Genomic DNA, 56,715 nt, shown 5'->3' with positions numbered 1-56,715 from the left:
GTCGGCGGTGGCCTTCGCCCAGTCCTGGTGGAACGCCTGCTCCTCGGGGTCGAGGAGCAGCGAGAGCAGCCGGTTGTGGCCGGGCCGCAGGCGCGGGGAGAGGGCGACGGCCATGGGGTTGGAGGCCAGCACGTCGAAGGCGCGCCCCTCCACGAACGCGGGGACCGTGAGGTGCGCGAGGAGCTGGTGCACCCGCGCCGGTACGTGCTCCGGGCGCTTGCGGCGCGGCGCCCTGGGGCGGTCCGCCGGGAGCCCGAGCAGATACGTCCGCTCGACGTCGTCGAGCCTCAGGACGCGCGCGAGCGACGCCAGGACCTGCGGTGACGGGTTCTTGTCGCGGCCCCGTTCCAGACGCAGGTAGTAGTCGGGGCTGATCCCGGCGAGCAGGGCGACCTCCTCGCGGCGCAGACCGGGTACCCGGCGGTTGCCGCCGGGCGGGATTCCCGCCAGCTCCGGGGAGACCAGCTCACGCCGGGCACGGAGGTAGCTGCCGAGCTGATTGCCGGATTCCTCGTCCTTCATGGATCCACCGTAATGCGGGGCGCCCGTCCCTGAGGGGGCCCTGGCAGGACCAGGGAGGACGGGGGTACTGCCCCGCCCGGCGGATGGCGCGAAGACTCGCGGCAGCACTGTCCGAGAGGACAGGGACCGCTGCTCAACGGCCCCGCGGGCGCTCTGCCCCTGGTGACACCGCGGGTGCCCCGAACCCAAGGAAGACCTCATGGACCTCTCCCAGCGCACCGTTCTCGTCGTCGGCGGGACGTCCGGCATCGGCCGGGAACTGGCCCGGCGGTTCGCCGCGGCGGGCAGCACCGTGGCCGTCGCCGGCCGCAGCGCGGAGGCGCTCGCCGAACTCTCCGGCGAGGGCTTCGGCACCTTCGCCGTCGACGTCACCGACGGTGACTCCGTCGCGGCCGCCCGCGACGCCGTACTCGCCCGCTACCCCGAGCTGGACACCGTGGTGACCATGTCGGGCGTCATGCTCCTGGAGGACCTGCGCGACCCGGCGCACTTCGAGGCGGCACGGACGACGATCGACACCAACCTGGTCGGCACCATCCGGGTCGTCGACGCCTTCACCCCGCACCTGCTCGGCCGGGGCGCCGGCACCTTCGTCACCGTCACCTCCGGCATCGCCTTCCTGCCATTCCCGCCGATGCCCGGCTACGCCGCGTCGAAGGCCGCGGTGCACGCCTACTCCGAGGCGCTGCGCGCCCAGCTGGACGGCACCGGCGTCGGTGTCGTCGAGCTCGTCCCCCCGGCCGTCGCCACGGCGGGGCAGGAGAAGGTGAACCCGCAGGCGCTGCCGCTCGACGCCTTCGCGACCGAGGTGATGGGCCTGCTCGCACAGAACCCCACCCCCGACGAGATCCTGGTCGAGCGGGTCCTTACGCACCGCTGGGCCGAGCGCGACGGCACGTACGACGACCTCGTCGCGAAGCGCTCCCAGGCCCTCGCGATGCTCCCCGGCCGCCAGGGCTGAGCCTTCCGCGCGGCCCGTCGGCCCGCCTGTCGTACGGCAGGCGGGCGGGCGCGAGGCCCTGGGGCCCTGCCGTTCCCGGTCCTCGTCGCAGCGGCCCGGGACCAGCGCGTGCCGGTGGGCGAGCGGCGGTTTCCGGCGGTGCCCCCCGGTGCCGTCGGCGTATCAACTACCGCTCGGGCAAACGTCTTTGCTTCAGGACGGACTTACCGGTCCCGGTCCGCCGGCGTGGCGTGCCGAGGTGATGCAGTCGCGCAGCCGGTCGCGCACGCCCCTCAGGTCCGTCAACTGGCGGTCGATACGGCCGTGTTCGGCCGCGAGCAGCGCCAGTAGCTCCGGTGACGCCTCACCGGAGTCGGCGAACGGCAGTACCTCACGAACGATTCTGCTGGGCAGGCCCAGGGCATAGAGCTGCTGGATCAGCCTGACCCGTTCGACGGCAGCGGCCGGATACTGGCGCTGGCCGCCCGGGTTCCGGGTGGAGTGCAGCAGGTCCTGCTGCTCGTAGTAGCGCAGCGCCCTGACGCTCACGCCCGCCTTCGCGGCGACCTCTCCGATCCGCATCCCGGTCTCCCGACTCGACTCCACGTCTCGCTTGCACCTGACGTCGGCGTCAGGTTTTAGCGTAACGGAGACCGCGGCGAGCCCTTCCGTACGGACTCCCGAGCGCGCTGTGGTCCGCACATCTCCGACGCGTTTCTCAGGACCCCGGGAAGGATCAGCGATGTTCATCAGGAACACTGCCGTGAACGGCGGAGCAGGGGCGTGACCGGCATGAGCGACACCGGAACCGTCGTCGTCCTGGGCGCCACGGGACAGCAGGGAGGGTCGGTCGCCGCGGCGCTGCGGGCCGACGGATGGGCGGTGCGCGCGGTCGTGCGCGACCCGTCCGGCCACCGGGCCCGGTCCCTCTCCGCCGCCGGTGTCGAAACCGTCCGTGGTGACCTCGGGGATCCCGAGTCGCTCCGCGCGGCCTTCTCCGGCGCACACGGTGTCTTCAGTGTCCAGCCGAACTCCGGTCAGGCGGGAGCCGAGTCGACCGACGAGGACGAGCTGCGTTTCGGCACGACGGTGGCGGACATCGCGGAGAGCTGCGGCGTCGCCCACCTCGTCCACAGTTCGGCGACCACCGCGCGCTCGGCGACGGGCGTCGCCCATCTCGACATCAAGAGCCGTATCGAGGCCCATGTCCGGAACCTGGACACCGCCGTGACCATCATCCGGCCGGCCGCGTTCATGGAGCTCCTGCTGGCCCCCGGAACGGGCCTCGATCAGGGACACCTGTCCTTCCTGATGCGCCCCGACCAGACGATGCAGTTCATCGCGGTACGCGACATCGGCCGCATCGTCGCCTCGGTCTTCGGCTCGCCCGATCGCTACGTCGGGCGCACCGTGGAGATTGCCGGTGACGCTCTCACCGGCGAAGCCCTGGCCGGGCATCTGACCCGGGCCGCCGGCCGGCCGATCGGCTACCGCCGCGTGCCGACGACGCTGCCGGGGCAGGGCGACCTCCTCGGCAAGCTGGTGGCGCTCGTCGACGACGGCAGGCTGGGAGGAAACGTGGACGTCGACGCTCTGCGCGCCGAATTCCCCTTCCTGCTGCGCTTCGACCGCTGGCTGGCGGGCCCGGGTGCGGGCCTCCTCGACGAGGCGCTCCGGTCCACGGACGCGGGCATCGTCCTGCGCTGAACGAGATCGTGGTCCGCCCCACCGCTCAGCGGTGACGGCCGAGGGCCCAGCGCGCCGCCCCGCCGTGGGGCGCAGGGCCCCGCCCCGCCGCCAGGTCAGCCCGCCGCGATGCCCGGGATGCTCACCAGCAGCACCGTCAGGGCGGCGAGCGCCGCCGAGACGGCCTCGCCCACCGCTCCGGACGCGCCCGTTCTGGCGGCCAGTTCGCCCATGCGCTCCTTCACCGCGGCGGGGTCGGCGTCCGGCAGGGCGCGGGCGTGCAGGCCCGCGTGGTGGAGGAGCGTGATCAGCTCCGCCGTCTCCGGTCCGGCGGGCGCCCCGTCGAGCACCACCCCGGCGAGCTCGCGCCGCAGGGCATCCGGCACCGAGGTGTCGGTGACCGGGTAGCGGTAGGAGCCGAAGGCGCCGAGCAGCTTGCGGCCCTCCCGGTGGACCACGCCCTTGGCCTGGAGCCCGTCGTACGCGGCGGTGACCGCCTGGTCGCGCACGGCCAGCAGCCAGGCCTGCGGCCGGGCCTCGGGGTGTTCGCGCACCTGGGCCGCCACGGCGGCGGCGAGTGGCTCCCGGGGGGCGGGCCGGTCGACGGCGACGAGCCTGCCGCCCTCGGCCACCACCCCGCCGCAGCGTACGAGTTGGAGCAGCGGAGCCGCCGCTGCCGCGGCGCCGACCCGCAGCGGGTCGTGCGGTGTGCCGTCCAGCTGGTCCAGTCCGAGCAGCGCGATCCGCTCGCCGACCGTCAGTCCCGTGTCCATCGGACCCCTTTTCCTCGTCGCCCGCGACGTGCTCGCGCCGTGCCCCCGACTTTCCCTCATCACGCCTCGCACATGCGCCCGGTTCCCGCACGTGTCACTCGGGGACCGCGTATGAATTCCGTCAGCGGAGACTCTGTGGCGAACCCGTAAGCGACGGTTGTGCCGCCTTGTCAGGGACTGCCCGGTCGGCTACTTGCCGGTTTCGCGAGTACTCACCTGCCCCAAGGGGCACAGTGTGCAATGTCTTCACAGGAACCTCATGATCGTTGACGCGATCAAGGCGTGAATGTGATGCTTTTTGCAGGTGTGTGCGAGAGATCATCTTTTTACGGGGGAACGTATGGATGAGTCGGAACTGGCCGTATTGGGAGTGCTCCCCCTCGACGAATCCGTGTACCGGGCGCTGCTGCGGCGCCCCGGTATCACCGCCGAGGATCTTCGTCCGGCGCTCGGTCTGGACGAGCACGACTTCCAACTGGCCCTGAAACGCCTCGACCAGCAGGGCATGGTCCACATCGGCACGAACGGGGAGGCGTTCCCCGTCGACCCCGGGATCGGAGTGGGCAAGCTCGCCGAGCAGCGCATCCGGGCCCTCCAGGACGAGCAGCGCGAGATCCTGTCCACCAGTCACTCCCTCGTACGCCAAGTCCTGCACTGGCAGGGGCAGGAGGGTGTGCACGAAGAGGTCGAGACCCTGGAAGGGGCCGGTCTGGTCTACGAACGGATGGGGGAACTCGCCTACTTCGCGCGGCAGGAGCTGCTCGCGATGCAGCCCTCGCTCACCCTGACGCCCGAATGTGCCGCGATGGCCCGTGAGTCCGACCTGAGGTGCCTGCGGCGGGGCGTCACCGTGCGGGCGCTGGTGCACCGGTCGGCTCTGCGGGACCCCGTGTCGGCGGGCTACTACCGGGAGTTGGCGGAACACGGGGCCGAGTTCCGCTTGCTGGACGGGGCGTTCGAGCGGGTGCTGATATTCGACCGGGGCACGGCCGTGGTGCAGTCGGCCCCCGACGCGCCGGACCAGCGTGCGCTGCTGATCCGCCAGGAAGGACTGGTGAAGACGCTCCGGTCGTTCTTCGACCGGTCCTGGGCCCACGCGGCCGACGCCGCACCGCTGTTGGGCGGCGGCACGGAGCGGGACCGGTTGGAGGAGTTCCAGCTGAAGGTGCTCCAGATCATGGCCCGTACCGACAAGGACGAGGCCGGGGCGCGTGAGCTGGGTGTCTCGTTGCGGACCTACCGGGGGCACGTCGCGCGGCTCCTCCACCGCCTCAACGCCGCCACCCGCTTCCAGGCCGCGCTGCTCGCCCGGGACAAGGGCTGGATCTGAGCGGTTCAGACCCGCTGCCGGACGGCTCCTTCCGCCCGCCCCGCCGCCCGTTCCGCCTGTCCCGTGCGCCCCGCCCGCCCTGCCTGTCCCGCCCGTTCCGCCAGCCCGTTCAGCAGCCGCAGCTGACGGGGCTGGACGGCGGGCAGCAGGGCGGTGGCGCGGCGGGCGTGCTCGGGGCGGGCGCAGAGGAGGTTGCGGGCGAGCGCGAAGCGGCCCCGGTCGGGCACGAGGACCAGCTCCTCGAAGAGCCTGCCCGTCCCCCCGACCACCCGGTCGATCTCGTCCCCCAGGCCGCCGTGCCAGTCCACGGGACGTACGAAGCCGCCGTCCCGCACCATGCCCGCGTACCACTCCCGCATGTCCTCCCGGCAGGCCGCGCGGAACGTCCCGTCGTGCAGCCCCGTCCGCAACTCCCCCAGCAGCGCGTGCGCGGCCCGCGCGTCGTCGAGGTGGACCAGCGGCATCCGGTGGGGGCGGGCCATCCGGTGCCGCCGGGTCCCGCCGTCCGTGAGGAGGACCGCGGTGGGCTCGAGCGCGGTGGCGAAGGTGTGGCCCGCGTCGGCGAGGCGCAGCCAGAGGTCCCAGTCCTCCAGCCCCGCCCCCGTGCGCCAGCCGCCCACCGCCTCCACGATCCCGCTGCGGTGCGCCACCCGGGAGGGCTCGAACATCGGCCCCATCAGCTGGAGTTGCGGGTGCCAGCAGCAGGAGAGCGGCGGGAGTTCGGCGGCGACGCCCCCGGACGCGTCCCGGTACTCACACCCGGAGGCCGCCAAGTCCGCCCCGCCCTGCAGGAGTTCGAGGACGGTACGGAGGTGGTGCGGGTGCCAGGTGTCGTCGTGGTCGAGGTAGGCGGTGTACGCGCCCCGGGCCTCGGCCAGTCCGGCGTTGCGCGGGCCGCTCGGGTGACCGGTCCGGGCGAGCCGGACCAGCCGCACCCGGGGGTCCTCCCGGGCGGCCCGCGCCACCCACGCCTCGGTGTCGTCGTCGGAGCCGTCCGAGACGACCAGCAGCTCCCACTCCTCGACGGTCTGCGCCCGGACGGAGTCGATGGTCCGGGTGATCGCCTCCGACCGGTTGTACGTCGGACAGACCACGGTCACCCGGGGCGCGCGGCGGTGTGCGGTGCGGTGTTCCACGGACGTCGCCCTCCCCTCGCGCACGGTCACCAGAAGGGCAGCGCGGCGGGCCCCTCGCCCGCCGGGCCCAGGGCGAGCAGGACCCCGGCGCCGCCGGTCGCCAGGTCGGTGGAGAGCCGGAGGTTCTCGTGGCCGAGGAAGGCGGGCCGCCCGGCGTACTCGACCCGGTAGAGGTCCAGCACGTCCAGCAGGCGCGGGGGCGGCTCCTCGCCGAGCCGCCGCAGGGTGAGCGCGGCACCGGCCCAGCCGTGGAAGAGCCCGGCGGTACGGGGCATGGCCTCCCGGGCCGCGGCCCGGACGCTCTCCACGACCGCGCCGAAGCGCGGGTCCTCGCGGTGCTCCAGATAGTCGGCCAGGACCAGCGCGGTACCCGCGCCACCGGCGGCCAGCAGCGGGCGGCCGCCGGGTGCGTTGGGCGCCCAGCCCCCGGTGCCGGCCGGGGCGTCCGTACCCCCGCCCGAGCCTCCGTCCGTACCGCCGTCCGTACCTCCGTCCGCCGTCCAGCCGAGGGCCGTCACGTCGGTGGCGAGCAGCTCCCGGGCCGCGTCCAGCCAGGCGGTGTCCGCGGTCTGCCCGTACAGCGCGAGCAGCAGCCGCGCGCCGCCCGACCGGCCGCGCATGAGGCCCGACTGCCCCCGGCGGGGCGGGGCGGCGGCGCGCGCGGTGAGCTGTTCGCCCGCGGCCGTCGCGTACTTCAGGGCGTCCTCGTCGCCGGTGGTGCGGGCGAGGTGGAGCTGGGCGAGCGCGATGCCGGCGAGCCCGTCGAAGTAGCTGTCGTTGGGCGGGTCCATCGCGCGGACCCGGGCGAGTAGCCCGGCCGCCGCGTCCGTCCGGCCCAGCCGCAGCAGCGCGGAGGCGGTACCGGACAGGCCCGTCCAGAGGCCGGGCAGGGCGTCGGCGCCGGCCGCGTCGGCGTCGGCCGCGCGCTCCAGCCAGTCCACCTGCGCCTCCGGCACCTCCCGGCCGGATTCGGCGAGGGCCCACAGTACGCCGGCCGTGCCGTAGGCGAGGTTCGCTCCGCCGCCGGGCAGCAGGAACTGCGTCGCGTCACCCGGGAAGAGCCGGTCCGTGCGGTCCGGGGTGGCGGTCGCCTCTATGCCCTCGGCGACGGCCGTCGCGCCGAAGGCCGAGGCGGGCGCGGCCTGCGGGAGGGCGGGGGCGCCGGTGGGAGCGGGCGCCGGGGCGAGTGGCGCGAGGTCGGCGCGGACCCGGTCGCCCCAGTCCTCGGGCAGCGGGTAGCGGGCGGCGATGTGGGTGATCAGCTGCTCGACCTTGTGCGGGCCCCAGCCCATGAGCGTGGTCAGCGGCGCGAAGAGGGCGACCCGCAGGCAGCCGAGGGCGTACCGGTCGATGTCCGGGCCCCGGTGCCCGGCGGGGGCGCCGAAGCCGGGGGCCGCGTGGATCTGCGCGGTGTCCGGGTCGGTCGTCGCCGTCTCCAGGTCGATGAAGACGACGGTGTCGTCGGGGCGCACCAGGACGTTGCCCGGGTGCAGGTCGCCGAAGAAGACGCCCCGCCCGTGCATCGCCGTGACGCCCCGCTCGATGTCCGCGAGCACGCCCAGGGCCCACCGGGTGTAGGCGGCGGTCCGTTCCGGGTCGGCCTCGGGGGCCTGCGGAAGGTGGCGGGTGAGGGCCGCGGCGAGCGTGTCGCCCTCGACGAACTCCCGTACCAGGAAGTGGTGTTCGTGCCCCTTGCGGGCCTCGATCAGCCGGGGGAACCAGCGCAGCCCGGCGAGCTTCTCCAGGCAGGCGTGCTCGTGTTCCAGCCGGGCGACGGCGTCGTTGCCGTGGGTGTCGATCCCGGAGTACGGGCGGGCCTCGCGCAGCAGCACCGGCTCCCCGGTCCGCAGGTCGCTGCCCCGGTAGACCCCGCCGCCGTTGGAGAAGTGCAGGGCCTTCTCGGCGCGGTAGGGAAAGTCGTCCAGGGTGCCGGAGTTGCGGTCCCGCAGCGCCTCCTCCAGGCAGGCGGGGAGCGTGGCCCACTCCGGCGGCCGGAAGGCGGGCAGCCGCTTGTCGGGCACCAGGTTCCCGTCCGGGTCCTCGATGCAGTGGACGGTCTCGCCGGTCGCCGTCTTCATGGTCCGCGCGACGAACCCGCCGTAGCGGACGTACAGCGGCCCGGACCGCCAGCGCAGGTCGCTGAGGATGTACGGGCCCGCCTCGCCGTCCAGCAGGGCGCCCAGCTCCGCCAGGACGCGGGCGAGGATCTCCTCGTCCCGGGGGTAGATCGTGACGAACTTGCCCGAGGCGCTGCGGTCGCCGTACTTGCCGTTCCGGCGCAGCAGCACCTTCCGGCTCCGGATGAACTTGAACGCGATCCCCTGCGGCACCAGATACTCCCGGCAGCGCTCCAGGACCCGCTCGGCGTTCTCCGAGACCGCCGACACGTGGATCTTCCAGCCCTGCGGCGGCAGTTGGTGGTCCGGCGGGGTCAGCATCGCCCAGTCGGGCCCTGTGTGGAGCGACCAGCCCTCCGGCGCCGGCGCCGACACGGCGGGGTAGTCGTCCGGTGCCGCGCTGTCCGCGTCGTCCCGGTCGAAGAACGGGGTGCCGGGCGGGCAGTGCGCCAGATGCCGAAGTATGTCCATGATCAACCGCCTTGGGAGCAGGGAGGAAGCGCGGTCACCGGGCGGCCGTCGCCGTGAGGAAGGGGGTCCCCGTCGTCGTACGGAATGTCGTACGGGGACGTCGTGCGGGGATGTCGTACGGGCGGGGCCGGTACGGGGATGCTGTACGGGCAGGGCCGGTACGGGGATGTCGTACGGGCGGGGCCGGGCCGTCCCGGCCCCGTGTCAGCGCCAGAACGGCGCGAGGTACCGCAGGTAGAGCCACTCGCCCAGGCTGCGGCGCCCCGCGTCGATCTCGGCGAGTCCGGTGGACCGGGACGGGGGTGCGTCGGTGCGCAGCGGGATGCCGGAGGCCGGCAGGGCCATCGCGTCCAGCCCGGTGACCGGGGCGAACACCGAGAAGGGCGCGGAGACGTCGGTGGGCCGGGTGGACGCCACCTCGGCCTCGCCCACCTCCTCGTGGAGCACGATCCCGCTGCCCAGCAGGCGGACCTTCGCGCCCGGGGCGACCGCGTCCAGGTCGGCCGCGCCCGTCGCCACGAACACCACCCGGCCGTGCTCGTCCACGAACCCGCCGGTCACCGTGTACGGCAGGGTCACCCCGACGGCGACGGCCGCCACGGCGGCGAGCGCGGCCAGCGACACCACCGCGATCCGCCACCGGGCCGCCCCGGCGGCGAGCGCCTCGGCGCCCAGGCGCAGGGCGCCCGTGCAGCACCGGGTCAGCAGGGCGAGCAGCGCCAGCGACACGACGACCGCGCCGACCAGGCCCATGTTCTCCAGCATCGAGCGCCAGAGCGTGAACGCGGTGCCGAGGACGTACAGCGGGAAGACCATGCAGGCCAGGCCGAAGAGCGGGGCCCAGCCCAGCTCGGGCAGTGTCTTCTCGTACCGCCCGCCGAAGAGCACCCTCGCGGCCAGGCGCCGGGCGTCGGCCATCGACCGGTCGCGCAGGTGCGAGACATCCAGGTGGCTCATGAGCGCGAGGTAGCCGTCGAGCTTGATGAACGGGACGGCGTTGAAGAAGCCGGAGAGGAAGCTGGTCACGGTCAGCAGGAGCAGCAGCTCGCGCACCGTCCCGCTGCCCCCGGCCAGGGCCACGCCCGCCGAGGCGAGACCGGCCGCCCCGCCGATGGCGGCCTGCACGGTGATGCCCGCGAGGGCGATGCGTACCCGCTGGGCGCCGTTCGGGAGCCGCCAGCCGTCCGTGACGTCGCAGAAGAACGCGGGGGTCAGATAGAAGAGCATGACGCCCATCCGGCTGGGCTTGCCGCCGTAGTGGCTGAGCACCGCCCCGTGCGCCATCTCGTGCAGCGCGGTGCCGAGGTAGGTGACGACGACCAGCGCGATCAGCGCGGAGACGGGCAGCGGTCCGCTCAACGCGGCGGTGGCCGTCGGTAGTTGGAACGCGACGCTCAGCAGCCCGCCGGCCACGAGGGCCACCAGTACGGCCGCCCAGGCCCGGTGCGCCAGCCCGGCGGTCAGCGGCCTCAGACGGGCGAGGAGCCGGTCCGGGCGCACCACGGTGTACTGGAAGGTCAGCGGCGGTACGAACGCGAACCGCCGGGTCCGTACGGGCTCGCGGGCCGGGTCCTGGAGCAGCTCCATCTTCTGCGCGCGCAGCAGGCCCTCGCCCACCAGCTCGGCGGTCCAGGGGCGGCCGAGGTGCTCCGCGATGTCCTGCGCGGTGTTCGTGCCGTCCGCCGAGCGCAGCAGCCGGGCCATTCCGGCGCCGACCCGCAGATACCGCCCGGCGCCGAACTGCACGATCCACGGGGCGCCTTCGCCCGCCGGCTCGTGCACCAGCACCTCGTCCGCCAGAGCCGGGCGCTCCGGCAGCGGGGGGAGCACGGGCGCCACGGGTTCCGGGCGCTTCAGGGCGAGTTTCACGGCAGGTCCCGGCGGAGGAAGAGCGCGCGGCCCGCCACGGCGGCGGCGGCGATCCAGGCGGCGAGCACGACGACCGCCCAGGGGGTGGAGAGCAGCCCCGCGGTGGAATTGTCCTGGTAGACGGCGGCCATGGCCTCGTCGATGGTGAACTTGCCCACGTCGGGGGCGAGTCGCTGGAGTCCGCCGCTGACCAGCCAGGTGCTCAGCAGCATCACGACCACGGCGACCACCTGCTGACGGATGATCAGGCCGAGCAGGCAGCCCCACAGGGCGCCCGCCACGACGACCCCCATCACGCCGAGCAGCGTCCAGGTCGCCTCCGCCGTCCACTGCGGATCGAAGTCCTGGCCGGAGAGGAAGATCCACGGGCTGATCGCTGCCAGGATGCCGGCCCCCACGGCGAACACCGCGCCGGTGGCCGCGGCGACCGTGAGCTTCGCGCCGAGCACCCGCAGGCGGCTGCCGCCGAGCAGCGTCGTCCGCATGATCGAGCCGCTGGAGAACTCGCGGGTCATCGCGAGCATGGTGGCGAGCGCGGCGACCAGCTCCACCATGAACCAGCCCTGCACCAGGGACGCGGTGGTCCGCGCCACCGTGGTGGTGCCCTGGTCCAGCTCGTCGAGCGCCTGGGTGAGGAACCCGGCGTCGGCGAGGACGCAGAGCAGGGTCGCCACGAGGGCCAGCGCCCACCAGGCCCTGCCGGTCCAGACCTTCTGCCATTCGGAGGCGATGAGATCACGCATGGCTGGGCTCCTTGCCCGCGGTGCCGGCGAGTTCGAAGAAGCGGTCCTCCAGGCTCACCGAGCCGTCCCGGGTGAGATCCGCCGCCGTTCCGCTGTACCGCAGGGTGCGTTGCAGGATGACGATGTCGTCGGCGATCTGCTCGACCTCGGCGAGCAGATGGCTGGAGAGCAGCACGGTCCGGCCCTCGTCGGCGAGGGACCGCAGGAACTCCCGCAGCCACCGGATGCCGTCCGGGTCGAGGCCGTTGGCCGGTTCGTCGAGGATGAGGAGTTCCGGGTCGGCGAGCAACGCCGTGGCCAGGGCGTGGCGTTGGCGCATGCCGGTGGAGTAGCCGCGCAGTTTGCGGTGTGCGTCGCCCTCCAGTCCCACGCGTTCCAGCACCTCGTCCACCCGCTTCCTGCCCAGCCCCAGGGCGGCGGCCCAGACCCGGAGGTCGCCCCGGCCCGTGGCCGCGTTGGACGGGCCGATGCCGTCCATGGAGACGCCCACCCGGTGGGCGGCGCGCGGGAGTTCGCCGTACGGCAGTCCGAAGACGGTGGCGCGCCCGGCGGTCGGCCGGGCGAGGCCCAGCAGCATGCGCAGGGTCGTCGTCTTGCCGGCCCCGTTGCGCCCGAGGAGTCCCACGACCCTGCCGGACGCGACGTGGAAGGAGACGTCCTCGACGGCGGTCAGTTCGCCGTACCGCTTGGTGAGGCCCTCGACCTCGACGACTGTGTCGGTCATGGTCAGGACCTTCCACGGGCGCGGAGGTAGAGGCCGAAGCCTGCGATCATCAGCAGTTCGACCCCCACGCAGACCAGCAGGGCGACGGTCCGCGTACGGCCGCTGGTGAGTGCCGAGACGATGCCGGGGGCGGCCATGACGGCGACCAGCCAGCAGCCCGCGAGGGCCCACGGAAAGCCGCGGGAAGCAGCCTGGGACATGGAGGGAACTCTCCTTCGGTCGTGCGGGGTCCTGCGCTTCGGATCGAAGAGGGCGGCCCGGCGGTGCGATGCCGTCGGGGTGCGGCGACGGTTCCGTGCGCCGTGGCGGGCGCGGAACCGCCGGGGGTGCGGTGACGGAGTACGCCGCCGCACGCGCGGAGTCATCCGGCGCGTGCGGGGCATACTCGGAGATACGGGCACGGCGCGCCGCCGCCCCGGGCGCCCGGGCGCGGCGACGCGGCACGAGCCGCACGTACGATCTCGCCGGGGCCCTGTCCCGGATGCACCAGTCCTGCATCCGGAACAGGGACCCTTTGGCGTGCCGGACCGGTCAGGTCGCGACGACGACCGACGTGATGACCAGCGAGGCGTAGGTGGTGCTGACGGCCGCCGACACCCCGAAGCTGACCAGGAAGCTGTTCCACCAGTCGGGGGCGTCCATGCCCTCCAGCTCCTCCATGTCCAGTTCCTGCATGGCCAGTTCGAGGGCCGAGTTGTTGTTCTCCTGCATTGCTTTCACCTCAATCTCTGTGTGTACCGCGTGGGTTCGTGCCGGGGATCGCGCTCGGCCGGGGCGGCCCGGTGGGCCGGACCGGGGGAGCGGATCAGGTGGCCAGCGTGATCAGCGAGACGTAGGAAACGACCGCGCCCGCGCTGAGACCGCCGACGAAGCTGAGGACGTCGCTCCAGCCGAAGGGCGCGTCGAGCGCCTCCAGCTCCTGCATGTCCAGCTCGTGCGCCTCCAGCTCCTGAAGAGCCAGCTCCAGAGGGGCCTTGGTGTCCGTGTTCTGCATGGGTTCTCCTCCTTTCCGAGGTGTTGATCTCCTGGTGGTGCGTCCGCCGGCGGGTGCCGGCGGAAGTCTGTGGGTGAGGGGCCGCACCGCGGGGGCCGCCGGGGGCGGGGGCCGCGCCGCGGGGGCCGGTCCTCAGGACGGGACGGGGGTGCGGACCGCCTCCGTCAGGGCCGCGCGGACGTCGGCCAGGGCGAGCGCGCCGAGTGTCGGCAGCCCGTCGCCCCAGGCCCGCATGGTGGCGCGGGCCACCTCGGCGGTCCGCTCGGGCGTGGCACGGAGCTCGCGGGCGACGGACCAGTCGTCCAGCAGGGCGGTGATGCCCTCGACCGGGTCCTCGGGCGTCGGCACCGACCGCCCGTCCGCGACCGCCCGCCAGAGCCCGGCCAGCCGGGACGCCGAACCCCAGCGGGTGTCGCCGTCCGCGATCCGCCGCCACAGCGGCGGCAGCAGGGCGGCCGCGGCCGTCATCTTGCGGACCCCGAGCGCGGTGGAGAGCTCGTTGGCGAGGTACCAGCCCTTGCAGGCGGCGGGTTCCCGGCCCAGGTTGAGCCACTGCTGGTGGCTCAGCCCGCTCAGCTTGGCGATCTCCAGGCGCAGGGTGTCGTCTGCCCCGCCGCCGGTCGCCCGCGCCGCCGCCACCCGGTCGCCGAGCCCCACGAGGAGCCCCAGCAGCGTCCGGGCGAAGGCGTCCTCCACAGGCAGTTCCCGCAGGTCCCCGGCGTACATCCCGGAGAGCCGGAAGAAGACCTCCAGCACCCCCTCGGCGAGGAGTTCGAGGGGCAGCGTCCGGGTGGCCGCCGGATCGTAGACCGCCACCTCGGGCTGGAGCCCGTTGCCCAGCACCAGCCGCTTCCCGGTGGGCGTGGCCAGGCAGACCGCGCCGCTCAGCTCGCTGCCGGTGCCCACCGTGGTCGGTACGGAGACGAGCGGCAGGCGCGGTACCGAGCCCGCCGACAGCAGGATGAGCCCGCTGCGGTGCCGGACCGCCAGCCGGTCGCGCACGTCCGGGTCGGAGCGCAGCAGGACGGCGAGTTTCGCCTGGTCGAGGAGGGAGCCGCCGCCCACCGCGACCACCAGGTGGCTGTCGGCCAGTTGCCCGGCGAGTTCCTGGACACTGCGCAGGTCACCGGGGCCGGTGAGGACGGTCCGCTCGGTGTCCCAGCCCGCCCAGACCGCCCGCTCCCGCACCCGGGCCACCGCCTCGCCCTCGGCGACGGCCGCGTCCGCGAGGACGGTCAGCCGCCGGCCCCCGTGCAGGGGCAGCCACCGGGACAGGCCGTCCAGGCCGTACGCCACCCGGGTCATCGGGTGCCTGCTGAGACCCCAGACCGTCTCCATCAGACCGTCCCCGTCCCCGCCGCCGCGCCGACCGCCGCCGCGCCCGACGCGGTGTACGCGTCGATCCCGGCCTCGATGCGGAGCAGGAGTTCGTCGAGATCCTCGTCGGAGTAGGTCAGCGCGGGCAGGATCTGCACCCCGGACACGCTGGGGTGGACCAGGGCGCCCGCCCGCCGGACCGCCGCGACCAGCGCCGGCACCTCTTCCGGCGGCAACGGTGTGCCGCCGTCGTCCCCGGCGGAGAGCCGGATCGACCGGAAGCAGCCCGCTCCGGTGGTCGCGCTCACCCGGGGGTGGCGTGCCACCAGGGCGTCCAGCGCGGTGTCCAGCCGCGCCGAGAGGCGGCGGGCCGAGGCGACCGCGTCCAGCCGGCGCATCTCGGCGAGCGTCGCGGAGATCGCCGCGCAGGTCACCGGGGTGCCCGCCTGGGTCTCCCCGTGCACGAGCACGTCCCCGGTGGCGTCGAAGGGCTCGGCCACCGCACGGGAGACCAGCACCGCCGCGGCCGCGCTCGTACCGTTGGTCAGCCCCTTCGACGTGATCAGCACGTCCGGGGGAGCCGGCCACCGCTGGGAGGCGAACAGACTGCCGGTGCGCCCGAACCCGGTCGCCACCTCGTCGGCGACCAGCAGGAACCCGTACCGCTCGCGGAGCTCCAGCAGGGTGTCCACGTACTCGGGGGTCAGCACCACGGCACCCGTGCCGAGCACCGGCTCGACCACCACGGCGGCGATCTGCGTGCCCTGCCGGGCGGCCAGCGTACGGATCTCCTCCGGGGCGTTCGGCGACACGTGCCGCACCAGCCGCTGGTCGACCCCGTACACCGGCTGCCCCAGGTTCTCGCCGGTGAGCGCGAACCCGCCGAAGGTCAGCCCGTGGTAGCTGTCGCGGAGCCCCACGACCAGCTTGCGCTGCCCCTGGCCGCGCAGTGCGTGGTGGTGCCGCGCGAGCTTCATCACCAGGTCGTTGGCGGCGCCGCCGGAGGTGGAGAACAGCACGCGTGCGTACGTGTCCTCGCCGGCCGCCTCCACCAACTCCCGTGCCGCACGCCGGGCGTAGACGTTCTCGTAGCGGAAGACCGAGAGGTACGAGGCGTCCCGCAGCGCGGCGGAACAGGCCGCGGCGACCGCCTCGTTGCCGTAGCCGAGGTTCGCGTTCCACAGGCCGCTGGTGCCGCAGAGGAGCTCGCGGCCGTCCAGGAAGCGGACCCGCACCCCGTGCGCGGAGACCGTGCAGAGCTCGTCGTCGCCGTGCAGCGCGGGGGCCTGGAGCGAGGGCCAGAGTTCGTTTCCCATCACACGGCCTCCGCTTCCAGCAGGACGTCACGGTGTCTCGGACCACTCGCCGGAAGGGTGTGCCGGGCGGTGATCCGCAGCCCCGCACCGGCGAGTTCGCGCTCCAGCAGCAGGGCCGGGAGAACCCGGATCGACGTGGTGAGCACCTCGATCCGGTCGGCCGCGCCGGCCTCCGCGGCGGGCGGCAGGATCGTGACGCGCCGGGCGGCGGCGCCCTCGGGCCAGTGCTCGATCATCCGGTACCGCCGGCCGCTCGCGCCCTGCCCCTCGATGTCCAGGTCCGCCACATCGGCGGACCCGTCCGCCGGGTCCACCATGTCCACGGTGGAGAGCAGGAACCGTCCCTCCGGGGCGAGATGGGCCCGCACCGAGGCGAACAGCCCGGCCCGGCCCGCGTCGTCGAGCAGCGACACCGAGGTGGTGCCGAGCACCACCAGGCCGAAGGTGCGGCCCAGGTCAAAGGCGGCCATGTCGCCCTGTACGGGTACGCAGCGCGCCCGCGCCCCCGCCGGAACCGTCGCGAGGCGCTCCCGCAGCAGGTCCAGCATCTCGGCCTTCAGTTCCAGGGCCGTCACCTCGCGGCCCAGCGCGAGCAGTGGCAGGGTCAACCTGCCCGATCCGGAAGCGAGTTCCAGCACCGGACCGGTCGCGGCCCGCGCCACCCGCAGCACCTCGCGGATCTCGCTGGTGTCGGCCGCCGCGAGGTCGTGGTAGACGGGTGCGCCGACCGCGTCGTAGAGATCGTGCAGCACCACCCGGTCGCCGTAACCGGCCAGCACCTCACCGGCGAGTCCGGGCGGATACTGCTGAGTTGCCGCTGTCGCCGTCGCTGTGGTGGTCACGCTCCGGTCACCTCCGCCGGGGACGCGTCCGGCAGTGTCTCCGGTGCCTCCGCCGGCGTCTGAGGAAGCAGGGGGACGCCCCGCTCGGCGAAGAAGGCCAGCACCGCCGCGACGGCGACCGCGGTCAGCGGGGCCGGGGCGTCCGGGCCCGCCTCGGCGCGCGCGTGCTCCAGGGCCGTCTCGGCGGAGCCGTGCACCAGGAGCCGTTCGGCGACCTGGGCGGCGGGGCGGCCGAGCCGGAAGGTCCGGTCGTGCCCCGGCACCCGTACGTACGCGGCCTCCGGGGTCCAGGCCAGGAAGGGCGCGCGCGGGTCGTCGGCGTCGCGCGGTGCGCCCACCGGCTCCAGCGAGTCCACCAGCCGCCCGCCGAACCCGGAGACCCGCACATCGGTGACCCCGTGCACATGGAGGTCGCGCAGCACGTCCAGCGCGGCCATGTACCGCGCCAGCCAAGGGCGTTCGGCCGTCCGGGACGCGCGTACGTCCTCCGGTACGACGGCGGTGAGGGAGAGCGCGGCGCCGGTGGCGTCCTCGGCGGTGAGGGCGGCCCACCGGGCGTCCAGCGCGGCGGCACAGTCGCCCGCGGTGCCCAGCCGGGCGCCCAGCGGCGACACGGACACGCTGCCGTCGGCCGCCACCCAGAGCCTGGTGCCGGGGCCGTCGCCCGTCTCGCCGCTGCCCAGCGCGGGCAGATCCGCGAGCTGGACCGCGGGGCTCACCGCGAAGGCGGCGAACTCCCCCTCCAGCCGGGCCCGGTCGGCGTCCGAGAGGAACGCCTCGAAGTCCGCCTCACCCGCGACCCGGACCAGGGTGGTGCCCAGGAGCGACATGTACGGGCTGGTGCCGTAGTCCTGCACCTGGAGGAAGAGAGCGCCGCCGATCGAGGCGTCGCCGCCCGGCTCGCTGAGCGAACCCTCGAAGCCCACCACGACGGCGCCCGACTCGTGGGACGCACCGGAGGACTCCCCGGCCTCGTCCGCTTCCCCTGTTCCCGCCGGTACGAGCACCAGGGACCGGGGCCCGACCACGTCCGAGGCGAGCACGGCCGGCAGATGTGCGGCGTCCTCCAGGACGACGGTCGCCGTACCGCCCCCCGGGGCGTCGCCCAGCAGGCCGCGCCCGGTGACCCAGGACCGCAGATGCAGACCGGCACGGCCGATCAGAGCCTCATGCACGGGTTTCCCTCCGATCGGCGCCGACCGCCGTGAGAATCTTTTTCAGATCTTCCATGGCGGCCTTCGGGCCATAGAGATTGGCCACACCGGTCAGATTGAGGACGATTTCATCGACCCCGGCGAGGCGGTATTCATCGAGTTGTTTGACGACGCTTTCGATGTCCCCGTGAATGAAAGCACCGGCATCGGCCATGAGCCGTCCCGCCGATTTCGGGTCCATCGTCGAGTAGTCGATTCCCGCTTTACCCAGCATGTCGATGTAGTGCGGGGCCACCATGTGCCCGGAATTACTGGAGAGCACGAAATCGGATACGTCCCGCCCGGGGCGCTCCAGCGCCACGGGCACCATCGCCGTCACCGTCGGCTCCGGCCGGCCCGCCGAGTCGGCGCCTTCGCGCAGCGCGGGGCGCACCACCCCGTCCAGATAGGCGGCGGGCGTCAGCCACGTGACCGCCGCGTCGGCGACCTCGCCGGCCAGCCGCGCCATGCCGGGCCGCAGCACTCCGAGTCCGAGCCGGACCTCGGGGGCCATGACCGGTCCCATCTGCGCGTGGCAGCTGTAGAACTCGCCCTTCACCTCGACGGGGTCGCCGCCGAGCAGCCCGCGCACGATCGTCAGGTACTCCCGTACCGCGCCCAGCTGGCTGCGGTACGGCGTGCCGAGCAGGCTCTGCTGGAAGGTCTTGCCGCCGGGGCCGAAACCGGCCAGCACGCTCTCGCCGGTGGCCATCGCCAGGGACTTGACGAGATGCGCGGCCTCGAAGGGGTGCCGCAGGGGCATCAAGGTGACCCCGAGGCCCGTCGGAACCCGGAATCCCGCACCCGCCACGGCGGAGAAAGTCTGGAAAGGCTCCATCAGGAGACTCTGTCCCTGCCAGAGCCGCCGGGCCCCCGTCCATTCGACCAGGGCCGCATAAGGAAGCACCTGCTCGGTGCGTCGCGGCAGAAAAGGAATCAGTACGGAATAGTCCACGTTCTCTCGCCCCCCTTCGTAATGTGCTGGATAGTTTCACGGAGGCGGTGGTTCCGGGGAGGGGGTGTTGCTGCAGCTTCATGCATCGCCCCGCTGCAGCAAGCTGCATTTCCTTCTCCGGTGGTTTTTCCGCTGATCAGAGGGTGTGCGGACCGGATTGCGACGGGTTCCGGGGGCGGCCGTCGGCGGACCGTCCGCCTTCCGAGGCGGGCCGGGCGGGCCGGGCGGGCCGGGCTCCGGGGGCGCGGGCGGGTCAGGGCTCCCGGGTCCGGCCTCTCCGCCCCCGACGCCCGGTCCCGCACCCCGCCCTGTCGGTGACAAAATTGACGACAATTCTGTTGGCCGAGGTCGTGCCGGAAGGCGCCCGCCCGACCGGAACGGCCGGACACGGCCTAGATTGAGCGACGACAAGCACTCACCAGGGAGGGCACGAATGCCGAACGAAGCCAGTCCGGGCAGCGGGGAGCAGGCCAAGCAACTGGCCCTGTCCCGGCTCCGGCAGGCGATTCTGCGGGGCGAGATGGCACCGGCCCAGCGACTGGTGGAGAACGAGCTCGCCGAGCAGTTCGGTGTGACGCGGGCCAGCATCCGTGCGGCGCTGATCGACCTCGCCGCGGAGGGGCTCGTGGAGCGGATCCGTAACCGCGGGTCCCGGGTACGTGTGGTGACCGTGGAGGAGGCGGTGGCCATCACCGAGTGCCGCATGGCACTCGAAGGGCTGTGCGCGGCCAAGGCGGCGGTCCTGGCCACCGGGGCGCAGCGCGAGGAGCTGACCGCTCTGGGCGAGGCGATGGCCAAGGCGGTGGCGGAGGGCGATCCCCTCACCTACTCCGAGTTGAACCACCAACTGCACACCTGTGTGCGGGAGTTCTCGGGCCAGCGGACCGCCGTGGAGCTCCTGGAACGCCTCAATGGCCAACTGGTGCGCCACCAGTTCCAGTTGGCCTTGCGGCCCGGCCGCCCCCAGCAGTCCCTGAATGAGCACCTGGCCGTGATCGAGGCGATCGTGGCCGGGGAACCGCAGGCGGCCGAGGAGGCCGTCCGCGCCCATCTCAGCAGCGTGATCGACGTGTTGCGCGACTGACCCCGGACGGCGCGACCGGACCGGGTCGCGCGACCGGGCCGAGGCATCCGGCGGGACGGGAACGCGCCGGGGCCCACCCGAGCGCTGCGACGGGCAGGAGCGGGTCAGGAGCGGGGCAGGAGCGGGGTCAGGACCGGGTGATCCGGACCCGGTACTCCCCGTCGCCGTCCTCGCCGAGCACGGACACCCGGATGCCGTTGGCCCGGTCGGTGAAGGTCTCGCCCGGCTGGAACGGCGCGTCGGAGAGCTCGGCGTGCACATTGGGCCGCCGGGTGCAGCCGCCGCTGTCGTCGGTGCTGTCCGCGACGGAGACCGGCCCCTGGCCCGTCTCCACGTCAGAGTCCACCTGGTAGATCAGCACACCCGGCCGGCAGACCGCCTCGTCGTTCCCGGTGGGGGTGCGCACCTCGACGACGTACCCGGACTCCTCGCTCAGCGGTACGACCGCGAGCTTGGTGCCCCCGTCCGTTTCGAGCGGTTCGAGCCTCTCCTCGGTGGTTCCGGGTTCCGACGCGCAGGCGATCTGCCCGTTGTCGAGCCAGCCCAGCTTCCATTTGTGCCAGCCGAGGAAGTCGTTGTTGGCGCCCCAGTCCTCGGACATGATGTCCCAGTGCCCGACCGAGCCGCCGCCCTCCGCGGTGTAGAGGTCGGGCAGGCCGAAGACATGGCCGTTCTCGTGGGGGAGCACCCGGTAGCCGGTCCGGGCGTAGGAGCCCGAGCCGTCGTCCTGGCGGCTGTAGACGAACGAGGTGTTGGCCAGCGGCACTCCGTCGGCGCGCGGCGCCTCGTCGTTGTCGGGGAAGGTCACGGAGAGCACCGTGTCGAGGGCCGAGGGGCCCGCGTTCGGCGTGACCAGCACGTTGACCAGGTCGTACCGGGAGAAGTCCACCCGCGCGTCGGCGGCGTCGACGATGTCCGACACCAGCCGGCGGTAGCCGGGTTCGTACGGTGAACCGCGCTCTATCCCGTACTCCGCGAACGGCAGCGGCATCCGCAGCCAGCCCTTCACCGGCGCCTCGGGGACGTAGACGAGCCGTCCGTACGAGCTCCGGCGGAACCAGTCCGAGGTCTGCGGGAAGAACTCCGCCATCCGGTCCGCCGCACTCCCGCTGCCCGGCGCGTCCGGGAAGTCGATCATGAGGTTCAGGGCGTGCACCTTGCCGGTGGAGTGGACGTATCCCGGCGGCGTCGGCATGCCTTCCGACATCTGCACGCCCAGGGCGGCGGATATCCGGCACGGGCCGAGCGCGGACTCCCGGGTGAGGGAGGCGGGGCCCGCCGAGACCTGGTTCGCGTCGGGCAGGGCGGTGCTCGCGGAGGCCAGCGTGGCGATGACCAGGGCGGTGGCCCCCGCGAGTGCGAGCGGGCGGCGACAGCCGCGTATCCCTCGGCGAGGGTGCTGCATGGGCGCGCCTCCGGGGTACGCGGCAGTCGGCCGACCCGGACTGCGCTCTGGCGTCAGCCTCTGTCCGGCGGCCCCGGCCCGCTCGCTGGGTAAGCCGATCGGAGGGTTTTCCCCGCCCGGGCCAGGTGTGGCGCAGGTCACTTATTCGGGCGAAATAACCGGGGACCCCTTCCCCGTTTGTACGTGTGTCCCCGCGAAGTGGGGACGTGGTCCCCGGTTCGCGCCGGGAGGCCGCCCGTACTCGTACACGGAGAAGGTCCACGTCGTGGAGACCGTCGCTCGAACCGCACCGGAATGCCGGCGCCGTACGTCCCGCCCGCGGGCCGACGCGCTGCGCAACCGCGAGCGGATCGTCACGGCCGCCCGGGAGATGTTCGTCGAACTCGGGCCGGACGTGGCCCTCGACGACGTCGCCCGGAGGGCCGGCGTCGGCAACGCGACGCTCTACCGGCACTTCCCCGACCGGGCCGCACTGACCCACGAGGTCGTCCTCGCGGTCCTGTCCCGCACCGCCGACCGTGCCGAAGAGGCCATGGCCGAGGAGAGCGACACGTTCGACGCGCTCAGCCGCTTCGTGCACGCGGCGGCCGACGAACGGGTCGGGGCCCTGTGTCCCCTGCTCTCCGGTACGTTCGACAAAGCCCACCCCGAACTGCTCGCCGAGCGCCGGCACCTCGAAGAGGCCGTCGAAGAACTCGTGCGGCGGGCCATGACCTCCGGGCGGCTGCGCACCGACATCGCGGTCGGCGACCTGATGATCGCCCTCTCCCAGCTCACCCGGCCCCTCCCCGGCGTCGCGTGCGTGGAGATCGACCAGTTCGCCCACCGCCATCTCCAACTGTTCCTGGACGGACTGCGGACCCCGGCCCGCTCCGAACTCCCGGGTACGGCAGCGACCTTGGAGGACCTGCGGCGGCGCTAGCGCCACACGCACCCCCTCCGACCCGCTGACCCGCCCCCCCGATGCCCGAAGTTTTCCCGCTTCCCGACTTTTTTCCCCTGTTTCCTTCCGTTCTTCCCCGTATCTCCTTCCGCTTCCCACGGGACCGGCAACGTCGCCGGTGAGCGGGGCCGGGCCACACGGCCCGCACCCCGGGGGAGAGCGCCCGCTCGCGCGGCGCCGCTCCCCCCACCCGTGCCCGCCCGCCGCACCGGGCGCCCGACCGCCCGCCCGCGTCCCGTGGAGCCCGTCCGACAGCCGTTCCTGAACGATTCGTCTTCTTCACCCCTGTACGGGTGCGTTCGCGCGCGCCCGCCGAGTCCCGCGCGTGCACAGCGCGCACGTCCCACGCGTGCACCGCACGCCCGTTCCATGCCCGCACCGCACGCTCGTCCCGCACGTGCGGTGCACGAACCCTTCGCGATCGGCGGTCCCGCCGATCCCGCGCTTGTCCCGAGGTGGCTACTCCCATGTCCCAGACCCTGCCGAAGAACGCCGGAATCCCGGCTCCCGACCCCGGGCGGTGGAAGGCACTGGCCTTCATCGCCCTCGCCCAGCTGATGGTCGTGCTCGACGCGACCATCGTGAACATCGCGCTGCCCAAGGCGCAGGTGGACCTCGGCATCTCCGACGCCAACAAGCAGTGGGTCATCACCGCCTACGCCCTCGCCTTCGGCGGGCTGCTGCTCTTCGGCGGCCGGATCTCCGACCTGTTCGGCCGCAAGCGGACCTTCACCATCGGCCTGATCGGCTTCGCGCTGGCCTCCGCGCTCGGTGGCGCGGCCACCGGCCAGGGCCTGCTGTTCGGCTCCCGCGCACTCCAGGGCGTCTTCGGTGCGCTCCTCGCGCCCGCGGCCCTCTCGCTGCTCGCCGTGACGTTCACCGACGCCAAGGAGCGCGCCAAGGCGTTCGGCATATTCGGCGCCATCGCCGGTGGTGGCGGCGCGGTCGGCCTGCTGCTCGGCGGCTTCCTCACCGACTCGCTGAACTGGCGCTGGACCTTCTTCGTCAACATCCCGTTCGCGGTCGTCGCGGCGGTCGGCGCGTACTTCTTCATCCGTGAGCCCGCCGGTACGCGCAACCGCTCCTCGCTCGACATCCCGGGCGTGCTGCTCTCCACCCTCGGACTGGTCTCGCTCGTCTACGGCTTCACCCGCGCCGAGTCGGCCGGCTGGTCGGACGCGCTGACGGTCGGTTCGTTCGTCGCGGCCGTCGTGCTGCTCACCGCCTTCATCGTGGTCGAGTCGCGCGTGAAGTCGCCGCTGCTGCCGCTCCGGGTGCTCGCAGACCGCACCCGCGGTGGCATCTACCTCTCGCTGGGCCTCGCCATCATCGGCATGTTCGGCCTCTTCCTCTTCCTCACCTACTACCTCCAGGTGGTCAAGGGGTACAGCTCGCTCTCGACCGGCTTCGCCTTCCTGCCGATGGTCGCGGGCATGATCACGGGCTCCACGCAGATCGGCGCCCGTCTGATGACCCGCGTCGCGCCGCGCCTGCTGATGGGGCCGGGCTTCCTGCTCGCCGCCGTCGGCATGCTGCTGCTGACGCGCCTGGAGATCGGATCCTCGTACGCCGGTGTCATCCTGCCGGGCATGGTCCTGCTCGGCCTCGGCATGGGCACCGCGTTCATGCCGGCCATGTCGATGGCCACCCACGGCATCGAGCCGCGTGACGCGGGCGTCGCCTCCGCGATGGTCAACACCTCGCAGCAGGTCGGCGGTGCCATCGGTACCGCGCTGCTGAACACCATCGCCGCCAGCGCCACCACCGCGTTCATCGCCGACCACGCGGCGGGCGCCACCAACCCGAAGCTGCTCCAGCTCCAGGCCCTGGTCGACGGCTACACCAGCGCGATCTGGTGGGCGGTGGGCATCCTCGTCGTCGCCTCCGCCATCGCCTTCACCTTCATCAACGCCGGCAAGCCCAGCATGGGCCCGGTGAGCCAGGGCGGCGGCACGCGTGACGCCGAAGAGGACGAGATCAAGATCCCGGTGATCGCACACTGATCAGCTGAGCCGCTGATCGGTCGAGACGCCTGTCGGTCGAGACGCTGATAGGCCGAGACGCTGATCAGCTGATCAGTCGATCAGCGCCCGGCACTCCTGCCCCGGTCCCGCCGCTCCTGCGGCGGGACCGGGGCAGACCCGTATCCGCCCGCAGCCCTTACCCTCCCGCTGCCGCCGTCTCCGGGTCAGCGGAGCCAGGGCAGGTCCGCGTCCGAGCGGTCCGGCTGGAGCTCGGCGGCGAGGATCCCCATGATCTCCCCGAGCCCGCGCACCTGCTCGGGCGTGAGCCGGTCGAACACCGCCTGCCGGACGGCGGCGACATGGCCCGGCGCCGAGCGCCGCAGCATCGCGTGGCCCTCCTCGGTGAGCACCGCGTTCTGGCCGCGCTTGTCGGTCGGGCAGTCCTCCCGGCGCACCCAGCCGTTCTTCTCCAGCCGGGCGATGGCGTGCGAGAGGCGGGAGCGGGTGATCTTGGCGTCCTTCGCCAGCTCGGTCATCCTCAGCTGCCCCCCGGGCGACTGGGAGAGCTGGACGAGCAGGCCGTAGTAGAGGTGCGGCATGCCCGCGTCCCGCTGCAACTGGCGGTCGAGGTGGTCCTCCAGCAGCGTGGTGGTCTGGATGTAGGCACGCCAGACGCGCTGCTCGTCGTCGGTGAGCCACCGGGTGCCGGTCGTGGGTGCCGTGGTCATGAGCCCACTGTACGACTTTCCTTGAATGTTGAACTAGATCGCGTTACGGTCGTACCGACAAGAGCTTGAAGTTTCAAGGATGGGGAGCGTCATGACCACCACCGCCGAGCGCATGCCCGCTCTCTACCTCTCCCACGGCGCCCCGCCGCTCGCCGACGACCCGGTCTGGACCGGCGAGCTGGCCGCCTGGTCCGCCGACCTGCCCCGCCCCCGCGCGATCCTGATCGTCTCCGCCCACTGGGAGGAGGCCCCCCTCGCGATCGGCGCCACCACGACCGTGCCGCTCGTCTACGACTTCTGGGGCTTCCCCGAGCACTACTACCAGGTGGAGTACGCCGCCCCGGGCGCCCCGAAGCTGGCCGAGGACGTCCGCAAGCTGCTGCGCGCCGCGGGCACCCCGGTCCAGGACATCCCGGAGCGCGGCCTCGACCACGGGGCGTACGTCCCGCTGGTGGAGATGTTCCCCGGCGCCGACATCCCGGTCCTCCAGATCTCCATGCCCACCCTCGACCCGCGGAAGCTGATGGAGATCGGCCGCAAGCTCGCCCCGCTGCGCGACGAAGGCGTGCTGATCGTGGGCAGCGGCTTCTTCACCCACAACCTCGCCGCGCTCCGTCACACCGGGGGCGGCACCCCGGGCTGGTCGGCGGAGTTCGACGACTGGGGAAACCGGGCCCTGCAGGCGCAGGACATCGACGCGCTGCTCGACTTCGAACGGAAGTCCCCGGCCGGCCGCCTCGCCCACCCGCGTACCGAACATTTCGCGCCACTCTTCGTGACCCTGGGCGCCTCCGAGGACGAGCTCGACCGGGGCCGCAGCGTGATCGACGGCTTCTGGCTGGGGCTGGCCAAGCGCTCGGTCCAGTTCGGCTGAGGCCGGCGGCCGTACAGCCTTACAGGGGCTTCTCGAACCAGCTCACGTCCCAGTAGCGCCCGAACTTCCGCCCCACCTCGGTGTACGTGCCGAGCGGGCGGAAGCCGAAGGCCGCGTGGAGGCGCCCGGACGCCTCGTTCGGCTGTGTGATGCCCGCGTAGGCGCGGTGCAGGTCCTCCCCGGCCAGCGCCTCGAAGAGCGCCGCATACAGCAGGGTCCCGAGGCCCCGGCCCGTCGCGTCCGGCGCGCAGTAGACGCTGACCTCGACCGATGTCCCGTACGCCGCCTTGGGGCGGAACGCGCTGCTGGTGGCGTACCCCAGCACCCGGCTCCCGCCGGACGCTTCCGTACGGGTGTCCTCGGCGACGAGCAGGCGGTGGGGGCCGTGGACCGGGTGCGCGCGCAGCCAGGGCAGGCGCTCCTCGGGGGTGAGGGGGGTGACGTCGAATGTGAGCGCGGTCTCACGGACGTAATGGTTGTAGATGTCCGTGAGCGCTTCCAGATCACCCTCCGTACCGGGTCTGACCTGCGCGTCCGAGGGTATGCGAGACATCTGTCCTCCTGTCGGCGGCCGACAGGGTACTGCATGATCGCGAAACTGAAGCCGGTGCTGGGGAATTCTGTCCGGATTCCAGTCGTTGTTTCCATCGGATGCAGGGCACCCGAAAGGGTGTCGCGACCTACTCAGCAAGGGAGCACGCATGGCAACCCGTGCCGTCGCCCGTCGTTCGTCACCCACCGGTGGGACCGAACGGGCCCGCAGTGTTCGCGGTGGAAGCGGAGAGATCGCCGACCGCGACCTGGTCGGCATGTACCTCGACGAGATCGCGCGAACGCCCCTGCTCGACGCCGCCAAGGAGGTCGAGCTGTCGCAGACCATCGAGGCGGGTGTCTACGCCCGCAAGATCCTCGACGGTGAAGTGGAGAGCGACGCCGGTGGGGCGAAGCCCGAGGAACTGGAAGCGCTCTTCGCCGAGAGCGAGCGCGCCAAGGACGTCTTCATCCGCTCCAACCTCCGTCTCGTCGTCGCCGTGGCCCGTCGCTACCCCCGCGCGGGTCTGCCGCTGCTCGACCTGATCCAGGAAGGGAACGCCGGCCTGGTGCGCGCGGTCGAGAAGTTCGACTACGCCAAGGGCTTCAAGTTCTCCACGTACGCCACCTGGTGGATCCGCCAGGCCATCACCCGCTCGATAGCCGACCAGTCGCGCACGATCCGCCTCCCCGTCCACCTGGTGGAGGAGCTGGGCCGTATCCGCCGGGTCCAGCGCGAGTTCAACCGCGAGCACGGGCGCGACCCGGAGCACGCGGAGATCGCCGCGGAGCTGGGTTCCGACCCCGAGCGCGTGAGCAACGTCCTGGACTGGGCCCGCGACCCGGTCAGCCTCAACATGCCGGTCGACGACAACGGCGACACGCAATTCGGCGACCTGCTGGAGGACACCTCCGCGGTCTCTCCGGAGCAGTCCGTCATGTCGCTGCTGCGCAGCGAGGAGCTGGAGGAGCTGATCGGCAAGCTCGACCACCGCACCGCCTCCATCATCCGGATGCGGTACGGCATCGAGGACGGCCGTGAGCGGACGCTGACCGAAGTGGGCAAGGAACACGGTCTGACGCGTGAGCGGATCCGCCAGATCGAGAAGCACGCGTTGGTCGAATTGAAGCGAATGGCGCGCGACACGGGCTTTGACGCTGCGGCGTGAGCCAATAACCCGTAATCTCCCCATCAAGCCGGTTCGCACCGGCCCGACGACCGGTCTTCGCACCGGTCCCCTGAACCGAGTCCCGGCGCCCACCCCCCCCCGGCGTCGGGGCTCGCTCATGTCCGGGGTCGTGCGGGGGCGTGCCGGGGCCCACGCGGGGGGCATGCCGAGGTCATCGCGGGGGCGTGCCGGGGCCGGTTCTCCGGGCTTTCCCCGGTATCCGTTTGTGGGGCCGCCCCCGGCCCGCCCTCCCCGGCGCTCACCAGGGCTCATCAGATGCGGGCGCGGTGCTCCATGGCGTCGCGGGCGGTCTGCTCGTCGGTGTAGACCTCGCACATGTGACGGCCGTCCTCGGTCGCGGTGTGCTCGACCTCCCAGAGGCTGGTCTCGCTGCCGTCGAAGAGCAGGAACGCGTGCTCGTAGAGGGTGAACCCGGCGTCGTGGTCGCCCACCCGGAACTGCCGGCCGAAGATCTGGGTGATGTGGTGCGCGAAGGCCGAGCGCAGCAGCCGGGCCGTGGACCCGCCCGGGCGGTCCGGGTTCTCCGCGCGGCGCAGCACCCGTCGGGCGTGGTCGGCGCTGTTGTCCGGCGCGTACGTCCGCGGCCGGGGCCCCGGGGGAGCGGCCATCAGAGCGTTCAGGGTGTCCAGGTCGACGGTCGGCACGTCCTCGGCGAACGCCGGGGCGTCCGCGAACACGCCGGTGACCCGGGCGGCGGCGACGTGCGCGTCCGCCTCCTCGTCGTACAGCTCGTGCTCCCGGGCGGTGGGGGCGTCCCGGCCGCCGCCGTGCACCAGCTCCCAGAGGCTCAGTGCGCTGCCGTCGGCGAGCAGGTAGGTGTGGCGGTACGTCTCGCGGTGCAGCTCCGCGCTGTGGTGCGAGGAGTGCAGGGTGCTGCTGTGCGCGAGAGCCGTGCCGAGCCGCTCGACCGTGCCGTCGGGCAGGTCGAAGGAGTTGAGGGCCCGTCGCAGGAGTCGGTCGAGGTGCTGCTCGGTTGTCTCGTACGGATCGCTCATGGTGCTTTCTCCAGGCCGTTGCCGCATGTGACGTGGTGCGTGCTTAACGTAGTCCCTGGCTCCGACATCGTCGCCGGGGTTGGAAAAAACGTGGGACGGCAGCGGAAAGTTCCCGCCCCCACTCCGAATCTCCGCCGAACTGCCCGGCGGGCGGGGCGAGTCGGCGCCCGACCTCACGTCGACCCCCTTCGTGAAAGCTTTCACAAGCGCACGGGGGGCCAAGGTCCCACCTCTTTCCGCAGGCCGGACGGGGTGCGCCGGACCGGGCCCGCCGGCCGGCGGGACCTTCGTCCCGCCATTGGGGCCCAATGCGGCCCGCCGCGCCCGTGATTCCCCTGTCCAATGGACGGAACGAACCAGCAAGGGACAACGGTCCACGACGGATTCGGAAGGTGCGCGATGACGGTGACCGCGACGGAGACGCGGACGGACGGCGCGACGGAGAACGGCGCCTGGGACGGCTTCCGGGGCGGTCCGTGGCGTGACGCGGTGGACGTCCGTGACTTCGTCCAGCGGAACTACACCCCGTACGAGGGCGACGGCTCGTTCCTCGCGGGGCCCACCGCGCGCACCACCGCCGTCTGGGAGAAGCTCCTCGCGATGTTCCCCGAGGAGAACGCCCGGGGCGTGCACGACGTGGACGTGTCCACCCCGTCCCGCATCGACGCCTTCCGGCCCGGATACATCGACGCCGAGCGCGATCTGATCGTCGGCCTCCAGACCGACGCCCCGCTGAAGCGCGCCATCATGCCCAACGGCGGCTGGCGCATGGTCGAGAACGCCCTCGACGCCTACGGCCACCGGGCCGACCCCCGGGTCCGCGACGTCTACACCCACCTGCGCAAGACCCACAACGAGGGCGTCTTCGACGCGTACACCCCCGAGATCCGCGCCTGCCGCTCCTCCGGCATCATCACCGGCCTCCCGGACGCCTACGGCCGCGGCCGGATCATCGGCGACTACCGCCGCGTCGCCCTCTACGGCGTCGACCGGCTGATCGCCGCCAAGGAGGCCGAGAAGGCCGCGCTCGGCGAGGAGTGGGCGAGCGAGCACGTCATCCGGGACCGCGAGGAGACCGCCGAGCAGATCAAGGCGCTCCTCGAACTCAAGGCCATGGCGCAGTCGTACGGCCACGACATCTCCGGGCCCGCCCGCACCGGCCGGGAGGCCGTGCAGTGGCTCTACTTCGGCTACCTCGGCGCGGTGAAGGAGCAGAACGGCGCGGCCATGTCGATCGGCCGCATCGACAACTTCCTCGACGTCTACCTCCAGCGCGACCTCGCGCGTGGGGTGATCACCGAGGAGCGCGCCCAGGAGATCATCGACGACTTCGTCATCAAGCTCCGCATCGTGCGCTTCCTGCGCACCCCCGAGTACGACGAGCTCTACTCCGGCGACCCGACCTGGGTCACCTGGTCGATGGCCGGAATCGGCGAGGACGGGCGCCCACTCGTCTCGCGGACGACCTTCCGCGCCCTGCAGACCCTCTACAACCTGGGCCCGGCCCCCGAACCGAACCTCACGGTCTTCTGGTCGCCCCGACTGCCCCGGGGCTTCAAGGACTTCGCCTCCAGGACCGCCATCGACACCTCGGCGATCCAGTTCGAGTCGGACGAGCTGATGCGCCCGAAGTACGGCGACGACACGGCCATCGCCTGCTGCGTCTCCGCCATGGCGGTCGGCAAGCAGATGCAGTTCTTCGGCGCCCGCGTCAACGTCGCCAAGGCGCTGCTGTACGCGATCAACGGCGGCCGGGACGAGAAGAGCGGCAAGCTCGTGGTCGACGGCTTCGAGCCGCTCACCGGCGACCACCTCGACTACGAGACCCTGGCGCCCCGTTACGACGCGATGCTGGAGTGGCTGGCCAAGACGTACGTCCACGCGCTCAACGTCATCCACTACATGCACGACAAGTACGCCTACGAGCGCCTGGAGATGGCCCTCCACGACCGCGAGATCCTGCGGACGATGGCCTGCGGCATCGCCGGACTCTCGGTCGCCGCCGACTCCCTCTCGGCCGTGAAGCACGCCCGCGTCCGGATCGTCCGGGACGAGACCGGCCTCGCCGTCGACTACGAGATCGAGGGCGACTACCCGGCGTACGGCAACAACGACGACCGGGCCGACTCGATCGCCCGCGACCTCGTGCACGGCTTCATGGAGAAGATCCGCAAGCACCCCACCTACCGGGACGCGGTGCACACCCAGTCGGTGCTCACGATCACCTCGAACGTCGTGTACGGCAGGAAGACCGGCAACACGCCGGACGGCCGCCGCTCCGGCGAGCCGTTCGCACCCGGCGCCAACCCGATGAACGGCCGCGACGAGCACGGCTACATCGCCTCCGCCCTGTCGGTCGCGAAGCTGCCGTACGACGACGCCGAGGACGGCATCTCGCTGACCAACACCATCACCCCGGACGCCCTGGGCCGCACCGCCGAGGACCGGGTGGCCAACCTGGCCGGAGTGCTCGACGGGTTCATGGCGAGCGGCGGTTTCCACATGAACGTCAACGTGCTCGACAAGCACACCCTCCGGGACGCCATGGAACACCCGGAGAACTACCCGCAGCTCACCGTCCGGGTGTCCGGCTACGCCGTCAACTTCGTGCGGCTGACACGCGAGCAGCAGCTCGACGTCATCAACCGCACCTTCCACGGGGCGCTCTGACCCGCGCCCCACCCCGCCCGGGGCGTCACGCCCCGGGCCCCCGAACCGCGCGGCGCCGGGTGCTGCCCCCGACCCCGGCGCCGCGCGCCCCACGTCCACCGCCGCCCCGACCGGCCGCCCAGGAGGCCCGCCATGGTCCCGACCCTCGCCCCCAGCCCCGCCCCCAGCCCCGCGAACAGCCCCGCGACCGCCGCCCCGGCGCGGGTGGCGGGCCGCCGGCCGGTGTCCGGGTCGGTCCACTCCTGGGACCTCTCCACCGGGGTCGACGGGCCGGGCGCCCGCTTCGTCGCCTTCCTCGCCGGATGCCCGCTGGCCTGCCTGTACTGCCACAACCCCGACACCCTGCGGATGAGCAACGGCACCCGGACGACCGCCGACGCGCTGGTGGCGGAGGCCGCGAAGTACACCGGCTTCATCCGTGCCGCAGGCGGCGGCGCCACCGTCAGCGGCGGCGAACCGCTGCTCCAGCCGGCCTTCGCGGGTGAGCTCTTCCACCGCTTCAAGCACGAGCTGGGGCTGCACACCGCCCTGGACACCTCCGGGTTCCTGGGCGCCCGCGCCTCCGACGCGCTGCTGAGGGACGTCGACCTGGTCCTGCTCGACGTCAAATCCTGGGACCGGGCCACCTACCGCGAGGTCACCGGGCGCGACCTGGAACCGACCCTCGCGTTCGCCCGCCGCCTGGCCGACGCGGGCAAGGAGACGCACCTGCGCTTCGTGCTCGTACCGGGCCTCACCGACGCCCCGGACAACATCGACGGGGTCGCCGCCTTCGCCGCCTCCCTCGGCAACGTCTCCCGCGTCGACGTGCTGCCCTTCCACAAGCTGGGGGAGCAGAAGTGGGAGAGCCTCGGCAAGCCCTTCACCCTGCACGACACCCCCTCGCCCACCCCGGAGCAGGTGGCCTCCGCCCGCGCCGCCTTCGCCTCCCACGGGCTGCACGCGGTCTGACCGCCGGCAGGACCCTGAAGGCGCCGAGCGGCGGCCCGCGCCGCCATGCAGGGGATGCGCTCACCCAGGAGTGGCATAAAACAGGGTAAAAGTACCCATGGCTACCTACGGTGGTCGGGTGACCGAGCCCCCAGAAGCCTCCGCCGTACCACCCACGCCCGGTGATCCGACCTCCTCGTCCGGCGTCTCGGCGCGGGTGACCACCGAAGAGCCGGCCCCGTCCGGTCCGCGCAGGGCCCTGGCCAAGGCGGCGGACGCCCTTCCCCGGTCCGTCAACGCGCGGGCGACGCTGGTCGGCGCGGCCGTCTCGGCCCTGCTGATCCTCGCGATCGTCCTCGGCAGCCGGCTGCTGGTGAACTTCGACTCCGCCCTGCTGTCCTACGCCGTCGCCAGCGTCTTCCTGGCCTTCGGCGTCGCCTACCGCTACACGGTCTGGATCTCCGCCCCCGGCGCCGCGCGCCTCTTCAAGCAGGGCTGGCGCAGCCTGTTCTCCGCCGAGAACTTCCGCAGGACCCCCACCGCCCTGCCGAAGATGATCGCCACCTACCTCGGCTTCCAGAAGTTCCTCGGCGCCCGCTCGCACGCCCGCTGGGCCGCCCACCAGCTGATCTTCTGGGGCTGCATCCTGGCCGCCCTGATCACCTTCCCGCTGACCTGGGGCTGGTTCACCTTCACCTCGGGGACCGGGTCGGGCCCCGGGTACGAGATGCGGATCTGGGGCTTCAAGATCCTCGGCTTCGACTCGATCAGCTTCATCGGCTGGGTGATGTTCCACGGCCTGGACCTCGCGGCCGTCCTCGTCATCCCCGGCGCCTCGTACTTCCTCTGGCGCCGGATGAAGGACCGCGGCGCAGGCACCGGCCAGCGCTTCGGCTACGACCTGATCCCGCTGATCGCGCTGATCGTCATCTCCGTCACCGGGCTGCTGCTCACCTTCTCGTCGATCTTCCTGCACGGCGGAGGCTACGAGTTCCTCGCCGTGCTCCACATGGTCGCCGTGGTCTTCACCCTCATCTACATCCCGTTCGGGAAGTTCTTCCACATCGTCCAGCGCCCGGCCGCCGTCGGCATGCAGCTGTTCAAGTACACCGCCCGCCAGGACGACGAGGTCTTCGCCTGCCGCCGCTGCGGACAGCCCATCGACACCGAGCCCTACGTCGAGAACCTCCGCGGCACCATGCGCGACCTGCGGCTCGACTTCGACGAGTGGGCCGAGTACTGCCCGCGCTGCAAGCGGGTGCTGCGCGGCAGCGCCTACCTCACCCATGTGAAGAAGGGCTTCAAGTGACCGCGGACCCGCGCGCAGCCGACCACGGCGGGGGCGCCTCGCCCGCCCCGTCCGACCACCGCGCCGCCGTTCCCCTCGACCCCTCCCTCGCCCCGCCCGGCACCCGCGCGTTCCGCGACGCCGGAGGCATCCCCGCCGACCAGTGGCACGCCGACCAGGACGGCGAGACCCTCGTCCCCACCCACTGCTGCTTCTGCGGCGTCCAGTGCGGGATGTACCTGCGGGTCGACCGGGGCGGCAAGGTCTTCGGCGTCGAACCCCGCAACCACGACATCAACCGGATGCGGCTCTGCCCCAAGGGCATCAACGCCTACCAGCAGGTCAACCACCCCGACCGGCTCACCGCCCCGCTGATGCGCCGCTCGCGCGACGAGGAGTTCGCCGAGGTCTCCTGGGACGAGGCGCTCGACTTCACCGTCTCCGAGATCCGCCGCATCCAGGAGATGTACGGGAAGGACGCGTTCGGCCTCCTCGGCGGCGCCAGCCTCTTCTCCGAGAAGACCTACCTGGTCGGCAAGTTCGCCCGGGTCGCGCTCAGGACCAAACACGTCGACTACAACGGCCGGCTCTGCATGGTCAGCGCCGCCGGGGCCAACAAACTCGCCTTCGGCATCGACCGGGCCGGCAACCCCTTCTCCGACATCCTGCTCACCGACTGCCTGCTCATCGCCGGATCCAACGTCGGCGAGTGCTTCCCGGTGCTGACCCAGTACGTCTGGGGAGCCCGGGACCGGGGCGCCTCCCTCATCGTCGTCGACCCGCGCGAGACCGCCATCGCCCGCACCGCCGACATCCACGTGGCGCTCAAGCCCGGCACCGACTCGGCGTTCTTCAACTCCCTGCTCTGCGTAATCGTCGAGGAAGGGCTCACCGACGAGGCGTACCTCGCCGAGCACACCACCGGCTGGGAGGAGGTGAAGGCCAAGGCGCTGGAGTACCCGCCGTCCCGCGCGGCCCAGATCTGCGGCGTACCCGCAGAACAGATCGTCCAGGTCGCCCGGACCTTCGCCCGCGCCCCCAAGGCCATGGCCTGGCACGCCCGGGGCATCGAGCACCACTCGCAGGGCGTCGAGAACTGCCTCACCGTGATCAACCTCTGCGCCGCCACCGGCCACATCGGCAAACCCGGCGCCGGATACGGAACCCTCACCGGCCAGGGCAACGGCCAGGGCGGCCGGGAACACGGCCAGAAGGCCGACCTGCTGCCCGGCGGACGCTCCATCCTCAACGAGGAGCACCGCCGCCAGATCTGCGAGATCTGGGGCATCGAGGAGTCCGAACTCCCCACCGCCGGAACCTCCATGATGGAGATGGTCTGGCAGATGCAGCGCCGTGAGATCCGCGGCCTGATCGGGATCTGCAACAACCCCTTCGTCTCCCTCCCGAACTACCGGGTGGTCAAGGAGGGGTACGACGCCACCGAGTTCCACGCCCAGTTCGACTTCTTCCTCTCCGAGACCGCCGCCAACGCCCACGTGGTCTTCCCCGTCACCACCTGGGCCGAGGACGACGGCGTGATGGCCAACGCGGAGGCCCGCGTCGTCAAGCACAACAAGGCCCAGGAACCGCCCCCCGGCGTACGCACCGACACCTGGGTGATGTGCGAACTCGCCCGGCGCCTCGGAGCCGGCGACAAGTTCGCCTTCGCCGACTCGCGCGAGGTCTTCGAGGAGCTGCGCACCGCCTCCCGGGGCACCGTCATCGACTACTACGGCATCACCTACGAGCGGCTGGAGGAGACCGGAGGCATCGCCTGGCCCTGCCCCACCACCGACCACCCCGGCACCCCGCGCCTCTTCGAGGACGGCCGGACCTATCACGAGGACGGCAGGATCCACCTCCAGGCCGTCGAGTGGCACCTGCCGATGGATCCGTACAGCGACGAGTTCCCGATGTCCCTGACCACCGGGCGCACCGTCGCGCACTTCCTCTCCGGCAACCAGACCCGCAGGCTGGGTGCCCTCGTGGAGCAGACGCCCCGCCCGTGGGCGGAGGTCCACCCGTCCCACGGCTTCCGCACCGGCGAACCCGTACGGGTCGTCACCCGGCGCGGCAGCGAGGTCTTCCCCGCCCTCGTCACCGAGGCGATCCGGCCCGACACGATCTTCGTGCCGTACCACTGGCCGGTGCCCACCGCCGCCAACGCGCTCACCATCGACGCGCTCGACCCCCGATCGAAGATCCCCGAGTACAAGGTGTGCGCCTGCCGCATCGAGCACGCGGCCGAGCTCGACATCGTGCCCTCGCCGCCCGTCGCACCCGGGCACGTCGCGTACCCGGAGACCCAGGTCTCCCGGACCGATCCGCTGCCCCCCACGTCCCCGCAGGGCCGTGGCACCTCGGAGAGGAGCTGATGCCCCGTGATGGGCAGAACGATCTTCATCGATCCCGGCCGCTGCATCGGCTGCCAGGCCTGTGTCTCCGCCTGCCGCGAATGCGACTCGCACCGCGGCAAATCGATGATCCACCTCGACTACACCGATGAGGGCCAGTCCGTCGCCTCCCTTCCGACCGTCTGCATGCACTGTGAGGACCCCGTCGCCCCGTGCGCCGAGGTCTGCCCCGCCGACGCCATCCTCGTGACGGCCGACGGCGTGGTGCAGCAGGCCGACACCACCCGCTGCATCGGCTGCGCCAACTGCGTCAACGCCTGCCCCTTCGGCGTACCCAAGATCGACCTCGAAGCGAAGCTCCAGCTGAAGTGCAACCTCTGCTACGACCGCACCGCCTACGGCCTCGCCCCCATGTGCGCCACCGTCTGCCCCACCGGCGCCCTCTTCTACGGAACCGTCGAGGAGCTCCAGGCGGAGCGCCCCGGGGTCCAGGTCGCCGACACCTTCGTGTTCGGGTCGACCGAGGTACGTACCGGGGTCGCCATGGTCGTCCCCGCGGACAAGGTCCAGTGGCCCGTCCCCGGCGGGCTCCCCGTCGTCGAGATCAACGGTAAGGACGTCCGCCGATGAGCGTCACCGAACAGCCCCCGGGCAACGAACGGCCGCCCGCCGGCGGCGACCCCCGCGAAGCCCTGCACGACCGGATCTCCGCCGACGCCCTCACCACCCGCCGCGACTACCTCCGGATCGTCACCACCGTCTCCGGCGGACTCGCCGTCGGCGGCATCGGGGTGGCCGCCGGCATCCTGCACCGCCACGGCGACACCGACGACGGGAAGCCGGCCCGGCCCAAGAGGATCGCCTCCCAGCTCCTCCCCGGCGAGTCCCTCGCCTTCCGCTACCCGGGCGAGGAGGACCGCGCGGTGGCCGTACGGCTCGACGACGGCACCCTCGTCGGTTACTCCGCCATCTGCACCCATCTCGCCTGCGCCGTGCTGTGGCGGAAGGACCGGGGTATCGAGGGCGAGCTGTACTGCCCCTGCCACGAGGGCGTCTTCGACGCGCGCACCGGCGAGGTCACGGCCGGTCCGCCGCCGCGCGGGCTGCCCAAGGTGGTCGTCACCGAAGAGGCCGACGGCAGCGTGTGGGCGATCGGCACGACCCGCTCCGGCGAGTCCATCGAGGAGGGCGTCTGCCGCCAGCTGGAGGAGACCAACCCCGGTCTGGCCGGCCGCCTCGACTGCCCCGGCACCACCGACGGCGTCGAGGCACCGGGCCGCAGCGGGAGCGGCAGCGGCGAGGCGCCCGCCCGTACCGGCACCGCGTCCGCGCACCGCGCCGGATCGGGCGGGGACGCGGGACGGGCCGCGGGGAGAGGCGCGGGGCAGGGCGCTGGGCAGGGCGCGGGCCGGGGAGGTGACCCGGCATGACGGAGGAACAGCCGCCGCCCGAGGTCCCGGCCTACCCCGACTACCACCCGGGGAGCGCCCGGCCCGAACTCAACCGGCCGGTCAAGGAGCGCTATCCGCAGATCCGCCCCACCAGCGGCTACGGCGACCCCCGCGTCCGGCACACCGGCCCCGGGCCCGGAGCGGGCACCGACCAGGAGCCGGAGCGGTCCGCCAAACTGACCGCCCGCCTGGTACTGGCGATGACCGTGGTCGTCGGCCAGCTCTGGGGGCTGCTGGTGATCATCGACGAGTGGATGGAGGGCAACACCGGCACCGCCTGGTGGGGCGCCGGCTTCCTCTGCCTGTCGTTCCTGGTGGTCCTCGGACTGTGGTGGCTGGACCCGAAGGACCGCTGACCGCCCCGGCCCCGCCGGACCGCCGCCGGGAGACGCGCCCGTACGGTCCGGCGGGGCGCCCTCCGTACGCGAGGGCCGTGCGGCCTCCGTACGGGAGGGCCCGGCGCCCTCCGTACGGGCGGGCCGGGCCGGTGGCGGGGCGGTCGTACCCTGGAGGCATGAGCACCGCCCCCGCCCCCGGACCCGGCGAGCCGCACCCGGAGCCGCAGGCCGCACCGCAGCCGACCGCGCCGGAGCAGGCCGCATCCCAGCAGACGGCACCCCAGCAGGCCGCGCCGGAGCAGCCCAGGCCGCGGCCGAAACTGCACTTCGGCGATCCGCTGGACCAGCAGTCGTCCGACGACACGGACCAGGGCTGGGGAGAGCGACCCGCCACCGGGGGCAGCGCCGCCGACCTCGCCCGCTTCCTCGACGAGAAGCCCCCGCACCACATCTGAGCCGCCCGTCCGGCACCTCGTTCGGCACCCCGCAGGGTCGCGTGCGGGCAGGAGCCGTGTCGTCACGCATCGGACACCGCCACCAGCAGCTCGCCCGACGCGTGGGCTCCCGCCAGGGCCACGGCCGTCTCGCGGGACACCGACAGCATCACCAGCGCGCCCCCGCCCGGATCGCCCCCGCCCGGATCGCCCGTGCCCGAGGGCGGCGGCCAGTCGGTCGTCGCCGCCTCCGGCCCGGGTACGCCCCCGGCGGGCGCGCCCGGAACGCGGGTGACCCGCACATCGCGCGCCACCACCCGCGCATCGCCTCCGGACGCCGGAGCGGAGATCACGTCCACCCGGTCGCCGGGGCGCAACAGACGCACTGTCGCCGCGTCGGCGATCCGCACCGGCGCCGACACCAGGCGCACCGGCGGCCGCGCACGCTCCGGGCCGGCCACCCCCGCCGCCCTGCCCTCCGCCGCGCCGAGCCCCGACGCGGCGAGAGCGGCTGCCGCCAGCGCGAAGCCGGCCGCCAGGGCGCGCTGTCGGCCGTACAGCGCGCGCCGGAAACGCAGCGCGCCGCCACCGCCCCGCACCCGCAGCGGCGCGAATTCCGGGACCGCGCACCGGGGCGGCACGGGCGACGGGAGCCGGACCGTCCCACCGGGGCGCGCCCACCCGGGGGCGGGCCCCGGTGGGGTGTACGTGTACGAAGCCGAGGGGCCGTGCCCCGCCCCGGAAACGGAGCCGGAGCCGGAACTGGAACCGGGACCGGAACCCGAGCCGGGCTCGGCGCTCCGGTCGAAGGAGGGACGGGTCGTCGCGTTCGTGAACATGGCGCCACCTGGTCGTGCGTGCGGAAGTCCGCCGGATGCCCCGGTCGGACCCCCTCACGATCCCCCGTGCGCACCGATCCCGCCGGGGCCTGTGGACGGTCCACCGGTTGTGGACAACTCCGCCACCCGCAGGGGTGAAACAGGCTGCCGTGCCGGCCTCCGCAGGCCCGGAATCCGCCCTACGGCAGCACGATCCCCGTGTCGATCCCGTCCAGCGCCCGCGTGCACACGCAGTCGCGGCTCTCCTCGGCGGGCAGCAGGGCCACCGCCTCGAAGAGCACCGAACGCAGCCGGTCCACGTTGTCGGCGAACACCCGGAGGACCTCCTCGTGGGAGACGCCCTCGCCCGCCTCGGCCCCCGCGTCCAGGTCCGTGACCAGGGTCATCGTGGAGTAGCAGAGACCCAGTTCGCGGGCGAGCACCGCCTCGGGGTGGCCCGTCATCCCCACCACGGACCAGCCCATCGCGGCGTGCCAGCGCGATTCCGCGCGGGTCGAGAAGCGCGGCCCCTCGACCACCACCAGCGTGCCGCCGTCCACCGCGTCCCAGTCACGGCCGCGCGCGGCGGCGAGCGCGGCCGCGCGCCCCCGGGGGCAGTACGGGTCGGCGAATCCGAGGTGCACCACGTTCGGCACCGTGCCGTCGGGCAGCGGTTCGCCGTCGTAGTAGGTCTGGGTGCGCGCCTTGGTGCGGTCGACCAGCTGGTCCGGGACGAGCAGCGTGCCCGGTCCGTACTCGGGCCGCAGCCCGCCGACCGCGCACGGGCCGAGGACCTGGCTCACACCGAGGGATCGGAGCGCCCACAGGTTGGCGCGGTAGTTGATGCGGTGCGGCGGAAGGTGGTGGCCGCGCCCGTGCCGGGGCAGGAAGGCGACCCGGCGCCCGGCGATCTCGCCGAGGAAGACGGAGTCGCTGGGGTCCCCGTACGGCGTCTTCACCTGGACCTCGGTGACGTCGTCCAGGAAGGAGTAGAAGCCCGAACCCCCGATGACACCGATCTCCGCGCCGGCCCCGGAGGCCCCGCCCGCACCCGCCGCTGCCGCCGAACCCGTATCCGTACCAGCGCTCATGACGTCCCCCCGGTCCCGCGCGTCCCCGCGTCCGTGATCGTGCCTGCGTTCACCATGCGGTCAGGCTATCGGGGGCGGCAAGGGGCATGGGGGGACAGCACAAGGACTCCGCCGAGGTGATCGGCGGAGTCCCGGTGAAGCTGTGTCAGCGGTCGAGCCGTGACAGCGGTCCAACCGTGTCAGCGGTCGAGCCGCGTACGTGATGACGCCGCTACGCGTCGAAACGGTGGTGCGAGGTCCGGCCGGCTGCCTCAGGCGGCCGAGCCGCTCGACGAGGTCGAGGCGGACGACGAACCGGCCGACGACGAGGCCGAAGCGGTGGACGCCGAAGACGACGAGCCCGAGCCCGAGTCCGACGTCGAGGACGACTTCGAAGCGGAGTCGGACGACTTGGTGGACGGCGAAGCAGGCGTGCTGCTCGACGACGATCCACGGCTGTCGTTCCGGTAGAAACCGGAACCCTTGAAGACGATGCCGACCGCGGAGAACACCTTCTTGAGGCGTCCATTGCAGTTCGGGCACACGGTCAAGGCGTCATCGGTGAACTTCTGCACCGCCTCAAGGCCTTCGCCACATTCGGTGCACTGGTACTGATAGGTCGGCACTTGCTCCTCCTGGCACTCTCACTCAGTGAGTGCTAACGACGTTCCATACTGACGTATTCCGTGGAATCAGTCCACCGTGGCCGGCTCCCGGTGACCGATCCCACGTGCCACGGTCCGCCCGGACACGGCCGGAAGAAGCCGTGAACGCAGGGCCAGCAGAGTCGCCAGCGCGAGCACCGTGGCCACCAGCGGTACGACGAATCCGCTGCTCGCGCCCCGTGCGTCGGCGAGTCGGCCGGCCACCGTGACGGCCGCCGCCTGCCCCAGGGCCACCGCACCGGTCAGCCAGGTGAAGGCCTCGGTCCGGGCGGAGGGCGGGACCAGGGCGTCGACCAGGGTGTACCCGCTGATCAGCGCGGGCGCGATGGAGAGGCCGACCAGGAAGCCGAGCCCGGCCATCAGCGGCGCGGAGTGCACCGCCCAGAGCACGGACGCGGTCAGGGCCAGGGCGGTGTACCCGACGATCAGCCGGCGGCGGGGGCCGTGCTTCCACGCGACGGCGCCGCAGACGATTCCGGCCAGCATGTTGCCGGAGGCGAAGACCCCGTACAGCAGGCCGTTCACCCCGGGGTGGCCGATCTCCTCGGCGAACGCGGTCAGTGAGACCTGCATGCCGCCGAAGACCGCGCCGATGCCCAGGAAGGTGACCGCGAGCACCCGGACACCGGGGACGGCGAGGGCCGAGGTACGGGGCGCGGAGTCCGCGGCGGGGGAGTGCGGTGCGGGCTGGGTGGAGTGCTGCGCCGCGAAGAGCACCCCGCCGAGCAGGGTCAGCGCCGCCTCGGTGATCAGACCGGCCGCCGGGTGCACGCCGGTGCAGAGCGCGGTGGTGAGCACCGGCCCCAGCACGAAGGTGAACTCGTCGGTCACCGACTCGAACGCGGCGGCGGTTGCCATCAGCGGGGAGGCCGGGCGGCCTGGCGCGGCCCCCAGCAGAGCCGCCCAACGGGCGCGCACCATGGGGCCGATCTGCGGGATCGAGGCACCGGTCGGTACGGCGGCGGCGAAGAGCGCCCACAGGGGGGTGTGCGCCAGCGCGAGCGCCGTGAGCGCGCCCACCGACACCGCGTGCACCAGTACGCCGGGCAGCAGCACGGGCCGCTGCCCGAACCGGTCCGCCAGCCGGCCGCTCTGCGGGGCGAACAGGGCCATCGAGACGCCGGAGACCGCCGCGACGGCGCCCGCGCTGCCGTAGGAGCCGGTGGTGTGCTGGACGAGCAGGACGATGCCGATGGTCAGCATCGCGAAGGGCTGCCGGGCGGCGAAGCCCGGGAGCAGGAAGGTCCACGCACCGGGGGTGCGCAGCAGTTGTCCGTATCCGGGACGGACGGGGACCGTGGACGCCACGGCCGTGCCTTTCTGCCGCCTGGTGGCACCGCGCCCGGGACGCCGTGGAGGCGTACGGGGGCTGCCGAGAGCTGTCCTCTTCGCGCGGAACTGCGGTAGATGCCGGGCGTCCCGCTCAAGGAGTGCGGAGCGACGCCACGACCGCCATACGGTCGCGCCAGCTCTGCATCAGACAGAGTTGGTCGATCAGATCGGCCTCATGTTACAGCCGGAAGTCGTGGCAGTGCGGGGTCCGGGACGGGAAAAGGGAAGCCGGGCGTCGGCCCCGCCCGGTCGTATACGGTCCGGCGCGACCCGCGACCCGCGACCCGCGACCCGCGACCCGCGACCCGCGACCCGCGACCCGCGACCCGCGACCCGCGACCCGCGAGCACGCCCCGAGCCCCGGGTGCCAGGGGCCCCGTGCCCACGCCCGCGCCGGTCAGCGTCGGGCGGTCGGCCCGTCCGAGCGGTTCCCGGCCCCCGGCCGCTCCCCGCCCCCGTGACGGTCCTCGCCGTCCCGGCCGTCGGTGCGTTCCGGAGGAGCCGGGCGTTCCGGCGGTGCGGGGCGTTCCGGAGGCGCCGGGCGGTCACCCGCGGGTGCCGGGCGCTCCCGGTCACCCGCGGGCGCCGCCTTCGAGGAGCGCCCGCCCGTTCCCGTCCGCCCGTCCGTTCCCGTCCGCCCGCTCTTCTCAGTCCGCCCACGCTCATCCCGCCCCGACCCGTCCGCCGCACGCGCACCGTCAGCCGCACGCGTACCGTCCGACGCGCGGGAGGCGCCCGCCGCGCGGGCCGCCGCCGCGCTGCCGCGCCGGGCCTTCGGCGTGGGTCCGGGTGCGTCCGCCGCGCCGCTGAGCCGCTGCATGGTGTGGGCGAGCCGGTCCAGGTGGGTGGCGCGGGCGAGGCGGGCCACGGCGTCGTCGTCCGCCGGGCCGCCGGGGCGCTGCCCCGCGTGCAGCCAGCCGGCCAGCTTGCCGCCCTCGCCGACCGCCCGCAGCCGGGCCTCGGTCGCGTCGCGCACCGGGTCGGTGGCGACCACCAGGAGTTCGTCGCCGCGCCGCAGCACGGTCGCGGGGGCGGGGACGAAGCTCGTACCGTCCCGGACCACCAGGGTGACGGCGGAGCCGGCCGGGAGGCGGAGCTCGCCCACCTCCACGCCGTGCATCCGCGACTTCGCGGGGATCGCGACGGAGAGCAGATGGCCGCGCAGCCGTTCCAGGGGCGCGGACTCGATGCCCAGGTCGGCGGCTTCGGAGGGGTCCTCGGCGATCTTCAGCGCCTTGGCGAGCCAGGGCAGCGTCGGCCCCTGGATCAGCGTGTAGACGATGACCAGCACGAAGACGATGTTGAAGACCCGGGTGGAGCCGTCGATGCCGGCCACCATCGGGATGGTGGCGAGGATGATGGGGACGGCGCCGCGCAGCCCCGCCCAGGACATCAGGGTTTTTTCGCGCTTGGGCAGCCGGAAGGGCGCCAGGCTCAGGAAGACCGAGAGCGGCCGGGCCACGACGGTGAGCACCAGGCCCACGACGACCGCGGGCCAGAAGTCGTCGAGCAGGTCGTGCGGGGTGACGAGCAGGCCGAGCAGGACGAACATGCCGATCTGGGCGAGCCAGCCGAGCCCGTCGGCGAAGCCCCGGGTGGCCGGCCAGTGCGGCAGCTTGGAGTTGCCGAGGACCATGGCGGCCAGGTAGACGGCGAGGAACCCGCTGCCGTGCGCGATGGCGCCCTCCGCGTACGCGGTGACCGCGATGGCCATCACGGCGATCGGGTAGAGGCCGGAGGCGGGCAGCGCCACATGGCGCAGCGCGTAGGCGCCGAGCCAGCCGGCGGCGAGGCCGATGGCCGCGCCGATGGCGAGTTCGAGGGCTATCTCGCCGACCAGGACGTACCAGTGCTCGACCGGCCCGATCGTGGAGAACGCGAGGACGAGGATGACCACCGGGGCGTCGTTGAAGCCGGACTCGGCCTCCAGCACGCCGGTGATCCGCGAGGGAAGCGGCACCTTGCGGAGTACGGAGAAGACGGCGGCGGCGTCCGTGGAGGAGACCACCGCGCCGATGATGAGCGCCTGCTTCCACTCCAGCCCGACGAGGTAGTGCGCCCCCGCCGCCGTGACGCCCACGCTGACGCCCACGCCCACGGTCGAGAGCACGGCCGCCGCCGGGAGCGCGGGCCTGACCTCTTTCCACTTCGTGCCCAGTCCGCCCTCGGCGAGGATCACGACCAGGGCGGCGTAGCCGATCACCTGGGTGAGTTCCGCGTTGTCGAACTGGACGTCGAAGATGCCGTCCTGTCCCAGCGCGATGCCGATGCCGAGGTACAGGAGCAGGCTGGGAAGCCCGCTGCGCGAGGAGATCCGTACCGCCGCCACCGCGACGAGCAGAACGAGCGACGAGACCAGCAGGAGTTCGTTGAGCGTGTGGACAGTCAGGGCGAGTTTCCTTCCCCGCGTGGACCGACGGGCAGGTTCCCGGCGACCAGGTACTTCGTTACCTTACCTAATCTTTAACGCTTTCTTGACGCCTTCGAGTATGTGTACGACCTGTGTGCGGATGGCCGCAGCCCCCTACCGCGTCCGAGTCGGATCGGCGCTGCGCCTATGGTTGCCCTTGCACTCCCAGGACCACCCTGCCCCTCGAAGGACAGCGATGCCCGCCAACACAACCGTCTCTGCCGGTCCTTCCGCTGCGAAGAAAACCGGCAGGAAGAAGGGGCGACGCGCCCGCCTGATCGTGATCGTCCTGGTCCTGGCGCTGGTCGCGGGTGTCGGGTACGGCGCGTACTGGTCCGTCGCCACGGTCCGGGCCTCGTACCCGCAGACCACCGGAACGATCGAGCTCCCGGGCCTGACCGGAGACGTCGAGGTCAAACGCGACGACTACGGCATCCCCCAGGTCTACGCGGACACCGACGCCGACCTCTTCCGCGCCCAGGGCTACGTCCAGGCACAGGACCGCTTCTACGAGATGGACGTCCGCCGTCACATGACGGCCGGGCGGCTCTCCGAGATGTTCGGATCCAGCCAGGTCGAGACCGACTCCTTCCTCCGCACGCTCGGCTGGCGGAAGGTCGCGCAGGAGGAGTACGACAAGGTCCTCAGCGCCGACACCAAGAAGAACCTCCAGGCGTACGCCGACGGCGTCAACGCGTACCTGAAGGGCAAGGACGGGAAGGACATCTCCGTCGAGTACGCGGCGCTCAACCTGACCAACGACTACAAGCCCACCGAGTGGACCCCGGTCGACTCGGTCGCGTGGCTGAAGGCGATGGCCTGGGACCTGCGCGGCAACATGCAGGATGAGATCGACCGCTCGCTGATGACCAGCAGGCTCTCGGCGAAGCAGATCGCGGACCTGTACCCCGAGTACCCGTACGACAAGCACGAGACGATCGTCAGTGAGGGCGCGGTCTCCTCCGGCACCGGCGAGTTCGACCCGGACGCCGAGCCGGCCGACACCACCACCGCCGACGCGGACACCGTCGCCGGTGCCACCGAGGGGCTCGACACCCAGCTCGGCGCGCTCTCCGACACCCTGGACGAGATCCCGGCGCTGCTCGGCCCGAACGGCAACGGCATCGGCTCGAACTCCTGGGTCGTCTCCGGTGCGCACACCACCACCGGCAAGCCGCTGCTGGCGAACGACCCGCACCTGGCGCCGATGCTGCCCTCGCTCTGGTACCAGATGGGGCTGCACTGCCGCACGGTCTCGGCGAAGTGCCAGTACGACACCGCCGGGTACACCTTCTCCGGCATGCCCGGCGTGATCATCGGTCACAACCAGGACATCGCCTGGGGGCTCACCAACCTCGGCGCCGACGTGACCGACCTCTTCCTGGAGAAGGTCTCCGCCGACGGCTACCTCTACGACGGCAAGACGGTCCCCTTCACCACCCGTGAGGAGACCATCAAGGTCGCCGGCGGGAAGAGCCGGAAGATCACCGTCCGCGAGACCAACAACGGCCCGCTCGTCTCCGACCGCAGCAGCGAGCTGGAGAAGGTCGGCCAGAAGGCCCCGGTGACGGGCGCCGCGCCCGACCGCGCCTCCGGCTACGCCGTCTCGCTGAAGTGGACCGCGCTCCAGCCCGGCCACTCCATGGACGCCGTGTTCGAGCTCGACCGCGCCGACGACTTCGCGTCCTTCCGCGACGCCGCCGCGCACTTCGAGGTGCCCTCGCAGAACCTCGTCTACGCGGACACCAAGGGCAACATCGGCTACCAGGCCCCCGGCTGGATCCCGGTCCGCAAGTCCGGCGACGGCACCCTGCCGAGCCCCGGCTGGTCCTCGAAGTACGGCTGGGAGAAGGACCCGATCCCCTTCAGCGAGCTGCCGTACGAGTACAACCCGGAGCGCGGTTACATCGTCACCGCGAACCAGGCGGTCGTGGACGAGAAGTACCCCGAGCTCCTCACCAAGGACTGGGGCTACGGCACCCGCAGCCAGCGCATCAACGACCTCATCGCGTCGAAGATCAAGGGCGGCGAGAAGATCTCGACCGAGGACATGCAGAAGATGCAGATGGACAACACCAGCGAGATCGCCGCGCTGCTGGTGCCCAAGCTGCTGAGCATCAACATCGCCGACAAGGACGTCCGCGAGGCGCAGAAGCTGCTGGAGGGCTGGGACTACACCCAGGACTCCGACTCGGCCGCCGCCGCGTACTTCAACGGCGTCTGGCGCAACATCCTGATGCTGGCCTTCGGCAACAAGCTGCCGAAGGAGCTGCGTGTCGAGGGCGACTGCATCAACGTCACCCACGCCGACTCCAACGCGCCCGTCGACGAGCAGAACAAGCTCGTACGGGAGTGCGGCCAGCGCGACGCCGACTCGGCGCAGCCGGACGGTGGCGACCGCTGGAACCAGGTCGTCGAGAAGATCCTCGACGACGAGGACAACGCCTGGTGGAAGGTGCCGGCCCAGGGCCGCGAGAAGGCCATCGACAACCGCGACCAGCTCTTCGCCCGCGCCATGGACGACGCCCGCTGGGAGCTGACCGCCAAGCTCGGCAAGGACATCTCCACCTGGAGCTGGGGCCGGCTGCACCAGCTGACCCTGAAGAACCAGACCCTCGGCACCTCGGGTCCGGGCCTGCTCCAGCGGGCGCTGAACCGCGGTCCGTGGAACCTCGGCGGCGGCGAGGCGGCGGTCGACGCCACCGGCTGGAACGCGGCCGGCGGCTACGACGTCATCTGGGTGCCGTCGATGCGGATGGTGGTGAACGTCGGCGACTGGGACAAGTCCCGCTGGATCAACCTCACCGGCGCCTCGGGGCACGCGTTCAGCGCGCACTACACCGACCAGACCGACAAGTGGGTCGACGGTGAGCTGCTCGACTGGTCGTTCGGCGCCGACGCGGTCGGCGAGTCCACGGTCGACACGCTGACGCTGAAGCCGGCGGCGGCCACCGGCTGACCGGGGGCCGGACACCACCCGGGCCGCTCAGCGGCCGAAGCGGTGCGTTCCGGCCGGAGTGACGACGGCGTCCACGGGGTGGTCGTGCGGTTCCGAAGGGACCCGCGCGACCACCCCGTGTCCGTACAGGAGCACCACGAGCGCCGGGTGCGCCCCCGCCGCGGCGAGCCGGGCCAGCACCCGGTCGTAACTGCCGCCGCCCCGGCCGAGCCGCATGCCGCGGGCGTCGGCCGCGAGTCCGGGCAGCAGCACCGCGTCGGCGTCGAGGACGGCCGGAGGGCCGAGGCGGGGACCCGCGGGTTCGAGCAGTCCGCGCCCCGCCCCGACCAGCCGGTCCGGGCCTTCGTACACCGCCCAGTCCAGGTCGTTGTCGGGCAGCAGCACCGGCAGCAGGACGCGGACGCCCCGGGCGCGCAGGGCATCCAGCAGCGCGCGGGTGCCCGGCTCGCGCCCCACCGAGACGTAGGCGGCGACGGTCCGGGCGCCGGAGAGTTCGGGCAGGGTGAGCGCGGTGCGGGCCAGCGCGGCGGCGGAGTCCGCGAGCTCCTCGGGCGTCAGCGCCGCGCGCGCGGCGAGGAGTTCGCGCCGCAGGGACGTCTTGAGGGCCGCGGCGTCGGCCGGGAGGCCGCCCGGGGCGTCGGACGGCTGGTCCGCCGGGGTCTCGTTCGTGCCGTCGGACGGGTCACAGGTCATAGGAAGCTCACACTCTGCTCATACGGGCGCATATGAGTACAAAGTTAAGCAGTGGATCATCGGCCGTCCATGTGCAGCCGTTAAGGTTCTGCGCATGACTGAGTCGACCTCCAGGATCACCAAGGCCGTCATTCCGGCCGCAGGTCTCGGCACCCGCTTCCTGCCGGCCACCAAGGCCACGCCCAAGGAGATGCTGCCCGTCGTCGACAAGCCCGCCATCCAGTACGTCGTCGAAGAGGCCGTCGCCGCGGGCCTCTCCGACGTGCTGATGATCACCGGTCGCAACAAGCGCCCGCTGGAAGACCACTTCGACCGGAACTACGAGCTGGAATCCGCGCTCACCCGCAAGGGCGACGCCGAACGCCTCCAGAAGGTACAGGAGTCCAGCGACCTCGCCACCATGCACTACGTGCGCCAGGGCGACCCCCGGGGCCTCGGCCACGCCGTGCTCTGCGCCGCCCCGCACGTCGGCGACCAGCCCTTCGCGGTCCTCCTCGGCGACGACCTGATCGACCCGCGCGACGCCCTGCTGGCACGGATGGTGGAGGTCCAGGAGCGCGAGGGCGGCAGCGTCATCGCGCTGATGGAGGTCGACCCGTCGCAGATCCACCTGTACGGCTGTGCCGCGGTCGACGACACCGCCGACGACGGGGTCGTCCGCATCACCGGCCTGGTGGAGAAGCCCGAACCGGCCGACGCCCCCAGCAACCTCGCCATCATCGGCCGGTACGTCCTCGACCCCGCCGTCTTCGACATACTGCGCCGGACCGAGCCCGGCCGGGGCGGCGAGATCCAGCTCACCGACGCCCTCCAACTGCTCGCCGCCGACGAGAAGATCGGCGGCCCCGTGCACGGCGTCGTCTTCAAGGGCCGTCGCTACGACACCGGTGACCGGGGCGACTACCTCCGGGCCATCGTCCGCCTCGCCTGCGAGCGCGAGGACCTCGGCCCGGACTTCCGTACCTGGCTCCGCCGTTACGTCACCGAGGAGATGTAGCACCTTGAGCAGCGAGATCTGGTCGGTCGACGAGCACCTCGCCGACATCCTGGACGCGGTGAGGCCGCTCGAACCCATCGAGCTGCAACTGCCCGACGCCCAAGGGTGCGTCCTGGTCGAGGACGTCGTGGTGCGGATCGCGCTGCCTCCCTTCGACAACAGCTCCATGGACGGCTACGCGGTCCGGGTCGCCGACGTCACCGGGGCGAGCGAGGAGTTCCCCTCGGTGCTCACCGTCGTCGGCGACGTGGCCGCCGGCAGCGACGGGCTCCCCGACGGCGGGAAGGTCGGCCCCGGCCAGGCCGCCCGCATCATGACCGGCGCCCCGCTGCCCGAGGGCGCCGAGGCCGTCGTCCCCGTCGAGTGGACGGACGGCGGCACCGGCGAGGGCCCCGCCGCCACCATGCGCGCCCACCGGGACGCCCCGGAGGGCGCGAGCGGCGAGGTCAGGATCTACCGCGCCCCCGCGGCCCGCGCCCACGTCCGGGCCGCCGGCAGCGACGTGAAGCCGGGCGACCTTGCCCTCGCGGCCGGATCGGTCCTCGGCCCGCCGCAGATCGGGCTGCTCGCCGCGATCGGCCGCGCCACGGTCAAGGTCCGCCCGCGCCCCCGCGTGGTCGTCGTCTCCACCGGCAGCGAACTCGTCCAGCCCGGCGAGGAGCTGACCGGCGGACAGATCTACGACTCCAACAGCTTCGCGCTCACCGCCGCCGCCCGCGACGCCGGAGCCATCTCCTACCGCGTCGGCGCGGTCACCGACGACGCCGAGACCCTCCGCGCCACGATCGAGGACCAGCTCATCCGGGCCGACCTGGTGGTCACCACGGGAGGCGTCAGCGTCGGCGCGTACGACGTCGTCAAGGAGGCGCTCTCCTCGGTCGGCGACGAGAACGAGCCCGGCGGCGGCATCGACTTCCGCACCCTCGCCATGCAGCCCGGCAAGCCCCAGGGCTTCGGCTCCATCGGCCCCGAGCACACCCCGCTGCTGGCCCTCCCGGGCAACCCGGTCTCCGCCTACGTCTCCTTCGAACTCTTCGTCCGTCCGGCGATCCGCGCGCTGATGGGCCTCGAAGAGGTGCACCGGCCCACCGTCCGGGCCGCCCTCACCACCACCGGGGCGCTCTCCTCCCCGGCGGGCAAACGCCAGTTCCTGCGCGGCACCTACGACGAGGTGTCGGGCACCGTCGTCCCGGTGGGCGGCTCCGGCTCGCACCTGATCGCCGCCCTGGCACGGGCCGACGCGCTGATCGTGGTCCCCGAGGACGTCACCTCCATGGAGCCCGGCACGGAGACCGACGTGGTCCTGCTCCGCTGAGACACCCACGGTGGCGGTACGGTGTCTGCCGCTGCCTCACCGGGGGACGTACCCCGGGCCCCCGGCCCGCACCCCGGTGCCGGCCGCGCGGGCGACCGGGCGCCCTACCGCTAGGCGGAGTGAGTTGAGTACGCAGAACAGGCTGACGCACATCGACGAGGCGGGCGCCGCCCGCATGGTCGACGTGTCGGCGAAGGACGTCACGGCGCGCGTCGCCCGGGCCAGCGGCCGGGTCCTCGTCTCGCCGCGGGTGATCGAGCTGCTGCGGGGCGAGGGAGTCCCCAAGGGCGACGCCCTCGCCACCGCCCGTATCGCCGGGATCATGGGGGCCAAGCGCACCCCCGACCTCATCCCGCTCTGCCACCCGCTCGCCGTCTCCGGCGTCGAGGTCGACCTGCGCGTGGCCGACGACGCGGTCGAGATCAGCGCCACGGTGAAGACCACGGACCGCACCGGGGTCGAGATGGAGGCGCTGACGGCGGTCACCGTCGCCGCGCTCACGGTGATCGACATGGTCAAGGCGGTCGACAAGGCCGCCGTCATCACCGACGTACGGGTCGAGGCCAAGTCCGGCGGCAAGTCCGGCGACTGGGAGCGCCCGGCCCGGCCGGGGGCGGACGCGTGAGCGCCGCCACCGGCGGTGAGGGGCGCCCGGCCCCTGAGGGACGCCCGGCCCCGTACACCGCGCTCGTCGTCACCGCGTCCAACCGTGCCGCCGCGGGCGTCTACGCCGACAAGGGCGGCCCGATCCTCGTGGACGGGCTCACCGCCCTCGGCTTCGCCACCGACGGCCCGCGGGTCGTGCCGGACGGCGAGCCGGTGGAGCAGGCCCTGCGGGACGGGATCGCCCGCGGCTACGACGTCGTCCTGACCACCGGGGGCACCGGCATCTCGCCCACCGACCTCACCCCGGAGATGACCCGCCGGGTGCTGGACCACGAGGTGCCCGGCATCCCCGAGGCGATCCGCGCCGAGAACCGCGCCGCCGTACCGACCGCCGCGCTCTCCCGGGGCCTCGCCGGGGTCGCGGGGCGCACGCTCGTCGTCAACCTGCCCGGTTCGACCGGCGGAGTGCGCGACGGACTCGCCGTCCTCGGCCGGATCCTGGTGCACGCCGTCGACCAGCTGCGCGGCGGCGACCACCCCCGTCCCGGGAGCCCGTCCTGAACGCGCCCCTCTGGCCGGTGCTCCTGAAGGACGGCGAGGTGACCCTGCGGCCGATACGCCTGCGGGACCAGACCGTCTGGCGCGAGGTCAACCGCCGCAACCGCGACTGGCTCCGCCCCTGGGAGGCCACCGTCCCGCCGCCCGTCCCCGGGGGGCCGGTCATCCGCAGACCCACGTACCGGCAGATGGTCCGTCACCTGCGCTCCGAGGCGAGAGCCGGCCGGATGCTGCCCTTCGCGATCGAGTACGAGGGCCGCCTCGTCGGCCAGTTGACCGTCGCGGGCATCACCTGGGGCTCGATGTGCTCGGCGCACATCGGCTACTGGGTCGACCGGGAAGTGGCGGGCCGGGGCGTCATGCCCACCGCCGTCGCTCTCGCCGCCGACCATTGTTTCCACCGGGTCGGGCTGCACCGCATCGAGATCTGCATTCGCCCCGAGAACCGGCCGAGCCGCCGGGTCGTGGAGAAACTCGGATTCCGCGAGGAAGGGCTGAGGCCGCGCTATCTGCACATCGACGGCGCCTGGCGGGACCACCTCATCTACGCCCTCACATCGGAGGAGGCCATGGACGGTCTGCTCCGGCGCTGGCACCGGTCGAGACCGAGAACGAATCCGCCAACCCCGTAAATCAAATGTATGTTCGAATTGAACGGCTCGTCGTCGCATTAAGCACTCGCGGCGTCACTCGTTGGTCTGAACAATCACAAAAAAGGCCCGCGATATCAGCCTGATCGTGCGACACACCGTGGCAATTGGCGGATGCCGCCGTGCAAACCCCTCTACGGTGTGAGCGTGAGCAGCAGCGGCCTCATCTACGCAGTCATCGTCGGGGCCTGGGCCGCCTACTTGGTGCCGATGTGGCTCCGAAGGCAGGACGAACTCAACGAAGCCCGTCCGACGGAACGCTTCAGCACCGCCATCCGGCTGCTGTCCGGACGGGCGGCGATGGAGCGTCGTTACGCCAAGGAGTTGCGGGAACGCGGCGCCGAGGAGGCGGAACCGGTCGTCGACCCGGACGCCGAGACGGACCGAATGGACTCCGTCGACGTCCGGGCCTTCGCCGCGCCCGGAGCGCACACCGAAGCCAGGATCCTCGATCCGGCGCACGCCCCCGAGCGTGCGGCCGGACGTCCGGCGGTGGAGCACCCGGCGCACCCGGCGCACCCGGCGCATCCGGTCCACTCCGCCCACTCGGGCCACTCGGGCCACGAGCGGAGCGACCCCCGGAACCGCCCCGCGGCGAACCGCCCGTCCGCCGGGCGGCCCCCGGAGCAGCGCGCCGCGCCTTCCGCGCAGCGTGCCCGGGGCGGCGCCGAGGACGCCGAGCGCGTCCGCCGCGCCCAGCGCTCCCAGGTGCTGGCCCGGCGCAGGCGCACCACCAGCGTCCTCTTCCTCGTCTTCACCGCCGGCGCGATCGTCGCGGCGGTCGGCGGCCTCGCCTTCCTCTGGGCGCCCGCCGCACCGGCCGTGATGCTCAGCGCCTACATCGTGCACCTGCGCGCCCAGGAGCGGAGGCGGTTCGCCTTCACCATGGACCGTCGCCGGGCCGAGGACGCGGCGCAGCGGCTGCGCGAGAACCGTCCGCGCCGCCACCAGCAGCCGGCGGCGCCCGCGGTCGAGCCCGACGAGGAGCCCGAAGCGCACCACCCGGCCGACCCGGTCCCCGTACCGACCGTCTCCCCGCAGGAGGCCGGCCGCCGGGCGCTCGTCGAGCAGACGGACCACGCGGAGTGGGTGGACCAGCAGCGCGAACGCGGCCGGGTCCAGGGCGACAGCTGGGAGCCGGTCCCCGTCCCGCTGCCGACCTACGTCACCGCCCCGGTCGCCCCGCGCGCCTCCGGCGGGGTCGAGGTCAACGACCCGGAGACCTGGAGCGCAGCCCGCTCCAGCACCGCCGAGCCCGCCCTGCCGGACCCGGCCGTCCCCGACGTGGACCAGACCCCGCACCGCCGGCCCGACGCCCGTCGCACCCGCGACCGGGGCCGTACCCCTCTCTTCGACCAGTACGACGACGAGGAGGACCGACCCCGTGCCGCCAACGAATGACCACCGGGGCAAGGGAGTTGGGCCCGGGGAGGTCCCGGGCCGGAGGGCCCGGGAACCCCGGCACCCCTGACCAGGGGGGAACGGATTTCCAAGCACCCCCTGGAGGGTGCTAGAGTTTCACTCGTCGCAAGGGCCTGTGGCGCAGTCTGGTAGCGCACCTCGTTCGCATCGAGGGGGTCTGGGGTTCAAATCCCCACAGGTCCACAGACGACAGTTCGCGAGTAGCTCTCGTGAACGTCACAAGATCCCGTCCGGTCGGAAGACCGGGCGGGATCTTGGCGTTTGTGGGGTGCGCCCTGAGTGGTGTCCGAAATCGGACGGCTCTCCGGCGGCGAATCCGCCTTGGTTTCGGATTGGTCCGGGAGTGACTGTGATCACATCGACGTCGCCGCTTCGGTGTCCATCGCCTCGGGCAGCGAGGCGATGTCGGTGGCGGCGGATACCTTGCACCCGAACGATCACGGTGCAGGAGGATCCATGCGGTCTGACGAAACACCCCTTGCGGCGCTTCTGTCCGTCATGCCGGCGCAGGACGGTGCGGACGAGCGGGTGGACTGGGACGTGCTGCGACGAGCCTGGGGCGTCGGATTTCCGTCCGACTACACAGCTTTCATGGCCACTTACGGCGCTGGAAACATAGGCGGCGCGTTCGGCGTCTTCGTCCCCGAAGCGGCTGTGCGGGCACCGGACGGCCCGGGCTTCGGGAGTATGGCGGGCGAGACAGCCCTTATGCGGCGGCTGTGGGAGACCGAAGGCGGGCCCGAAGGCGTCAGCGCCGGCGCGGATTCCGTCATCGCTTGGGGTGGCAGTTGCGGAGCCGACATCCTGGGCTGGCTCGCCGCTGATGAGGACCCCGACTCGTGGCCGGTCGTCGTCTGGGAACGGCACGGCTGTCCCCGTTGGAAGATCTACGACTGCGGAATGGCGGAGTTCCTCCGTCGTCTGTTCGTCGAGGGCTTCGACGAGTGCCCGCTCAGCGACGCGTCCCTCTGGGGAGAGCCCGCACCGCACTTCGTCCACTGGCGCGAGGAGAAACGGTGTTGGGAGTCGGGCATCGACCCGTACACGGGCGAGCCCGATCCCTATTTCGGCATGGAGTTCGACTGACTGCGGGTTCCCGTTCGCGCCGTGGACCCCGGCCACGGTGACGATCGGTGCGGACGAGGTGGCCCGCTGGCTCCTGGGGGTGATGTCTGCGCCGCTGCCGGACCGGCCGTTCAGGCCGCGCGACTGAGGACCGCGCGGCGCACGTGGCGGGTCAGGACTCCTGGAGCGGCTTCTCCATGCAGATGCTGTTCTCGTACGTCCGGTAGTGGCCGAACTTCTCGCAGACCGTGTACCCGCTCGACGTGTACAGCGCGATGGCCTCGGGCTGCTTGTTGCCGGTCTCCAGGACCATGCGCGTGCGGCCGGCGGCGCGGGCGTCCTCCTCCAGCAGGCCGAGGATGCGGCGGGCGAGACCTTGGCCACGTCCCTCGCGGATGACGAACATCCGCTTGACCTCGGCGTCGCCGTCGGCGTAGCCCTCCTCGTTCTGCTCCATGGCGCGCCAGCCGCCGGTCGCCACCGGGCGCTCCCGCTCGTCGTAGGCGAGCAGGTACAGGCCGTTGGGAGGCTCGAACATGGTGGGATCGAGGTAGGTCTGGTCGCCGCCGTCCTGGTAGCGCTCGATGTATTCGAGCTGGACCTCGTCGTTGAGCTTGACGGCGTCAGGGTGGTCGTACGACCGGCGCTGAATATTCACGCGAGTAAGCGTACATATGTACGAGCTTGTGTTTGGGTACTGTTTTGGGGTGCTTACCGTCACCAGCGTCAACGTGAATGGGCTCCGCGCCGCCGCGAAGAAGGGCTTCGTCCCCTGGCTCGCGGAGACCGGGGCCGATGTCGTGTGCCTCCAGGAAGTACGCGCGGAGGCGGCCCAGCTCCCCGAGGAGGTGCGGGAGCCCGAGGGCTGGCACGTCGTGCACGCACCGGCCGCCGCCAAGGGGCGCGCGGGCGTCTCCCTCTACTCGCGGCGTGCGCCGGAGCGCGTACAGATCGGCTTCGGCGGGTTCGGGGTCGAGGGCGCCGAGGAGTTCGACCTGAGTGGCCGGTACGCCGAGATCGACCTCCCGGGCGTCACCGTCGCGAGCCTGTACCTGCCCTCCGGCGAGGTCGGCACCGAGCGGCAGGACGAGAAGGAGCGCTTCATGGCGGCCTTCCTCCCCTACCTGGCCGGACTCAAGGAGCGGGCCGCCGCCGAGGGGCGCGAGGTCGTCGTCTGCGGCGACTGGAACATCGCCCACCAGGAGGCCGACCTCAAGAACTGGAAGTCGAACCGGAAGAACTCCGGCTTCCTCCCGGAGGAGCGGGAGTGGCTGACCCGGGTCCTCGACGAGGCCGCGTACGTGGACGTGGTGCGCGCCCTCCACCCGGACCAGGAGGGCCCCTACTCCTGGTGGTCCTACCGGGGCCGCGCCTTCGACAACGACGCGGGCTGGCGGATCGACTACCAGGTGGCGACGCCCGGCCTCGCGGCCCGCGCGGTCAAGGCCTGGGTCGAGCGCGCGGCCACCCACCCGGAGCGGTGGAGCGACCACGCGCCGGTGACGGTGGTGTACGAGCACTGAGCCCAGTGGCCCGTACCGAGTACGACGACGACCCGGACGCCCCGCGGTCGAACAGCCTGGTCGTGGCGGCCTCCGCGGCCGTCACCGACGCGGACGGCCGCCTGCTCCTCCAGCGGCGCCGGGACAACGGTCTGTGGGCGTTGCCGGGCGGGGGCATGGACATGGGTGACTCCCTGCCCGGCACGGCAGTTCGGGAGGTCAAGGAGGAGACCGGGCTGGACGTCGAGATCACCGGGCTCGTCGGCACGTACACCGACCCCCGGCACGTCATCGCGTACAGCGACGGGGAGGTGCGCCGGCAGTTCAACGTGTGCTTCACCGCCCGGGTCGTCGGCGGCACCCTCGCCCTCTCGGACGAGAGCACCGAACTCCGGTTCGTGGCACCCGAGGACGTCGACGCGCTCCCCATGCACCACACCCAGCGGCTGCGGGTCCGGCACTTCCTGGAGAACCGGCCGACTCCCTACCTCGGTTAGGCCGTGTGTCGGAAGTCCCGCCTGTCCCGCCCTCCGGGCGGACGGCGCC

The 56,715-nt window shown here is 72.4% G+C and carries 53 protein-coding genes and 1 tRNA gene (1 of these 54 cut by a window edge); 27 read left to right on the top strand and 27 right to left on the bottom strand.

The window, feature by feature from the left end; translation table 11 throughout:
* A protein-coding gene (locus ACWCWD_RS11585) for a helix-turn-helix transcriptional regulator (RefSeq protein WP_450772095.1) crosses the window boundary here: on the bottom strand, window positions 1-522 show its 5' portion. 327 nt of this gene lie to the left of the window's left edge; 522 of the gene's 849 nt are visible here — the first part of the coding sequence; it begins with the start codon at window positions 520-522; its stop codon lies beyond the left edge, outside the window.
* Window positions 523-721: 199 nt separating this feature from the next.
* Between ACWCWD_RS11585 and ACWCWD_RS11580 the strand changes: the two genes are divergently transcribed.
* Window positions 722-1,483 carry an SDR family oxidoreductase gene (locus ACWCWD_RS11580; protein ID WP_450772094.1) on the top strand — a complete coding sequence of 254 codons (762 nt, stop codon included), beginning with the start codon at window positions 722-724 and terminating at the stop codon, window positions 1,481-1,483.
* A gap of 192 nt (window positions 1,484-1,675) precedes the next feature.
* Here the strand turns inward: ACWCWD_RS11580 and ACWCWD_RS11575 are convergent, their stop codons facing one another.
* Window positions 1,676-2,044, bottom strand: a complete 369-nt coding sequence (locus tag ACWCWD_RS11575; RefSeq protein WP_450772092.1) for a MerR family transcriptional regulator — start codon at window positions 2,042-2,044, stop codon at window positions 1,676-1,678.
* A gap of 210 nt (window positions 2,045-2,254) precedes the next feature.
* Between ACWCWD_RS11575 and ACWCWD_RS11570 the strand changes: the two genes are divergently transcribed.
* The gene (locus tag ACWCWD_RS11570) at window positions 2,255-3,169 is read left to right on the top strand and encodes an NmrA/HSCARG family protein (protein ID WP_450772091.1); all 915 of its coding nucleotides are present in this window, start codon (window positions 2,255-2,257) and stop codon (window positions 3,167-3,169) included.
* A 95-nt stretch (window positions 3,170-3,264) separates the two neighbouring features.
* Here the strand turns inward: ACWCWD_RS11570 and ACWCWD_RS11565 are convergent, their stop codons facing one another.
* On the bottom strand, window positions 3,265-3,921 hold the full coding sequence (locus ACWCWD_RS11565) for a GOLPH3/VPS74 family protein (protein WP_450772089.1): 657 nt from the start codon (window positions 3,919-3,921) through the stop codon (window positions 3,265-3,267).
* 340 nt (window positions 3,922-4,261) lie between these two features.
* Here ACWCWD_RS11565 and ACWCWD_RS11560 point away from each other — a divergent pair, with 340 nt between their 5' ends.
* Window positions 4,262-5,251, top strand: coding sequence for a helix-turn-helix transcriptional regulator (locus tag ACWCWD_RS11560; protein ID WP_450772088.1), 990 nt, complete (start codon window positions 4,262-4,264; stop codon window positions 5,249-5,251).
* 5 nt (window positions 5,252-5,256) lie between these two features.
* Here ACWCWD_RS11560 and ACWCWD_RS11555 read toward each other — a convergent pair whose 3' ends face one another.
* The 13 genes from ACWCWD_RS11555 to ACWCWD_RS11495 form a co-directional block, all read right to left on the bottom strand.
* Window positions 5,257-6,387, bottom strand: a complete 1,131-nt coding sequence (locus ACWCWD_RS11555) for a glycosyltransferase family 2 protein (protein ID WP_450772086.1) — start codon at window positions 6,385-6,387, stop codon at window positions 5,257-5,259.
* 26 nt (window positions 6,388-6,413) lie between these two features.
* Window positions 6,414-8,975 carry a class III lanthionine synthetase LanKC gene (gene lanKC, locus ACWCWD_RS11550; protein WP_450772085.1) on the bottom strand — a complete coding sequence of 854 codons (2,562 nt, stop codon included), beginning with the start codon at window positions 8,973-8,975 and terminating at the stop codon, window positions 6,414-6,416.
* A gap of 204 nt (window positions 8,976-9,179) precedes the next feature.
* The gene (gene mpaP / locus ACWCWD_RS11545; protein WP_450772083.1) at window positions 9,180-10,844 is read right to left on the bottom strand and encodes a daptide biosynthesis intramembrane metalloprotease; all 1,665 of its coding nucleotides are present in this window, start codon (window positions 10,842-10,844) and stop codon (window positions 9,180-9,182) included.
* A complete protein-coding gene (locus ACWCWD_RS11540; RefSeq protein WP_450772082.1) occupies window positions 10,841-11,587 on the bottom strand; it encodes an ABC transporter permease in 747 nt (248 codons plus the stop codon). Before ACWCWD_RS11540 ends, mpaP begins: the two co-directional genes overlap by 4 nt.
* On the bottom strand, window positions 11,580-12,311 hold the full coding sequence (locus tag ACWCWD_RS11535) for an ABC transporter ATP-binding protein (protein WP_450772080.1): 732 nt from the start codon (window positions 12,309-12,311) through the stop codon (window positions 11,580-11,582). Before ACWCWD_RS11535 ends, ACWCWD_RS11540 begins: the two co-directional genes overlap by 8 nt.
* 2 nt (window positions 12,312-12,313) lie before the next feature.
* On the bottom strand, window positions 12,314-12,511 hold the full coding sequence (locus ACWCWD_RS11530) for a hypothetical protein (RefSeq protein WP_450772079.1): 198 nt from the start codon (window positions 12,509-12,511) through the stop codon (window positions 12,314-12,316).
* Window positions 12,512-12,842: 331 nt separating this feature from the next.
* Window positions 12,843-13,022, bottom strand: coding sequence for a daptide-type RiPP (locus ACWCWD_RS11525; RefSeq protein WP_266707780.1), 180 nt, complete (start codon window positions 13,020-13,022; stop codon window positions 12,843-12,845).
* A 94-nt stretch (window positions 13,023-13,116) separates the two neighbouring features.
* Complete coding sequence (locus ACWCWD_RS11520; protein WP_266707782.1) at window positions 13,117-13,305, bottom strand: daptide-type RiPP; 189 nt, start codon at window positions 13,303-13,305, stop codon at window positions 13,117-13,119.
* A gap of 132 nt (window positions 13,306-13,437) precedes the next feature.
* Window positions 13,438-14,643 (bottom strand): daptide-type RiPP biosynthesis dehydogenase, encoded by a 1,206-nt coding sequence (mpaC, locus tag ACWCWD_RS11515; protein WP_450772078.1) that lies wholly within the window; start codon window positions 14,641-14,643, stop codon window positions 13,438-13,440.
* Window positions 14,643-15,938, bottom strand: a complete 1,296-nt coding sequence (gene mpaD / locus ACWCWD_RS11510; protein ID WP_450772076.1) for a daptide-type RiPP biosynthesis aminotransferase — start codon at window positions 15,936-15,938, stop codon at window positions 14,643-14,645. Before mpaD ends, mpaC begins: the two co-directional genes overlap by 1 nt.
* Window positions 15,938-16,780 carry a daptide-type RiPP biosynthesis methyltransferase gene (gene mpaM, locus ACWCWD_RS11505; protein ID WP_450772075.1) on the bottom strand — a complete coding sequence of 281 codons (843 nt, stop codon included), beginning with the start codon at window positions 16,778-16,780 and terminating at the stop codon, window positions 15,938-15,940. The genes mpaD and mpaM overlap by 1 nt, the downstream gene beginning before the upstream one ends.
* Window positions 16,777-17,955 carry a daptide biosynthesis RiPP recognition protein gene (gene mpaB / locus ACWCWD_RS11500; protein WP_450772073.1) on the bottom strand — a complete coding sequence of 393 codons (1,179 nt, stop codon included), beginning with the start codon at window positions 17,953-17,955 and terminating at the stop codon, window positions 16,777-16,779. The genes mpaM and mpaB overlap by 4 nt, the downstream gene beginning before the upstream one ends.
* Window positions 17,948-18,928 (bottom strand): LLM class flavin-dependent oxidoreductase, encoded by a 981-nt coding sequence (locus ACWCWD_RS11495; RefSeq protein ID WP_450772072.1) that lies wholly within the window; start codon window positions 18,926-18,928, stop codon window positions 17,948-17,950. Before ACWCWD_RS11495 ends, mpaB begins: the two co-directional genes overlap by 8 nt.
* Before the next feature lie 433 nt (window positions 18,929-19,361).
* Between ACWCWD_RS11495 and ACWCWD_RS11490 the strand changes: the two genes are divergently transcribed.
* Window positions 19,362-20,012 (top strand): GntR family transcriptional regulator, encoded by a 651-nt coding sequence (locus ACWCWD_RS11490; protein ID WP_450772070.1) that lies wholly within the window; start codon window positions 19,362-19,364, stop codon window positions 20,010-20,012.
* Between the two features lie 127 nt (window positions 20,013-20,139).
* Here the strand turns inward: ACWCWD_RS11490 and ACWCWD_RS11485 are convergent, their stop codons facing one another.
* Entirely contained in the window at window positions 20,140-21,417 is a 1,278-nt protein-coding gene (locus ACWCWD_RS11485) for a M6 family metalloprotease domain-containing protein (protein ID WP_450772068.1), read from the bottom strand.
* A gap of 265 nt (window positions 21,418-21,682) precedes the next feature.
* On the opposite strand from ACWCWD_RS11485, the gene ACWCWD_RS11480 reads away from it, so the two are divergent.
* Complete coding sequence (locus ACWCWD_RS11480; protein ID WP_450772066.1) at window positions 21,683-22,339, top strand: TetR/AcrR family transcriptional regulator; 657 nt, start codon at window positions 21,683-21,685, stop codon at window positions 22,337-22,339.
* Between the two features lie 488 nt (window positions 22,340-22,827).
* A complete protein-coding gene (locus ACWCWD_RS11475; RefSeq protein ID WP_450772064.1) occupies window positions 22,828-24,363 on the top strand; it encodes an MFS transporter in 1,536 nt (511 codons plus the stop codon).
* Between the two features lie 185 nt (window positions 24,364-24,548).
* Here ACWCWD_RS11475 and ACWCWD_RS11470 read toward each other — a convergent pair whose 3' ends face one another.
* Window positions 24,549-25,052 (bottom strand): MarR family winged helix-turn-helix transcriptional regulator, encoded by a 504-nt coding sequence (locus ACWCWD_RS11470; RefSeq protein WP_450772062.1) that lies wholly within the window; start codon window positions 25,050-25,052, stop codon window positions 24,549-24,551.
* Window positions 25,053-25,143: 91 nt separating this feature from the next.
* Here ACWCWD_RS11470 and ACWCWD_RS11465 point away from each other — a divergent pair, with 91 nt between their 5' ends.
* Window positions 25,144-25,926 carry a dioxygenase family protein gene (locus ACWCWD_RS11465; protein WP_450772060.1) on the top strand — a complete coding sequence of 261 codons (783 nt, stop codon included), beginning with the start codon at window positions 25,144-25,146 and terminating at the stop codon, window positions 25,924-25,926.
* Between the two features lie 19 nt (window positions 25,927-25,945).
* Here ACWCWD_RS11465 and ACWCWD_RS11460 read toward each other — a convergent pair whose 3' ends face one another.
* Window positions 25,946-26,479: an N-acetyltransferase family protein gene (locus ACWCWD_RS11460; RefSeq protein WP_450772059.1), complete on the bottom strand. Its 534-nt coding sequence runs from the start codon at window positions 26,477-26,479 to the stop codon at window positions 25,946-25,948.
* Window positions 26,480-26,627: 148 nt separating this feature from the next.
* Between ACWCWD_RS11460 and ACWCWD_RS11455 the strand changes: the two genes are divergently transcribed.
* Window positions 26,628-27,626, top strand: coding sequence for a sigma-70 family RNA polymerase sigma factor (locus ACWCWD_RS11455; protein ID WP_450772057.1), 999 nt, complete (start codon window positions 26,628-26,630; stop codon window positions 27,624-27,626).
* Window positions 27,627-27,898: 272 nt separating this feature from the next.
* Here the strand turns inward: ACWCWD_RS11455 and ACWCWD_RS11450 are convergent, their stop codons facing one another.
* On the bottom strand, window positions 27,899-28,642 hold the full coding sequence (locus tag ACWCWD_RS11450; RefSeq protein WP_450772055.1) for a DUF6227 family protein: 744 nt from the start codon (window positions 28,640-28,642) through the stop codon (window positions 27,899-27,901).
* A gap of 399 nt (window positions 28,643-29,041) precedes the next feature.
* Here ACWCWD_RS11450 and pflB point away from each other — a divergent pair, with 399 nt between their 5' ends.
* From pflB to ACWCWD_RS11410, 8 genes are all read left to right on the top strand, one after another.
* On the top strand, window positions 29,042-31,312 hold the full coding sequence (gene pflB, locus ACWCWD_RS11445) for a formate C-acetyltransferase (protein ID WP_450772053.1): 2,271 nt from the start codon (window positions 29,042-29,044) through the stop codon (window positions 31,310-31,312).
* 132 nt (window positions 31,313-31,444) lie between these two features.
* Window positions 31,445-32,263 (top strand): pyruvate formate-lyase-activating protein, encoded by an 819-nt coding sequence (gene pflA / locus ACWCWD_RS11440; RefSeq protein ID WP_450772052.1) that lies wholly within the window; start codon window positions 31,445-31,447, stop codon window positions 32,261-32,263.
* Window positions 32,264-32,381: 118 nt separating this feature from the next.
* On the top strand, window positions 32,382-33,551 hold the full coding sequence (locus ACWCWD_RS11435; protein WP_450772050.1) for an MFS transporter: 1,170 nt from the start codon (window positions 32,382-32,384) through the stop codon (window positions 33,549-33,551).
* Window positions 33,548-35,905 carry a molybdopterin oxidoreductase family protein gene (locus tag ACWCWD_RS11430; RefSeq protein WP_450772049.1) on the top strand — a complete coding sequence of 786 codons (2,358 nt, stop codon included), beginning with the start codon at window positions 33,548-33,550 and terminating at the stop codon, window positions 35,903-35,905. Before ACWCWD_RS11435 ends, ACWCWD_RS11430 begins: the two co-directional genes overlap by 4 nt.
* A 6-nt stretch (window positions 35,906-35,911) precedes the next feature.
* Window positions 35,912-36,514, top strand: coding sequence for a 4Fe-4S dicluster domain-containing protein (locus tag ACWCWD_RS11425; RefSeq protein WP_327177372.1), 603 nt, complete (start codon window positions 35,912-35,914; stop codon window positions 36,512-36,514).
* Window positions 36,511-37,314: a Rieske (2Fe-2S) protein gene (locus ACWCWD_RS11420; protein WP_450772047.1), complete on the top strand. Its 804-nt coding sequence runs from the start codon at window positions 36,511-36,513 to the stop codon at window positions 37,312-37,314. Before ACWCWD_RS11425 ends, ACWCWD_RS11420 begins: the two co-directional genes overlap by 4 nt.
* Window positions 37,311-37,691 carry a hypothetical protein gene (locus tag ACWCWD_RS11415; protein WP_450772045.1) on the top strand — a complete coding sequence of 127 codons (381 nt, stop codon included), beginning with the start codon at window positions 37,311-37,313 and terminating at the stop codon, window positions 37,689-37,691. Before ACWCWD_RS11420 ends, ACWCWD_RS11415 begins: the two co-directional genes overlap by 4 nt.
* Window positions 37,692-37,849: 158 nt before the next feature.
* The gene (locus tag ACWCWD_RS11410; RefSeq protein ID WP_450772043.1) at window positions 37,850-38,128 is read left to right on the top strand and encodes a hypothetical protein; all 279 of its coding nucleotides are present in this window, start codon (window positions 37,850-37,852) and stop codon (window positions 38,126-38,128) included.
* A 62-nt stretch (window positions 38,129-38,190) separates the two neighbouring features.
* Here the strand turns inward: ACWCWD_RS11410 and ACWCWD_RS11405 are convergent, their stop codons facing one another.
* From ACWCWD_RS11405 to ACWCWD_RS11385, 5 genes are all read right to left on the bottom strand, one after another.
* Window positions 38,191-38,946: a hypothetical protein gene (locus tag ACWCWD_RS11405; protein ID WP_450772042.1), complete on the bottom strand. Its 756-nt coding sequence runs from the start codon at window positions 38,944-38,946 to the stop codon at window positions 38,191-38,193.
* Between the two features lie 179 nt (window positions 38,947-39,125).
* Window positions 39,126-40,016, bottom strand: a complete 891-nt coding sequence (locus tag ACWCWD_RS11400) for an S-methyl-5'-thioadenosine phosphorylase (protein WP_450772041.1) — start codon at window positions 40,014-40,016, stop codon at window positions 39,126-39,128.
* Between the two features lie 251 nt (window positions 40,017-40,267).
* Window positions 40,268-40,621 carry an FmdB family zinc ribbon protein gene (locus ACWCWD_RS11395; protein WP_450772039.1) on the bottom strand — a complete coding sequence of 118 codons (354 nt, stop codon included), beginning with the start codon at window positions 40,619-40,621 and terminating at the stop codon, window positions 40,268-40,270.
* A 66-nt stretch (window positions 40,622-40,687) separates the two neighbouring features.
* On the bottom strand, window positions 40,688-41,968 hold the full coding sequence (locus tag ACWCWD_RS11390; RefSeq protein ID WP_450772037.1) for an MFS transporter: 1,281 nt from the start codon (window positions 41,966-41,968) through the stop codon (window positions 40,688-40,690).
* Between the two features lie 421 nt (window positions 41,969-42,389).
* Window positions 42,390-44,321, bottom strand: coding sequence for a potassium/proton antiporter (locus ACWCWD_RS11385; RefSeq protein WP_450772036.1), 1,932 nt, complete (start codon window positions 44,319-44,321; stop codon window positions 42,390-42,392).
* Window positions 44,322-44,598: 277 nt separating this feature from the next.
* Here ACWCWD_RS11385 and ACWCWD_RS11380 point away from each other — a divergent pair, with 277 nt between their 5' ends.
* Window positions 44,599-47,361 carry a penicillin acylase family protein gene (locus ACWCWD_RS11380; RefSeq protein WP_450772034.1) on the top strand — a complete coding sequence of 921 codons (2,763 nt, stop codon included), beginning with the start codon at window positions 44,599-44,601 and terminating at the stop codon, window positions 47,359-47,361.
* 27 nt (window positions 47,362-47,388) lie between these two features.
* On the opposite strand, the gene ACWCWD_RS11375 is transcribed toward ACWCWD_RS11380, so the two are convergent.
* Window positions 47,389-48,054: a 5-formyltetrahydrofolate cyclo-ligase gene (locus ACWCWD_RS11375; protein WP_450772033.1), complete on the bottom strand. Its 666-nt coding sequence runs from the start codon at window positions 48,052-48,054 to the stop codon at window positions 47,389-47,391.
* A gap of 94 nt (window positions 48,055-48,148) precedes the next feature.
* Here ACWCWD_RS11375 and galU point away from each other — a divergent pair, with 94 nt between their 5' ends.
* From galU to ACWCWD_RS11335, 8 genes are all read left to right on the top strand, one after another.
* Window positions 48,149-49,051 (top strand): UTP--glucose-1-phosphate uridylyltransferase GalU, encoded by a 903-nt coding sequence (gene galU / locus ACWCWD_RS11370; RefSeq protein WP_450772032.1) that lies wholly within the window; start codon window positions 48,149-48,151, stop codon window positions 49,049-49,051.
* 4 nt (window positions 49,052-49,055) lie between these two features.
* A complete protein-coding gene (gene glp / locus ACWCWD_RS11365) occupies window positions 49,056-50,366 on the top strand; it encodes a molybdotransferase-like divisome protein Glp (protein ID WP_450772031.1) in 1,311 nt (436 codons plus the stop codon).
* A gap of 124 nt (window positions 50,367-50,490) precedes the next feature.
* Complete coding sequence (moaC, locus tag ACWCWD_RS11360) at window positions 50,491-50,991, top strand: cyclic pyranopterin monophosphate synthase MoaC (protein WP_450772029.1); 501 nt, start codon at window positions 50,491-50,493, stop codon at window positions 50,989-50,991.
* On the top strand, window positions 50,988-51,533 hold the full coding sequence (locus ACWCWD_RS11355; RefSeq protein ID WP_450772027.1) for a MogA/MoaB family molybdenum cofactor biosynthesis protein: 546 nt from the start codon (window positions 50,988-50,990) through the stop codon (window positions 51,531-51,533). The genes moaC and ACWCWD_RS11355 overlap by 4 nt, the downstream gene beginning before the upstream one ends.
* Before the next feature lie 17 nt (window positions 51,534-51,550).
* Window positions 51,551-52,162, top strand: a complete 612-nt coding sequence (locus ACWCWD_RS11350) for a GNAT family N-acetyltransferase (protein WP_450772025.1) — start codon at window positions 51,551-51,553, stop codon at window positions 52,160-52,162.
* A 165-nt stretch (window positions 52,163-52,327) separates the two neighbouring features.
* The gene (sepX, locus tag ACWCWD_RS11345; RefSeq protein ID WP_450772023.1) at window positions 52,328-53,581 is read left to right on the top strand and encodes a divisome protein SepX/GlpR; all 1,254 of its coding nucleotides are present in this window, start codon (window positions 52,328-52,330) and stop codon (window positions 53,579-53,581) included.
* Window positions 53,582-53,711: 130 nt separating this feature from the next.
* Window positions 53,712-53,785 (top strand) — tRNA-Ala (locus ACWCWD_RS11340).
* A 99-nt stretch (window positions 53,786-53,884) separates the two neighbouring features.
* A complete protein-coding gene (locus ACWCWD_RS11335; protein WP_450772022.1) occupies window positions 53,885-54,688 on the top strand; it encodes an SMI1/KNR4 family protein in 804 nt (267 codons plus the stop codon).
* A 151-nt stretch (window positions 54,689-54,839) separates the two neighbouring features.
* Here the strand turns inward: ACWCWD_RS11335 and ACWCWD_RS11330 are convergent, their stop codons facing one another.
* Entirely contained in the window at window positions 54,840-55,325 is a 486-nt protein-coding gene (locus ACWCWD_RS11330; protein ID WP_450772020.1) for a GNAT family N-acetyltransferase, read from the bottom strand.
* 49 nt (window positions 55,326-55,374) lie between these two features.
* Between ACWCWD_RS11330 and ACWCWD_RS11325 the strand changes: the two genes are divergently transcribed.
* A complete protein-coding gene (locus ACWCWD_RS11325; RefSeq protein WP_450772019.1) occupies window positions 55,375-56,190 on the top strand; it encodes an exodeoxyribonuclease III in 816 nt (271 codons plus the stop codon).
* Between the two features lie 5 nt (window positions 56,191-56,195).
* A complete protein-coding gene (locus ACWCWD_RS11320; RefSeq protein WP_450772017.1) occupies window positions 56,196-56,666 on the top strand; it encodes an NUDIX domain-containing protein in 471 nt (156 codons plus the stop codon).
* The last annotated feature ends 49 nt before the right edge of the window (window positions 56,667-56,715 follow it).

It is taken from the genome of Streptomyces sp. NPDC001493 (assembly GCF_053597235.1).
This window is presented reverse-complemented; position numbering and strand designations above follow the sequence as displayed.

Bases quoted from the DNA above. Each gene is read 5' to 3' on its own strand.
- ACWCWD_RS11490 (WP_450772070.1), top strand. From the start codon at position 19,362: ATGCCGAACGAAGCCAGTCCGGGCAGCGGGGAGCAGGCCAAGCAACTG.
- ACWCWD_RS11520 (WP_266707782.1), bottom strand. From the start codon at position 13,305: ATGCAGAACACGGACACCAAGGCCCCTCTGGAGCTGGCTCTTCAGGAG.
- ACWCWD_RS11540 (WP_450772082.1), bottom strand. From the start codon at position 11,587: ATGCGTGATCTCATCGCCTCCGAATGGCAGAAGGTCTGGACCGGCAGG.
- ACWCWD_RS11470 (WP_450772062.1), bottom strand. From the start codon at position 25,052: ATGACCACGGCACCCACGACCGGCACCCGGTGGCTCACCGACGACGAG.
- ACWCWD_RS11420 (WP_450772047.1), top strand. From the start codon at position 36,511: ATGAGCGTCACCGAACAGCCCCCGGGCAACGAACGGCCGCCCGCCGGC.
- ACWCWD_RS11565 (WP_450772089.1), bottom strand. From the start codon at position 3,921: ATGGACACGGGACTGACGGTCGGCGAGCGGATCGCGCTGCTCGGACTG.
- ACWCWD_RS11570 (WP_450772091.1), top strand. From the start codon at position 2,255: ATGAGCGACACCGGAACCGTCGTCGTCCTGGGCGCCACGGGACAGCAG.
- ACWCWD_RS11535 (WP_450772080.1), bottom strand. From the start codon at position 12,311: ATGACCGACACAGTCGTCGAGGTCGAGGGCCTCACCAAGCGGTACGGC.
- ACWCWD_RS11530 (WP_450772079.1), bottom strand. From the start codon at position 12,511: ATGTCCCAGGCTGCTTCCCGCGGCTTTCCGTGGGCCCTCGCGGGCTGC.
- pflB (WP_450772053.1), top strand. From the start codon at position 29,042: ATGACGGTGACCGCGACGGAGACGCGGACGGACGGCGCGACGGAGAAC.
- ACWCWD_RS11575 (WP_450772092.1), bottom strand. From the start codon at position 2,044: ATGCGGATCGGAGAGGTCGCCGCGAAGGCGGGCGTGAGCGTCAGGGCG.
- ACWCWD_RS11410 (WP_450772043.1), top strand. From the start codon at position 37,850: ATGAGCACCGCCCCCGCCCCCGGACCCGGCGAGCCGCACCCGGAGCCG.
- ACWCWD_RS11415 (WP_450772045.1), top strand. From the start codon at position 37,311: ATGACGGAGGAACAGCCGCCGCCCGAGGTCCCGGCCTACCCCGACTAC.
- galU (WP_450772032.1), top strand. From the start codon at position 48,149: ATGACTGAGTCGACCTCCAGGATCACCAAGGCCGTCATTCCGGCCGCA.
- ACWCWD_RS11485 (WP_450772068.1), bottom strand. From the start codon at position 21,417: ATGCAGCACCCTCGCCGAGGGATACGCGGCTGTCGCCGCCCGCTCGCA.
- ACWCWD_RS11580 (WP_450772094.1), top strand. From the start codon at position 722: ATGGACCTCTCCCAGCGCACCGTTCTCGTCGTCGGCGGGACGTCCGGC.
- ACWCWD_RS11460 (WP_450772059.1), bottom strand. From the start codon at position 26,479: ATGTCTCGCATACCCTCGGACGCGCAGGTCAGACCCGGTACGGAGGGT.
- ACWCWD_RS11405 (WP_450772042.1), bottom strand. From the start codon at position 38,946: ATGTTCACGAACGCGACGACCCGTCCCTCCTTCGACCGGAGCGCCGAG.
- ACWCWD_RS11560 (WP_450772088.1), top strand. From the start codon at position 4,262: ATGGATGAGTCGGAACTGGCCGTATTGGGAGTGCTCCCCCTCGACGAA.
- mpaC (WP_450772078.1), bottom strand. From the start codon at position 14,643: ATGGAGACGGTCTGGGGTCTCAGCAGGCACCCGATGACCCGGGTGGCG.
- ACWCWD_RS11400 (WP_450772041.1), bottom strand. From the start codon at position 40,016: ATGAGCGCTGGTACGGATACGGGTTCGGCGGCAGCGGCGGGTGCGGGC.
- lanKC (WP_450772085.1), bottom strand. From the start codon at position 8,975: ATGGACATACTTCGGCATCTGGCGCACTGCCCGCCCGGCACCCCGTTC.
- ACWCWD_RS11450 (WP_450772055.1), bottom strand. From the start codon at position 28,642: ATGAGCGATCCGTACGAGACAACCGAGCAGCACCTCGACCGACTCCTG.
- ACWCWD_RS11375 (WP_450772033.1), bottom strand. From the start codon at position 48,054: ATGACCTGTGACCCGTCCGACGGCACGAACGAGACCCCGGCGGACCAG.
- ACWCWD_RS11465 (WP_450772060.1), top strand. From the start codon at position 25,144: ATGACCACCACCGCCGAGCGCATGCCCGCTCTCTACCTCTCCCACGGC.
- pflA (WP_450772052.1), top strand. From the start codon at position 31,445: ATGGTCCCGACCCTCGCCCCCAGCCCCGCCCCCAGCCCCGCGAACAGC.
- ACWCWD_RS11525 (WP_266707780.1), bottom strand. From the start codon at position 13,022: ATGCAGGAGAACAACAACTCGGCCCTCGAACTGGCCATGCAGGAACTG.
- ACWCWD_RS11380 (WP_450772034.1), top strand. From the start codon at position 44,599: ATGCCCGCCAACACAACCGTCTCTGCCGGTCCTTCCGCTGCGAAGAAA.
- mpaD (WP_450772076.1), bottom strand. From the start codon at position 15,938: ATGGGAAACGAACTCTGGCCCTCGCTCCAGGCCCCCGCGCTGCACGGC.
- ACWCWD_RS11475 (WP_450772064.1), top strand. From the start codon at position 22,828: ATGTCCCAGACCCTGCCGAAGAACGCCGGAATCCCGGCTCCCGACCCC.
- ACWCWD_RS11455 (WP_450772057.1), top strand. From the start codon at position 26,628: ATGGCAACCCGTGCCGTCGCCCGTCGTTCGTCACCCACCGGTGGGACC.